47 protein-coding genes (1 of these 47 running past the window's edge) are annotated in these 57,671 nt (G+C 63.3%); 24 read left to right on the top strand and 23 right to left on the bottom strand.

Features of this window, described 5'->3' with window-relative positions:
- Positions 1-825, top strand: partial view of an SDR family oxidoreductase gene (locus KBI52_RS24990; RefSeq protein WP_210812119.1) — the 3' portion only. The gene continues 60 nt to the left of window position 1, outside the view; only the last 825 of its 885 coding nucleotides appear in the window; its start codon lies beyond the left edge, outside the window; the stop codon is at positions 823-825.
- Here KBI52_RS24990 and KBI52_RS24985 read toward each other — a convergent pair.
- The 10 genes from KBI52_RS24985 to KBI52_RS24940 form a co-directional block, all read right to left on the bottom strand.
- Entirely contained in the window at positions 809-1,636 is an 828-nt protein-coding gene (locus KBI52_RS24985) for a uroporphyrinogen-III synthase (RefSeq protein WP_210812092.1), read from the bottom strand. The two genes, KBI52_RS24990 and KBI52_RS24985, sit on opposite strands and share 17 nt — an antisense overlap.
- A gap of 21 nt (positions 1,637-1,657) precedes the next feature.
- A complete protein-coding gene (gene cysG / locus KBI52_RS24980; protein WP_210812091.1) occupies positions 1,658-3,133 on the bottom strand; it encodes a siroheme synthase CysG in 1,476 nt (491 codons plus the stop codon).
- Positions 3,105-5,765, bottom strand: a complete 2,661-nt coding sequence (locus tag KBI52_RS24975) for a nitrate reductase (RefSeq protein WP_210812090.1) — start codon at positions 5,763-5,765, stop codon at positions 3,105-3,107. The genes cysG and KBI52_RS24975 overlap by 29 nt, the downstream gene beginning before the upstream one ends.
- A 9-nt stretch (positions 5,766-5,774) precedes the next feature.
- Positions 5,775-6,107 carry a nitrite reductase small subunit NirD gene (gene nirD / locus KBI52_RS24970; protein WP_210812089.1) on the bottom strand — a complete coding sequence of 111 codons (333 nt, stop codon included), beginning with the start codon at positions 6,105-6,107 and terminating at the stop codon, positions 5,775-5,777.
- A complete protein-coding gene (nirB, locus tag KBI52_RS24965) occupies positions 6,104-8,554 on the bottom strand; it encodes a nitrite reductase large subunit NirB (RefSeq protein ID WP_210812088.1) in 2,451 nt (816 codons plus the stop codon). Before nirB ends, nirD begins: the two co-directional genes overlap by 4 nt.
- Before the next feature lie 12 nt (positions 8,555-8,566).
- The gene (locus KBI52_RS24960) at positions 8,567-9,361 is read right to left on the bottom strand and encodes an ABC transporter ATP-binding protein (RefSeq protein ID WP_173950315.1); all 795 of its coding nucleotides are present in this window, start codon (positions 9,359-9,361) and stop codon (positions 8,567-8,569) included.
- A 12-nt stretch (positions 9,362-9,373) separates the two neighbouring features.
- On the bottom strand, positions 9,374-10,276 hold the full coding sequence (ntrB, locus tag KBI52_RS24955) for a nitrate ABC transporter permease (protein ID WP_210812087.1): 903 nt from the start codon (positions 10,274-10,276) through the stop codon (positions 9,374-9,376).
- 18 nt (positions 10,277-10,294) lie between these two features.
- The gene (locus KBI52_RS24950) at positions 10,295-11,587 is read right to left on the bottom strand and encodes a CmpA/NrtA family ABC transporter substrate-binding protein (protein WP_210812086.1); all 1,293 of its coding nucleotides are present in this window, start codon (positions 11,585-11,587) and stop codon (positions 10,295-10,297) included.
- Between the two features lie 383 nt (positions 11,588-11,970).
- Positions 11,971-13,272: a CmpA/NrtA family ABC transporter substrate-binding protein gene (locus tag KBI52_RS24945; RefSeq protein ID WP_371823211.1), complete on the bottom strand. Its 1,302-nt coding sequence runs from the start codon at positions 13,270-13,272 to the stop codon at positions 11,971-11,973.
- Positions 13,269-13,901 (bottom strand): ANTAR domain-containing response regulator, encoded by a 633-nt coding sequence (locus KBI52_RS24940; RefSeq protein ID WP_173950311.1) that lies wholly within the window; start codon positions 13,899-13,901, stop codon positions 13,269-13,271. Before KBI52_RS24940 ends, KBI52_RS24945 begins: the two co-directional genes overlap by 4 nt.
- A 307-nt stretch (positions 13,902-14,208) precedes the next feature.
- Between KBI52_RS24940 and KBI52_RS24935 the strand changes: the two genes are divergently transcribed.
- The 10 genes from KBI52_RS24935 to KBI52_RS24890 all read left to right on the top strand — a co-directional run bounded on the left by KBI52_RS24935 (position 14,209) and on the right by KBI52_RS24890 (position 24,577).
- On the top strand, positions 14,209-14,985 hold the full coding sequence (locus KBI52_RS24935; protein WP_210812084.1) for a FadR/GntR family transcriptional regulator: 777 nt from the start codon (positions 14,209-14,211) through the stop codon (positions 14,983-14,985).
- Entirely contained in the window at positions 14,975-16,033 is a 1,059-nt protein-coding gene (locus KBI52_RS24930; protein WP_247654639.1) for an ABC transporter ATP-binding protein, read from the top strand. The genes KBI52_RS24935 and KBI52_RS24930 overlap by 11 nt, the downstream gene beginning before the upstream one ends.
- A gap of 8 nt (positions 16,034-16,041) precedes the next feature.
- Entirely contained in the window at positions 16,042-17,133 is a 1,092-nt protein-coding gene (locus KBI52_RS24925; RefSeq protein WP_371823210.1) for an ABC transporter ATP-binding protein, read from the top strand.
- A gap of 42 nt (positions 17,134-17,175) precedes the next feature.
- Complete coding sequence (locus KBI52_RS24920; RefSeq protein WP_210812083.1) at positions 17,176-18,675, top strand: ABC transporter substrate-binding protein; 1,500 nt, start codon at positions 17,176-17,178, stop codon at positions 18,673-18,675.
- Between the two features lie 77 nt (positions 18,676-18,752).
- Positions 18,753-19,700, top strand: coding sequence for an ABC transporter permease (locus KBI52_RS24915; protein ID WP_210812117.1), 948 nt, complete (start codon positions 18,753-18,755; stop codon positions 19,698-19,700).
- Positions 19,697-20,572: an ABC transporter permease gene (locus tag KBI52_RS24910; RefSeq protein WP_173950307.1), complete on the top strand. Its 876-nt coding sequence runs from the start codon at positions 19,697-19,699 to the stop codon at positions 20,570-20,572. Before KBI52_RS24915 ends, KBI52_RS24910 begins: the two co-directional genes overlap by 4 nt.
- A gap of 28 nt (positions 20,573-20,600) precedes the next feature.
- The gene (locus tag KBI52_RS24905; RefSeq protein ID WP_210812082.1) at positions 20,601-22,394 is read left to right on the top strand and encodes a gamma-glutamyltransferase family protein; all 1,794 of its coding nucleotides are present in this window, start codon (positions 20,601-20,603) and stop codon (positions 22,392-22,394) included.
- A gap of 12 nt (positions 22,395-22,406) precedes the next feature.
- Positions 22,407-23,132, top strand: a complete 726-nt coding sequence (locus KBI52_RS24900) for a DUF1028 domain-containing protein (protein WP_210812081.1) — start codon at positions 22,407-22,409, stop codon at positions 23,130-23,132.
- Between the two features lie 79 nt (positions 23,133-23,211).
- The gene (locus KBI52_RS24895) at positions 23,212-24,063 is read left to right on the top strand and encodes a sulfite exporter TauE/SafE family protein (RefSeq protein WP_173950304.1); all 852 of its coding nucleotides are present in this window, start codon (positions 23,212-23,214) and stop codon (positions 24,061-24,063) included.
- A 43-nt stretch (positions 24,064-24,106) separates the two neighbouring features.
- Entirely contained in the window at positions 24,107-24,577 is a 471-nt protein-coding gene (locus KBI52_RS24890; protein ID WP_210812080.1) for an opioid growth factor receptor-related protein, read from the top strand.
- Positions 24,578-24,597: 20 nt separating this feature from the next.
- Here KBI52_RS24890 and KBI52_RS24885 read toward each other — a convergent pair whose 3' ends face one another.
- From KBI52_RS24885 to KBI52_RS24875, 3 genes are read right to left on the bottom strand one after another with little or no spacing between them, the layout of a single operon-like run.
- Positions 24,598-26,319: an ABC transporter ATP-binding protein gene (locus KBI52_RS24885; RefSeq protein WP_210812079.1), complete on the bottom strand. Its 1,722-nt coding sequence runs from the start codon at positions 26,317-26,319 to the stop codon at positions 24,598-24,600.
- Between the two features lie 57 nt (positions 26,320-26,376).
- On the bottom strand, positions 26,377-27,237 hold the full coding sequence (locus KBI52_RS24880; protein ID WP_210812078.1) for an ATP-binding cassette domain-containing protein: 861 nt from the start codon (positions 27,235-27,237) through the stop codon (positions 26,377-26,379).
- Entirely contained in the window at positions 27,231-29,390 is a 2,160-nt protein-coding gene (locus KBI52_RS24875; protein ID WP_210812077.1) for a TonB-dependent siderophore receptor, read from the bottom strand. Before KBI52_RS24875 ends, KBI52_RS24880 begins: the two co-directional genes overlap by 7 nt.
- A 698-nt stretch (positions 29,391-30,088) precedes the next feature.
- Here KBI52_RS24875 and KBI52_RS24870 point away from each other — a divergent pair.
- From KBI52_RS24870 to KBI52_RS24860, 3 genes are read left to right on the top strand one after another with little or no spacing between them, the layout of a single operon-like run.
- Positions 30,089-30,862 carry an iron-siderophore ABC transporter substrate-binding protein gene (locus KBI52_RS24870; protein WP_247654638.1) on the top strand — a complete coding sequence of 258 codons (774 nt, stop codon included), beginning with the start codon at positions 30,089-30,091 and terminating at the stop codon, positions 30,860-30,862.
- Positions 30,863-30,866: 4 nt separating this feature from the next.
- The gene (fhuB, locus tag KBI52_RS24865; RefSeq protein ID WP_247654637.1) at positions 30,867-32,822 is read left to right on the top strand and encodes a Fe(3+)-hydroxamate ABC transporter permease FhuB; all 1,956 of its coding nucleotides are present in this window, start codon (positions 30,867-30,869) and stop codon (positions 32,820-32,822) included.
- A 26-nt stretch (positions 32,823-32,848) separates the two neighbouring features.
- Complete coding sequence (locus KBI52_RS24860; RefSeq protein ID WP_210812075.1) at positions 32,849-33,937, top strand: siderophore-interacting protein; 1,089 nt, start codon at positions 32,849-32,851, stop codon at positions 33,935-33,937.
- Between the two features lie 58 nt (positions 33,938-33,995).
- Here KBI52_RS24860 and KBI52_RS24855 read toward each other — a convergent pair whose 3' ends face one another.
- From KBI52_RS24855 to KBI52_RS24825, 7 genes are all read right to left on the bottom strand, one after another.
- Positions 33,996-35,675, bottom strand: a complete 1,680-nt coding sequence (locus tag KBI52_RS24855) for a methyl-accepting chemotaxis protein (RefSeq protein ID WP_210812074.1) — start codon at positions 35,673-35,675, stop codon at positions 33,996-33,998.
- 172 nt (positions 35,676-35,847) lie between these two features.
- Positions 35,848-37,371: a carboxypeptidase M32 gene (locus tag KBI52_RS24850; protein ID WP_173950297.1), complete on the bottom strand. Its 1,524-nt coding sequence runs from the start codon at positions 37,369-37,371 to the stop codon at positions 35,848-35,850.
- A gap of 18 nt (positions 37,372-37,389) precedes the next feature.
- The gene (locus tag KBI52_RS24845) at positions 37,390-38,394 is read right to left on the bottom strand and encodes an ABC transporter ATP-binding protein (RefSeq protein WP_210812073.1); all 1,005 of its coding nucleotides are present in this window, start codon (positions 38,392-38,394) and stop codon (positions 37,390-37,392) included.
- The gene (locus tag KBI52_RS24840) at positions 38,346-39,365 is read right to left on the bottom strand and encodes an ABC transporter ATP-binding protein (RefSeq protein WP_210812072.1); all 1,020 of its coding nucleotides are present in this window, start codon (positions 39,363-39,365) and stop codon (positions 38,346-38,348) included. The genes KBI52_RS24845 and KBI52_RS24840 overlap by 49 nt, the downstream gene beginning before the upstream one ends.
- The gene (locus tag KBI52_RS24835; RefSeq protein WP_173950294.1) at positions 39,362-40,273 is read right to left on the bottom strand and encodes an ABC transporter permease; all 912 of its coding nucleotides are present in this window, start codon (positions 40,271-40,273) and stop codon (positions 39,362-39,364) included. The genes KBI52_RS24840 and KBI52_RS24835 overlap by 4 nt, the downstream gene beginning before the upstream one ends.
- Entirely contained in the window at positions 40,270-41,244 is a 975-nt protein-coding gene (locus tag KBI52_RS24830; RefSeq protein WP_173950293.1) for an ABC transporter permease, read from the bottom strand. Before KBI52_RS24830 ends, KBI52_RS24835 begins: the two co-directional genes overlap by 4 nt.
- Positions 41,245-41,389: 145 nt before the next feature.
- Entirely contained in the window at positions 41,390-42,970 is a 1,581-nt protein-coding gene (locus KBI52_RS24825) for an ABC transporter substrate-binding protein (protein WP_173950292.1), read from the bottom strand.
- A gap of 216 nt (positions 42,971-43,186) precedes the next feature.
- Here KBI52_RS24825 and KBI52_RS24820 point away from each other — a divergent pair, with 216 nt between their 5' ends.
- The 10 genes from KBI52_RS24820 to KBI52_RS24775 all read left to right on the top strand — a co-directional run bounded on the left by KBI52_RS24820 (position 43,187) and on the right by KBI52_RS24775 (position 52,163).
- Positions 43,187-44,152, top strand: coding sequence for a GntR family transcriptional regulator (locus KBI52_RS24820; RefSeq protein WP_210812071.1), 966 nt, complete (start codon positions 43,187-43,189; stop codon positions 44,150-44,152).
- Positions 44,139-44,834: a creatininase family protein gene (locus KBI52_RS24815; protein ID WP_210812070.1), complete on the top strand. Its 696-nt coding sequence runs from the start codon at positions 44,139-44,141 to the stop codon at positions 44,832-44,834. Before KBI52_RS24820 ends, KBI52_RS24815 begins: the two co-directional genes overlap by 14 nt.
- On the top strand, positions 44,835-45,851 hold the full coding sequence (locus KBI52_RS24810) for a ketopantoate reductase family protein (RefSeq protein WP_210812069.1): 1,017 nt from the start codon (positions 44,835-44,837) through the stop codon (positions 45,849-45,851).
- Positions 45,848-46,603 (top strand): SDR family NAD(P)-dependent oxidoreductase, encoded by a 756-nt coding sequence (locus KBI52_RS24805; protein ID WP_210812068.1) that lies wholly within the window; start codon positions 45,848-45,850, stop codon positions 46,601-46,603. The genes KBI52_RS24810 and KBI52_RS24805 overlap by 4 nt, the downstream gene beginning before the upstream one ends.
- A 49-nt stretch (positions 46,604-46,652) precedes the next feature.
- Positions 46,653-47,549 carry a polysaccharide deacetylase gene (locus KBI52_RS24800; RefSeq protein ID WP_210812067.1) on the top strand — a complete coding sequence of 299 codons (897 nt, stop codon included), beginning with the start codon at positions 46,653-46,655 and terminating at the stop codon, positions 47,547-47,549.
- The gene (locus KBI52_RS24795) at positions 47,549-48,610 is read left to right on the top strand and encodes a P1 family peptidase (RefSeq protein WP_210812066.1); all 1,062 of its coding nucleotides are present in this window, start codon (positions 47,549-47,551) and stop codon (positions 48,608-48,610) included. Before KBI52_RS24800 ends, KBI52_RS24795 begins: the two co-directional genes overlap by 1 nt.
- The gene (locus KBI52_RS24790) at positions 48,607-49,596 is read left to right on the top strand and encodes an isoaspartyl peptidase/L-asparaginase family protein (protein ID WP_210812065.1); all 990 of its coding nucleotides are present in this window, start codon (positions 48,607-48,609) and stop codon (positions 49,594-49,596) included. Before KBI52_RS24795 ends, KBI52_RS24790 begins: the two co-directional genes overlap by 4 nt.
- 107 nt (positions 49,597-49,703) lie before the next feature.
- Complete coding sequence (locus KBI52_RS24785) at positions 49,704-50,612, top strand: cyclase family protein (protein WP_247654645.1); 909 nt, start codon at positions 49,704-49,706, stop codon at positions 50,610-50,612.
- A 119-nt stretch (positions 50,613-50,731) separates the two neighbouring features.
- The gene (locus tag KBI52_RS24780; RefSeq protein WP_210812064.1) at positions 50,732-51,586 is read left to right on the top strand and encodes an oxidoreductase; all 855 of its coding nucleotides are present in this window, start codon (positions 50,732-50,734) and stop codon (positions 51,584-51,586) included.
- Between the two features lie 109 nt (positions 51,587-51,695).
- Positions 51,696-52,163, top strand: a complete 468-nt coding sequence (locus tag KBI52_RS24775) for a YbaK/EbsC family protein (protein WP_173950282.1) — start codon at positions 51,696-51,698, stop codon at positions 52,161-52,163.
- Between the two features lie 53 nt (positions 52,164-52,216).
- Here the strand turns inward: KBI52_RS24775 and KBI52_RS24770 are convergent, their stop codons facing one another.
- The 3 genes from KBI52_RS24770 to KBI52_RS24760 form a co-directional block, all read right to left on the bottom strand.
- Positions 52,217-53,797, bottom strand: a complete 1,581-nt coding sequence (locus KBI52_RS24770; RefSeq protein WP_210812063.1) for a calcium-binding protein — start codon at positions 53,795-53,797, stop codon at positions 52,217-52,219.
- A gap of 188 nt (positions 53,798-53,985) precedes the next feature.
- Positions 53,986-55,350, bottom strand: a complete 1,365-nt coding sequence (locus tag KBI52_RS24765) for an MFS transporter (RefSeq protein ID WP_210812062.1) — start codon at positions 55,348-55,350, stop codon at positions 53,986-53,988.
- Between the two features lie 2 nt (positions 55,351-55,352).
- Positions 55,353-57,434 (bottom strand): TonB-dependent siderophore receptor, encoded by a 2,082-nt coding sequence (locus tag KBI52_RS24760; RefSeq protein WP_262265555.1) that lies wholly within the window; start codon positions 57,432-57,434, stop codon positions 55,353-55,355.
- Positions 57,435-57,671 lie beyond the last annotated feature (237 nt).

Genomic DNA, 57,671 nt, shown 5'->3' with positions numbered 1-57,671 from the left:
GACCGCTTCGCAGAAGTCGGTGGCACCGTCCGGTCGCCGGAGAAGGTTCGGGCCATGGCGGGGGACGGCTTCCAGGCTTACCGGTTCGACGGCGCCGACTTCGATCCCGGCATCCTGGATCGGATCGCCCGGGCCGATGCGCTTCTCGTCTCGATTCCGCCATCGGGCGAGACGGATCCAGTGCTGGAGCACTTTTCTCAGGCCATCGCGGCGGCGCCGAACCTGCGCTGGGTCGGCTACCTGTCCACCGTCGGCGTCTATGGCGATGCGGACGGCGCCTGGGTGGACGAGACGACGCCGCCCAATCCCGCCACGGTCCGCTCGCGCCACCGCATCGCGGCCGAGGGGCAATGGCTGGCTCTCGGCCAGAGCGCTCCGTTCGCCGTTCAGGTGTTTCGCCTCGCTGGCATCTATGGGCCGGGCCGCAACGCCCTGGTGAAGATCGCCGACGGCAGCGCCAAGCGGATCGTCAAGAAGGGTCAGGTCTTCAACCGCATCCACACGGCCGATATCGCCCAGGTGCTGATGGCCTCCATCGAGCGCCCGCACCGGAACGCGATCTACAATGTCGCGGACGACGAGCCGGGTCCTCCGCAGGACGTCATCGCCCATGCGGCGGAACTGCTCGGACGCGAGCCGCCCCCGGAGGTGCCGTTCGAAGACGCCGACCAGACCCCGATGGCGCGCTCCTTCTACTCGGACAACAAGCGCGTGAGGAACACGCGCATCAAGACAGAGCTCGGGGTGGTTCTACGTCATCCCACCTACCGGGAAGGTCTGAAGGCTCTGCTCCAGGCAGGCGACGGGATCACACAGGCGCGCTGACGCCGTCGGATTGCGACAATCTCCGGCCGAAGGCCATCACCAGCGGCTTGAGATGATAGCTGTCCTGCGGCATCGCCCCGACGGGCCAGCCCGCCGTCTCGACCGCTTCCGCCGTGACCGGCCCGACGGCGGCGATCAGGGTCCGATGCATGGCCGCATCGAGGTCCGCGTCCCTGCCGAACCGCCGCGCCACCTCCTTGAGCCGCCGCACCTGGGCCGAACTCGTGAAGGCGATCAGGTCGACGGTGCCCGAGGCGAGCTCCCCGATGAACGCCAGGACCCGTTCGTCCTCCTCGTCCGAGGCATAGCGATAGCTCAGGACCGGATCGACCGCCGCGCCGGCAGCTGCGAGGAAGGCCGGCAAGGCCTCCTCGCCGCCCGGGTAGAGCAGAACGCCGACGCGCTTGCCCGCGACGGGGAGGCCCGACAGGGTTGTCATCAGCCCGGCGGTCGTCGGCTCCTCGGCCATCACGTCGGGCGCGAGGCCGATGCCGCGCAGGACTTTCGCCGGCTTGGGCCCGCGGGCGACCTTACAGGCCCGGCCCAAAGCGGCGATCGCGTCCGCTTCGACGCCCAGGCGGCGCGCGAAGCCGAGAAGCCGAGACAAGCCCTCCCCGGTGTAGAGGACCACGAAATCATGCCGGCCCTGGACGAGCCGGTCGATCCAGGCATCGACGGGAGCCGGGTCCTCCACGTCGTGGATCGACACCAGCGGGCAACGGACCGCAACCGCGCCATGCCGTTCGAGCATCCGCGTGAACAGGTCCAGTTCCCGACTCTCGGGTACGGCGATGCGGCGTCCATCCAGCATGATCCTGCCTCTCTGGTCCGTTCAGGCGGTCGCGTCGAGCGCCGCCTGATGGCCGAGCCCCATCGTACCGGTTTTTGCCGCCCGCATGAACACGCGGCCGACCCCGATGATGACGGGCTTCGACGGATCGCGACGCTCGCTCGCCCGGCCGAGATCGGCAAGAGCCCCCGTCCAGCGTTCGTCGCCGCGGGACACGTCCGAGACCATCACGGCCGGCAGCCCCGGCGAGCAGCCCGCCGCGATCAGCCGGTCGGCGATGGCGCCCGCGGTGCCGCCGGCCATGTAGAAGATTGTCGTGGTGTTCGGATCCGCGAGGCCCTGCCAGTCGAGGCCGGCCGGCAGCGCTCCGGTCTTCGCGCATCCCGTCACGAAACGGACTGACTGCGCCATGTCGCGATGGGTGAGCGACACGCCGAGCGCGGACGCCAGGGCGATGCCGGCCGTGATCCCCGGCACCACGTCGACGGGAATGCCCGCCGTCTCGAGATGCTCGATCTCCTCGCCGGCGCGGCCGAAGATCATCGGGTCGCCGGATTTCAGCCGCACCACGTGCTTTCCCTGGCGGGCCAGGCGGGTCATGAGGTCGTTGATGTCACCCTGCGCGCAGGAGGCGCGTCCTCCCCGCTTGCCGACCATGAGGCGCTTCGCCTCGCGGCGGGCGAGCTCCAGCACGTCCTCGGACACGAGATCGTCGAAGAGGATGACGTCGGCCGATTGCAGCGCCCGCATGGCCTTGAGCGTCAGCAGCTCGGCGTCGCCGGGCCCTGCCCCCACGAGCGTCACGCGCCCCACTCTCGGCGCCGGCGCGGAGGCGATCTGCTCCAGCACCGCCTCCACGCTGGTTCCGAAGCTGTCCGGTGACCGGCCCCGGAAGGCGAGATCGGCGAAGCGCTCCCAGAAGGCACGCCGCGCCGCGCCGGGCGCGAGATGCTCCATCACGCGCTCGCGCAGGTGCTTGGCGAGGGCCGCCCAGGAGGCCACGGAGGGATGCAGCAGCGTCTCGATCTTGCGGCGGATCGCCTGGCCGAGGATCGGCGCGGCGCCGTCGGTCGAGATGCCGATCACCACGGGCGAGCGGTTGACGACCGATCCGAACTGGAAATCGCAGTGGCCGGGCTTGTCGACCACATTGACCGGTATGCCGGCCGCGCGTGCCGCGGCGGCGAACGTCTCCGCTTCGTCCTCGTCGTCGAGATCGGCCACCGCGAGCGCTGCATCCGCCAGGATGGCCGCAGACCAGGCGTAGCGATGAAGCACGAGCGTGCCGTCGGCCGCGCCGCGCGCGAGCAGGGCGTCCATCTCGGCTGAAAGGTCGAGGGCATAGATGTCCACGCGGGCGCCGGCAGCCGCGAGCAGCTCCGCCTTCCAGGCCGCGCCGGGCGTGCCGCCGACCAGCACCGCGCGCCGATCCTTCAGGTCGAAGAAGACCGGCAGCTTGGCCAGCCGGCCGAGCCGGCCCGGCTCCGCTTCAGACGGCTTTCTTAAGGGCTGCAGCATCGATCAACCTCCTGATTTCAACGCGGCAGGAGCCGCAATTCGTGCCCGCGCGGAGAGCCTCGCCAACCGCCTCGACGCTTGCGGCGCCGTTCTCGACGGCGGCCGCGATCTGGTTCGCGCCGACCGAGAAGCATGCGCAGACGATCGGGCCGGGATCCGACTGGTCGGTGCCGGGACGCCCGCTCAGCAGGCGAAGCCGATCGGCGCCCCGGATCTCCGCCGCCGCCAGATGCTCGACCAACCAAGTCCGCGACACGGCGACCGGCTGCGGGGCGATGAAGAGCGCGCCGAGCAAAATGTCACCCGAGAACGTCGCGAGCCGGAAGCTCGCCTGGTCCTGATCGCTGTAGGACAGCGTTTCAGGCTTCTCGCCGCAGCCGATCAGAGCGGCGGCATATTCGGCCCAATCCTGCGCCGGCGCGGTGCCGGCGAGCTCGATGCGCCAGCCGCCTTCGGCGCGGGCGATCGCCCAGTACTCCGCCGGGATCGTCTCCGGCCTGTTGCGCACCACCGCGAAGCCGTACCAGGCGGCCTCGTACGGCTCGATGCGCGCATGGGAGAACTTGAGACCGGGCTGACCGGAGACCGGGTCCGTCGCCGGCAGAACCGCCGCGCCGATGCGCCCCTGCGCGGCGTGCTGGTCGGTCCAGTGCATGGGGACGAAGACGCTGCCCTTCTGCTGACGCTCGGTCACGAGAGCGCGCACCACGGCCGCTCCCTGAGGGCTGACGATCCGCACCAGGGCGGCGGGACCGATGCCGGCATCCTCGGCATCGTCGGGATGGATCTCGCAGAAGCTCTCCGCATAATGGCTCATCAGGCGCGGCGTCTTCGCCGTGCGCGTCATCGTGTGCCACTGATCGCGGATGCGGCCCGTGTTGAGAGTCAGCGGAAAATCCCCCGACACCTCCGGCAGCACGATCTGCGTCGGCACGAAGCGCCCTCGCCGGTCGGGCGTGTAGAATCTTCCCTCGGCGAAGAAGCGCGTCGTGATTCCGTCGAGCGCCTCGCCTGCCCGGCGCGGCCACTGGAACGGCGCCAGCGCGTCATAGGCGCTCTCGCTCAGCTCGGCGCAGGCCGAGATGTCGAAATCGCGGGTTCCGTCGTTCGCGAGGCCGGACAGCGCCGCGTGTTCGCGGAAGATCTCCGCCGGGGACTGATAATCGAATGTCTCGGAAAAGCCCATGCGGGCGGCCACGTCACAGACGATGCGCCAATCAGGCCGCGCTTCGCCCGGCGACGCGAGAAACGAGCGCTGGCGCGAGATGCGGCGCTCGGAATTCGTCACCGTGCCGCTCTTCTCCGCCCAGGCGGCGGCCGGCAGAACGACATGGGCATGGCGCGTGGTGTCGGTCCGCACGACGTCGCTCACGACCACGAACGGACAGGCGCGCAGGGCCTCCTGGACGGCATCGGCATCGGGCATGGAATCGGCCGGATTGGTGCCCATGATCCAGAGTGCCTTGACGCGTCCCTCGCCGACGGCCCGGAAGAGATCTACGGCCTTCAGGCCGGGCCGGGTGGCGATCCTGGGGCTGCCCCAGAAGGACCGCACCAGCTCGCGATGGTCGGGGCGGTTGATGTCGAGATGCGCGGCCAGCATATTGGCGAGCCCTCCCACCTCGCGCCCGCCCATGGCGTTGGGCTGGCCGGTCAGCGAGAAAGGCCCCATGCCGGGCCGCCCGATGCGGCCGGTGAACAGGTGGCAGTTGATGATGGCGTTCACCTTGTCGGTGCCGACGACCGACTGGTTCACGCCTTGCGAATAGGCCGTGACGACCCGCTCCGAGCGACTCCAGAGCGTGTAGAACTCGCGGAGCTGCTCAGGCGGAAGGTGTGTGGCCTGAAGGGCGCCCGGAAAGCCGCAGTCCCGCGCGGCCGACAGGGCCGCGTCGAGACCCGAGGTGTGGCGCTCCACGTAATCGCCGTCACGCAGGCCGATCCGGTCGAGATGGTCGAGCAGACCCGCGAACAGCGCCCCATCGGAATTGGGCGCGATCGCCAGATGGAGATCGGCCGCCTCCGCGGTCACGGTGCGGCGCGGATCGATCACTACGATCGTCGTGCCACGCCGCTCGCGCGCCGCCAGAAGCCGCTGGAACAGGACGGGATGGCACCAGGTCATGTTCGAGCCGACGAGGACGACGAGATCGGCCTCCTCAAGATCCTCGTAGGTGCCGGGCACGGTGTCGGAGCCGAACGCGCGGACGTGACCGGCGACCGACGAGGCCATGCAGAGTCGGGAGTTGGTGTCGATATTGGCCGCGCCGATGAAGCCCTTCATCAGCTTGTTGGCGACATAATAATCCTCGGTGAGGAGCTGGCCGGAGCCGTAGAACGCGACCGATTCCGGGCCATGCGCGGCAATCGTCTCCGAGAACCGCCGTGCCACGAGTTCGAGCGCTTCATTCCAGTCGGCGCGCCGCCCGCCGATCTCAGGGTGAAGCAGCCGGTCGTCGAGGCCCAGCGTCTCGCCCAGCGCCGAACCCTTCGAGCACAGGCGGCCGAAATTGGCCGGGTGCTGCTCGTCGCCCCTGATCGCGACCGTGCCGTCCTCCTGCGGGGTCGCCACGACGCCGCAGCCGACGCCGCAATAGGGGCATGTAGTCCGGGTCGGGGATCCGGTCGCCATCCATCCTCCTCAGGCGGCACGCGCCATGAGCGCGGAAGCGGCAAGCAGGATGCGACCGCCCTCGATCCGCAGCGGGATCCTGTGCGCGCAGCCTTGGTCGGCTCCCTGCGCCTCGCCGCTCGCCAAGCTGATCACCCAATTGTGCAGGGGACAGGTCACGGAATGGCCGTGCACGATGCCCTGCGACAGCGGTCCACCCTTGTGGGGACAGCGGTCGCGCAGGGCGAAGAGCGCTCCGTCCGCCGCCTTGAAGACCGCGATGTCACCGGACGGCGCCTGCACGACGCGCGATCCGAGAAGGGGCACGTCGTCGACCGTGCCCACGTCGATCCATTCGCTCATTCCGCCGCCTCCGCCAGGGTGAAGTTCGCCATGGGCCTGAATTCGTGCGCATCCCGGCCGGCGACCCGCTCGGCCCATGGATCGATCTGCGCATTGCGCTGTGAGATCACGAAGCGCTCGTAGAGGTCACGGCGCTTGCCGAGGTCGTCCACCACCATGGCCCGGATCGACTCCACCCCGACCCGGTCGGCCCATTTGTACATGCGCTCGAGGTAATGCCCCTGCTCGCGATAGAGCTGTGTCAGGGCCGCGATCACCTCGATGCATTCGTCCTCCTCGGCCACCTTGCAGAGCACCTGCGTGCCCTTGATGTGAATGCCGGCGGCACCCGCGAAATGAATCTCGTAACCGGAATCGACGCAGATCACCCCAACGTCCTTGCAGGTCGCTTCGGAGCAGTTCCGCGGGCATCCGGAGACGCCCATCTTGACCTTCGCCGGGGTCCAGGAGCCCCACATGAACCTCTCGATTCTGACGCCGAGGCCGGTGGAATCCTGCGTGCCGAAGCGGCACCACTCCTTGCCGACACAGGTCTTCACGGTGCGCAGGCCCTTGGCATAGGCATGGCCCGAGACCATGCCGGCATCGTTGAGATCGGCCCAGACCGCCGGCAGGTCCTCCTTGCGCACGCCCAGCAGGTCGATGCGCTGCCCGCCCGTGACCTTCACGGTCGGAATGTTGTATTTCTCCGCCACGTCCGCGATGGCGCGCAGCTCGCGCGGGTTGGTCAATCCGCCCCACATGCGCGGCACGACCGAATAGGTGCCGTCCTTCTGGATGTTGGCGTGGACGCGCTCGTTGATGAAGCGCGAGCGGCCATCGTCCTCGTAATCCTCCGGCCAGTCGCACAGGAGATAGTAGTTCAGGGCAGGCCGGCACTTGGCGCAGCCGCAGGAGGTCTTCCACCCGAGCTCCTGCATCACGGCCGGGATCGATTTCAGCTCTGCGGCCCGGATGAGCCGGCGCACGTCGTCATGGCCGAGGTCGGTACAGGCGCACATGGGCTCGACGGTCGATTTCGCGAACTTGTCTCCCAAGGTGAGGGTCATCACCTGCTCGACGAGGCCCGTGCAGGTGCCGCAGGAGGCCGAGGCTTTCGTGTGCGCCCTCACCTCGGCCAGGGTACTCAGGCCTTTGTCGTTGATCGCCTGGACGATCTTGCCTTTGCAGACGCCGTTGCAGCCGCAGATCTCCGCATCATCCGGCAAGGCTGCAACGGCCGCCGTAGGGTCCAGGGGAGCGCCTCCGACGTAGGACTGGCCGAAAATCAGGGTGTCGCGCAGGTCGGAGACGTCCGTCTCCTTGCGCAGGAGGTCGAAGAACCAGGATCCATCCCCCGTCTCGCCATAGAGCACCGCCCCGACGATGCGGTTCTCCTTGAGCACGAGGCGCTTGTAGACCCCGCGCGCGGCATCGCGCAGGACGATGTCCTGGCGGTCCTTGGCCTCGCCGAAATCGCCGGCCGAGAACAGGTCGATGCCCGTGACCTTCAGCTTGGTGGCGGTCACGGAACCGGTATAGGCGGCCGTCGCGTCGCCCGCGAGCTGCGCGGCCACGACCTTGGCCATCTCGTAGAGCGGAGCCACAAGCCCGTAGCAGAGCCCCCGATGCTCGACGCATTCGCCGACCGAGAAGATGTCGGGATCGCTCGTGCGCATGTCGTCGCCCACGAGAACGCCCCGGTTGGTGTCGAGCCCGGCTGCCTTCGCGAGCGCCGCGTTCGGTCGGATGCCGACCGCCATGACCACGATATCGGCCGCGATTTCGGTGCCGTCGTCGAGCCTGACGCCGGTGACATGAGTCTCGCCCAGGATCGCATAGGTGTTGGCCTTGCACCTCACGGCGATGCCGCGATCCTCGAAGGCTTTCTGCAGCAGGTATCCGGCGGACGGATCGAGCTGGCGTTCCATCAGCGTGGGCATGAGGTGCAGAACCGTGACCTCCATGCCCTGCGCCTTCAGACCCGCCGCAGCCTCAAGCCCGAGGAGACCGCCGCCGATGACGATGGCCCGCCCGCCGCCTTGCGCTGTTACGAGCATCTTCTCCACGTCGTCGAGGTCGCGGTATGTGACCACGCCCGGCAGAGCCGCGCCGGGGATCGGCACCACGAAGGGCATCGACCCGGTCGCCACGATGAGCCGGTCATACGCGGCGCCGGTGCCATCCGCCGCGACGACGCGCTTGGCGGCGCGGTCGATCTCGACCACGGTCCTGCCGCGATGGAGCGTGATGCCATGCGTTTCGTACCAGGCATCGTCGTGGATCAGGATGTCCTCGTAGGTCTTCTCGCCGGATAGGACGGGCGAGAGCATGATCCGGTTGTAGTTCACCCGCGGCTCGGCGCCGAAGATCGTGACCTCGTAGGCTCCAGGCGCGCGCTCGAAGAGTTCTTCCAGGACGCGGCCGGCGGCCATTCCGTTGCCGATGACGACCAGCTTCTTGGGCATCGTCGCTCTCCTTCAAGCTGCGAGGGTCGGAGCCCGGTGGCGCGCATAGAGGAACTCCAGCACGGCCGCACGGGCGTCGTTGTAGGTGGGGTTGCCGACGAGTTCGAGGCGTCGGCGGGGACGTTCCAGATCGACTCTCAGGTCCTCGCCGATCGTGGCGGCCGGCCCGTTCGTCATCATGACGATCCGGTCGGACAGCAATACGGCCTCGTCCACGTCGTGGGTGATCATGATGATCGTGTTGCCGAGCCGGCCGTGGATCTCCATGACCTGATCCTGAAGGTGCGCGCGGGTCAGGGCGTCGAGGGCGCCGAACGGCTCGTCGAGCAGCAGAATCTTCGGCTCCATGGCGAGTGCCCGGGCGATGCCGACTCGTTGCTTCATGCCGCCGGAGATCTCATGCGGCCGCTTGTTCTCCGCATGGGCCATGTGGACCAGTTCGAGGTTGTGGCGCGTCCAGTCGCGGCGCTCCGCCTTCGACTTCTTGCCCCGAAAGACCTTGTTGACCGCAAGCTCCACGTTCTCGCGCACGGTCAGCCACGGCAGCAGCGAGTGGTTCTGGAACACCACGGCCCGGTCCGGTCCCGGGCCGCTCACGGCCCTGCCCTCCAGGAGCACGCCGCCCTGGCTGGGCTCGAGGAGGCCGGCCACGATGTTGAGCACCGTCGACTTGCCGCAGCCGGAATGCCCGATGATCGAGACGTACTCGCCCTTGTCGATGGAGAGGTTCACGTCCCGCAGCACCTCGGTGCTCGCGCCGGCGCGCTGGAACGCGATGCCGACATGATCGATCTTGAGATAGGCCATGGTGCCGCCTCCTTACTGCGCAGCGGTGCCGCGGGTGAGCAGGTGGCCGATGGCCGCGATGGAACGGTCGAGCAGGAAGCCGACCACGCCCACATAGACCAGGGCCACGATGATGTCCGAGATGAGGGAGGAGTTCCAAGCATCCCAGATGAAAAACCCGATGCCGACGCCGCCGATCAGCATCTCGGCCGCCACGATGGCGAGCCACGACAAACCGATGCCGATGCGAAGGCCGGTGAACATGTGCGGCACGGTGGCCGGCACCATGATGCGGGTGAAGAACTCGATCGGCGACAGGCGCAGGACCTTCGCGACGTTGCGATAATCCTGCGGGATGTTGCGGATGCCGACCGATGTGTTGATCAGGATCGGCCACACGCTGGTGATGAAGATCACGAAGATGGCGGAAGGCTGCCCGTCGCGGAAGGCCGCCAGGGACAGCGGCAGCCAGGCCAGTGGCGGGATGGTGCGCAGCACCTGGAACACCGGATCGAGGCCGCGCATGGCGAGCGTCGACTGGCCAAGCAGGACGCCAACACCGATGCCGACAATTGCAGCAAGGATATAGCCGTAGCCGACGCGGACCAGGGACGCGCTCACGTGCCAGAACAGGCCCTGGTCGATGCCGTTGCCGACCTTGAACGGATTGACGATGATCTCCCAGCTGTCGTCGATCACCTTGAGCGGGCTCGGCAGCGCCGAGGTGGGACTCGACGCCAGGATCTGCCACAGGACGAGCAGGAACGCGATGGTCAGAACAGGCGGTGCCAATTGCGTGACGAGGCCTGTCCCGATGCGCGCGCCACGAGAGAGTACGTCGACCGGCTTCGGCGCCAGCGGATACAGAGCCGCCTGCGGGATGGGCGGACCCGCCTTTGGGTTCGGGAGAGCGACGACGCGGGCGGAATGGACCATGAGCCTGTTCTCCGGGGTTTACGCGATGCGCTTGATGGGAAGGCTGGCGAGATAGGCCTGCGGGTTCTCCGGGTCGAAGACCTTGCCGTCGAAGAAGGTCTCCTTGCCGCGGCTGTCGCTCGCCGGAAGATCGCCCGCGGCGACACCGAGCGTCATCGCGGCTTCGCGCCAGAGGTCGGCGCGGTTGACCTTGTCGACCAGCGCCTTGGCGTCGGTGTTCGTCTCGAACTTGCCCCAGCGCATGTTCTCGGCGATGAACCAGAGGTCGTGCGACTTGAACGGGAAGGAGGCGTGATCGCGCCAGAACTTCATGATCCCGGGCGAATCCTTCACCACCTTGCCGTCGATGCCGTAATCGTACTCGCCCTTCTGGCGCGGCAGGATGTCGGCGACGGGAACGTTGAACCAGGCGCGGGTGCCGACGATCCGGCACATCTCCTCCCGGTTCTCGATCTTGTCGCACCAGGCCTGTGCTTCCATGACCGCCATGAGCAGTGCCTTCGCGGCGCGGGGATGCTTGTCGACCCACGCGGCCCGCAGACCGAGCGCCTTTTCCGGATGCCTGTTCCAGAGCTCATAGGTGTTGGCCGCCGTGTATCCGAGCTTCTGGTTGATGAGCTGCGCGTTCCAGGGCTCGCCGACGCAGAAGGCGTCCATGGTGCCGACCTTCATGTTGGCGACCATCTGGGGCGGCGGCACCACGATGGTGGACACGTCCTTGTCGGGGTCGATGCCGCCGGCCGCGAGCCAGTAGCGGATCCACAGGTCGTGCGTTCCACCCGGGAACGTCATGGCCACCTTCGGATCGCCGCCGGCCGCGCGCTTCTTCGCGAAGGACTCCTTCAGGGGCGATGAATCGAGACCGAGCTTCAGCCCGTTGTATTCGGCAGCGACCGAGATAGCCTGCGCGTCGAGATTCAACCGCGCCAGGATGTACATCGGAGTCGGCACGCCGCCCTGCGTGACCTTTCCGGTCGAGATCAGGTACGGCATCGGGGTCAGGATGTGCGCGCCGTCGATGCCGTTGGCCTCCGAACCCAGCACGAGGTTGTCGCGCGTCGCGCCCCAGGAGGCCTGCTTCAGCACCTCCGCGTCAGGCAGTCCGTGCTTGGCGAAGAAACCCTTTTCCTTGGCGATGATCAGGGCGGCCGCATCGGTGAGCGCGATGTAGCCGAGCTTCACCGTCTTCGTCTCCGGCTCGGCGCTCTGGGCGAACGCGCCGCCCGGCAAGGCGGCCTTCGCGGCAGCGAGCGTCAGGGCCGCGCCGGCTCCGCGGAGCGCGTCTCGGCGGGTGATCTTCGGTGTCTGCATCGTGCTTCCCCTGTTCCTGTCGCCAGCTGCCGCGGACGGGACCGATTGAAACGTCGTCGTGGCCGATCCGCCGGAAGCCGCGAGGCTCGATCGGACGCAGATCGCCTGTTGCCCGGTCGTGCAGACCCGGCTGAAACGCAAAAAACGCCGCGAGATGAACTGAAGGCCGCACAGGCGCGGGCACAGCTGATCCGGCGACGTCGTTGTCGGGAAACGCCTTCGAGAGGCATCAACGGCCCGTCATCGTTGACCGGCCTCATCGTCGAGAGGGGTCCGAACCTCGTTGTCCCGCCCGTCTCTCACTTAGAAAAGGTACAGACTGCCCAACTTGTGCTCAAGGTCATAATTTGTGCACTGCGCCTTTGTTGTGTGCGGTGCAATGCTCAATCGGCGAACCCGGAGCCGAGGTCTTTGCGAATGTCGAAGCCCGCCACATAAGCCGGGATGTCATCGGGTGAGAACCGGCGTCCGTCGATGAAGGACTCCGTCTCCACGCCTTCGATCCTGCTGTCGCCGGCGGGAACGGAAGCGCTCGTATGCCCGAGGATCTGCCGGTACATCTCTGGACGATAGGCGGCGCGGACCCGGGCGAGACCAAGCTCGCCGTAAACGACTTGACCCCAGCGGACCATCTGGCTGTAGATCCACAGGGCCTGGCTGAGCCACGGGAAATTCGCGCTCCGGTCATGGAACGTCATGTAGTTCTCAACCTGCCGCGTTCTGCCATTGGGGTCGACCGTGAGTCGCCCGGAGAGAAGCCGCCGGATCATCTCTGACGGAACCCCGACATGGGCAGGGTGGGCCATCATATCGGCCAAGTCGCCGTGGTTCTGCCTGTCGTCGCACCATCGGGCCGCGGCATCGAGGGCCACCACGAGACGCGACAGGGTCTCCGGGTTCTCCTCCGCCCATTCCGGACTGACGCCCAGGACCTTCTCGGGAGCGGAGGGCCAGATATCCGCCTTGGTCGCCACCATGCGACCGACGCCCTTCTCCACGGCGATCATGTTCCAGGGAGCATTGACGCAGAATCCGTCGATGGCGCGCGCCGTCATGGCATCGACCGTGAGCGGAGGCGGCACGACCGTCATGGTCACGTCGGCGTCCGGATTGATCCCCGCGGCCGCGAGCCAGAAGCGGAACTCGTAATTGTGGGACGAGAAGGGATAGGTCATGGCGAAGACGAGAGGTTTCCGGCCGGACACCCGTCTCCGCTCGACGACCTTCTTCAGGGCCAGGCCGTTGGTGAGCGCGTCCTCCGAACCGTCGAGCCCGGCGGCCGCCTGCATCTCGCGATAGAGATCGACCGAGAGCGTGATCGCGTTGCCGCCCCGCCCCAGCGCGAAGGGCGTGAAGCAGGGATAGGGGTTGGATCCGAGATGGAGCTGGGACGCGATGGGCATCGGGCTCAGCATGTGCGCCACGTCGAACTGGCGAAACGCCAGGCGATCCCGGATGTTGGACCAGGACACGTCCTTGACCAGTTGCAGGCGAAGGCCCTCGCGGCGGGCAAAACCCTGCTCGGCGGCGGCGACCAGGATCGCCATATCGACCAGGGGAATGAACCCGACCCGGACTAGCCGCTCCGGGACCGGGCGCCCCTTCGTGCCCGAGGGAGCCTCGTTCACCGATCCGGCCTGACGCACGGGGCCGCTCCCCGCCTGTTCCACATTCAACACGCTTATTTCTCCAGAAGGGAGGCCGCCGTCACGACGCTCTGGGCGATATCGACGAGCTTCCGCTTCTCGTTCATGGCAGTCTGGCGAAGGAGGCCATAAGCCTCCTGCTCCGAGAGCTGCCTGGTTCTCATGAGAATGCCCTTGGCCCGCTCGATCACCTTGCGGGATGCCAGTTCGCTGCGCGCCTCGAGCAGCTCGCGCTGCAGGCGGTCGAAGGCGTTGAAGCGGCTCACCGCCATGTCGACGATCGGCTTCACCCGCTCCTTGCGCAGACCGTCGACCACATAGGCCGACACGCCCGCCTCGACGGCTGCCTGGATCATGGATCCGTCGGAGCGGTCTACGAACATGGCGACCGGACGCGACACGAGCTTCGACACCTGAAACATCTGCTCCAGGACGTCACGGCTGGGATTCTCGATCCCGATGATGATCACGTCGGGATCGACCGTGCTCAGGCGCCGGAGCATGTTGGTCATCGTGTCGATGACCTCGACGTCCAGTATCCCGGCCTCGCGCAATCCATCGAGCAGGATGGCGGCCCTGATGCTGTTTTCCTCGATGATCGCAACGCGAAGCGGCCGCTGACCGGTATGTGTATCTCTGGTCAAGTCCTGGAAGCTCTCGCTGCGCATGCCCATTCAGCGAAGGAAGAAGCAAGTTTCAGGCCAACGCGCTCTCCCTGGAGCGTCGCGCCTGAACCGGCCCATACCCTGCGCAAACTTTGAGCACCTCAAGGCCACGCTCACCACAAAGCGAAGGCTCACGGGCCGGTCCGCTGATCAACCAAGCATCGTTATTTGACTAAGGAACCATCACCGAACCAGTTGCAAATTGGTTCAGGCTTGGGATAGCCTTGTTTCGTTGAAGCCCGGTCGTACGTAACATCGGATCGCGATTCCAGGGCCGGCAGCAAGATTGGTTCGTACGGACTGGATTTCGATGACCAACGCCGACTCATTGCTGGACAGCTCGAACTTCGCCCTGGGAAGGTTGCGGGCTCTCCTGGACGACAGCTCACTCGACGGCGACCGGCGTCTTCCGTCCGAGCGGCTTCTCGCTGCACAGATCGGGATCGGCCGTCGGGCTCTGAGGCGGGCTCTCGAGGTCCTTGAGGCCGAGGGACGGATCTGGCGTCACCAGGGCAAAGGAACGTTCCTGGGTCCGCGCCCGGCCCATACGCCGACCAATCTCGAGGAACTGGCCAAGCGCACCCACCCGCTCGAGGTGATGGATGTGCGCCTGGAAATCGAGCCGGCTCTTGCCAGGCTTGCGGCCATGCGGGCCACGAACGGGGATATCGAACGCCTTCTCCGGCTGGCCGACAAGGCGGCCTTGAGCTCGGACGCCGACGGGCGCGAGCTTTGGGACAGTGCCCTGCATCGCACCATAGCGGAGGCCGCTGGCAACTCTCTTCTTCTCGCGATTTTCGACATGGTCGACCGCATCCGGCAGGATACGACCTGGCAGATCCTGCGAGAGCGCGCGCGATCGAGCGAGCGCCAGAAGATCTATGTCGAACAGCACCGCCGCGTGATCGCCGCCATCTCCCAGCGCGAGGCCCATGCAGCCGAGCATGCGATGCGCGAGCACCTCGAACTGGTGCGGGACGGCCTCCTCAAGGTCATGACCGCCCCTCTGCCCGATCGGATCGACGGACACATTCAGAATTTTCCCGACCCGGCCAAGAACAAGGACAAGATTCGCCATGGGACATGAAGCGGCCCGACACTCGACCGCCCAGGTTCACGCTCCGACCAATGCTGCCTTTGCGGCCGAGCAGCCGCTGCTCGCGGTTCAGGGCCTCTCGGTGCGCTTCGACGGGGCACCCAAGGGAGTAAACGTGGTCGACGACGTCTCCTTCTCCGTCCGCAAAGGCAAGACGCTCTGCATCGTCGGGGAATCCGGCTGCGGCAAGAGCGTGACGTCGCTGGCCCTGATGGGCCTTTTGCCGACGCCGCCGGCCCGGATCGTCGCCGGGACGGCCCGGTTCGACGGACGGGACCTTCTGACTCTCTCGGAGCGCGAGCGCGCGGATCTGCGCGGCGACCGGATGGCCATGATCTTCCAGGAGCCGATGACCTCGCTCAACCCGGCCTTCACCATCGGCGACCAGATCGCGGAGGGCATCGTCCGGCACCGCAAGGTCTCCAAGGCCGAGGCCATGGAGCGGGCGCTCGACATGCTGAAGAAGGTGCGCATCCCGGCTCCTGAAAAGCGACTGCGCGCCTATCCCCACGAGATGTCGGGCGGCATGCGCCAGCGCGTCATGATCGCCATGGCGCTGGCCAATGATCCGCAACTCCTCATCGCGGATGAGCCCACGACCGCCCTCGACGTGACGATCCAGGCCCAGATCCTCACCCTGATCCGCCGCCTCCAGGAGGAGACCGGCACGGCGATGATCCTCATCACCCACGATCTCGGCGTCGTGGCCGAGGTCGCCGACGAGGTCGCGGTGATGTATGCGGGACGGGTGGTCGAGAGCGGGCCGGTGAATGCGATCTTCGAGGATCCCCAGCATCCCTACACCATCGGCCTCATGGGGTCGGTCCCCTCGCTCGGCCGTCGCCAGGGACGCCTCGCCACGATCCGCGGCACGGTGCCGCCGGCGGAGCTGATGCCCAAGGGCTGCCGCTTCACGCCACGCTGCCCGTTCTCGGACAGCCATTGCGCCAACGATCCTCCGCCACTGGCCGAGATCAAGCCCGGCCACCAGGCGCGGTGCTGGTACGCCCCTCTCGAACTTCACCGTGGAGCCGCATGATGAGCGTGATGCCCTCAGACGACATCATCCTCGAAGGCATCGGCCTCAAGAAGCACTTCGGTGGCGGCGGTCTCCTGTCGTCGCCCACGGTCGTGCGCGCCGTCGACGGCGTCTCGATGGGCATCAGGAGGGGCGAGACCTTCGCCGTGGTGGGGGAATCCGGCTGCGGCAAGTCCACTCTGGGACGCCTGCTGCTGCGCCTGATCGAGGCCACGGAAGGCGACGTCCGCTATGAGGGCCGCTCGATCGTCAAGCTGGACAAGGGCGAACTGCGCAGGCTCCGGCGCGAGTTGCAGATCATCTTCCAGGATCCTTACGCGTCCCTCAATCCGCGCATGAACGTGGGCGACATCATCGCCGAGCCCATCTGGCTGCACGATCTCGCCAAGGGTCGCGAGAAGCGGGAGCGCGTTGCGGACCTCATGCGAACGGTCGGCCTGCTGCCGACCCACGCGGATCGCTATCCGCACGAATTCTCCGGCGGCCAGCGCCAGCGCATCGGCATCGCCCGGGCGCTTGCCGGCGACCCCAAGCTGATCATCGGCGACGAGCCGGTTTCTGCGCTGGACGTGTCGATCCAGGCGCAAATCATCAATCTGCTGGAGGATCTGAAGGACCGCTTCGGCCTCACCCTCGTCATCGTGGCGCATGACCTTGCCGTCATCCGCCACATGAGCGACCGGGTTGCGGTGATGTATCTCGGCGAGATCGTGGAGCTGTCGGACACGGATTCTCTCTTCGACAATCCGCTTCATCCCTATACGCAGGCACTGCTTGCAGCGATCCCGATTCCGAGCCCGACGAACCGCCAGCCGAAGGTGCTGCTGCAGGGGGATGTTCCGAGTCCCGCCGCGCCGCCGTCGGGCTGCCGCTTTCACACCCGCTGCCCCCATGCCCGTGCCGTCTGCAAGGAGCAGCACCCTGCTCTCGAAACGGCGACGGACGGGCGGCAGGTGGCGTGCCATTTCTGGCGCGAGATCCAGGGAGCCGGCGCCGGCTCCATCGCCGCACCGCCGCCGAGCCCGGCGCTTGCTAGGCGTCTTGCGCTCTACCGAACTTGGCGCGAACGGCAGGATAAGCCCGTCGCGACGAGCGCCTGAACCCAGAGGACGACTCCCAGAGGATAATCGGAGGACAACCGAATGAAGAAGAGACTGCTCCTTGCCGTAGCCGCCGGGCTCCTGATGAGCACCGCGGCATCCGCCCAGACCCTGCGCATCGGCCTGAACGAGGATCCCGATGTGCTGGATCCGCACCGTGCCCGCACCTTCGTCGGACGCATCGTGTTCACGTCGCTGTGCAACAAGCTCGTCGACATCACGCCCGACCTGAAATTCACGCCCGAGCTCGCCACCGAATGGAGTTGGAGCGACGACGGAAAGTCGCTCACCTTCAAGCTGCGCCCCGGTGTCAAGTTCCACGACGGCGAGCCCCTCAATGCGGCGGCCGTGAAGGCCAATATTGACCGCGCTCGCACCCTGCCGGATTCGCTCCGCAAGAGCGAGCTGACATCGGTCGACAATGTCGAGGCCGTGGACGACCTGACCGTGAAGGTCAATCTCTCGCGCGCCGATGCGACCCTGCTGTCGCAGCTCTCCGACCGTGCCGGCATGATCATGTCGCCGAAGGCGCTTTCCTCCGCGGATTTCGGCCAGAAGCCCGTCTGCTCGGGTCCCTACAAGTTCGTCGAGCGCGTGCAGAACGACCGCATCGTGCTGGAAAAGTTCGCTGATTACTGGGACGCCAAGAACTACGCCTTCCAGCGCGTCATCTTCCAGCCGATTCCGGACACGACCGTTCGTCTCGCGAATCTGCGCTCCGGCAACCTCGACCTGATCGAGCGCCTGGCGCCGAGCGACGTTCCGGCCGTGAAGGGCGACTCGAGCCTCGTCTTCGCGCCGGTCTCCGGCATCGGCTACCAGGGTCTGACGATCAACACCAACAACGGCGAGCGCTCCAAGACGCCGCTCGGCCAGGACAAGCGCGTCCGTCAGGCTCTCGAGCTCTCCATCGACCGCAACGTCATCAACGAGGTCGTCGGGGCTGGAATCTACCCGCCTGCGGGGCAGCCCTTCCCGGAGGCCAGCCCGTACAACAATCCGAAGTTCAAGGCGAATGAGCGCGACGTCGCCAAGGCCAAGCAGCTCCTGAAGGAGGCCGGCGTCGACCGGGTGAAGCTCGAGCTGACCTTTGGCACCGGGACGACGGCTCAGCAGATCGCCGAGATCATCCAGGCGATGGCGGCAGAGTCGGGCTTCGATATCTCGCTGCGCCCGACCGAGTTCGCCGCCATGCAGAAGGAGGCCCAGGCGGGCAACTTCGACGTGAACGTGATCGGCTGGTCCGGCCGCGTCGATCCGGACGGCAACATCCATCCCTTCGTCACTTGCAAGGGCGCCCTCAACGATGGCCGCTACTGCAACGAGCAGGTCGACAAGCTCCTGAACGACGCCCGCATCACCAACGACGAGGCCAAGCGCAAGCAGCTCTACGACTCTGCGCAGGAGATCCTGAAGCAGGATCTGCCGATCATCTACACCTACTACCAGCCCTGGCCCTTCGTTCACACGAAGAAGGTCCAGAACTTCAAACCCTATCCGGATGGCATGATCCGCCTGAAGGGTGTGAAGTTCGCCTCCTGAGGCCAGCCGAAAACAGCGTGCCCGGCTCAGCCGCCGGGCACGCCCCTGCCCTTCCTCGACATGGGTTCCACGAGCTGATGCTGCGCTACATCGGACGACGAATACTGATTGCCATCCCGACACTGATCATCGTGTCGCTACTGGTGTTTGCTCTGCAGAAGCTCCTGCCCGGCGACCCGGTGCTCACCATGGCGGGCGAAGAGCGCGATCCGCAGGTGCTCGCCTATCTGCGCGAAAAGTACCGCCTCGACGATCCGATCCCCGTCCAGTATTTCGCCTGGATCGGTTCGGCACTCACGGGCAATCTCGGGATTTCCCTGCGCACCGACATTCCGGTGCTCGACCTGATCATGAGCAAGCTCCCGGTAACGATCGAACTCGCCATCATGGCGATGATCGTAGCCCTGGCCATCGGCATTCCCGCAGGGATCATCTCGGCCGTGAAAAAGGGAACGACGGTCGACTACACGGCCAACGTCATTGCTCTGTCCGGCCTATCGATCCCCAACTTCTGGCTCGGCATCATGCTCATCATGCTGATCTCCGTCCGCTGGAAGCTCCTGCCCGCCTCCGGCTACGTGCCACCGACCGAGGACCTGTGGCTCAACATCAAGACCATGCTCATGCCGGCCTTCGTGCTCGGTACGGGTCTGGCCGCGAGCCTGATGCGCCATACCCGCAGCGCCATGCTCGGCGTGATGCGCTCGGACTACATCCGCACGGCCCGCGCCAAGGGCCTTCTGTCGCGGAAGGTCATCCTGAAGCACGCCCTGCGCAACGCACTCGTTCCCATCGTGACGCTGTCTACGCTCCTCTTCGGCGAGCTGCTCGCGGGCGCCGTGCTCACGGAGCAGATCTTCACCATTCCGGGCTTCGGCAAGCTCATCGTCGATGCGGTGTTCAACCGCGACTATGCCGTGGTGCAGGGCGTCGTGCTCTGCACGGCCGTGGGCTTCATCTTCATGAACCTGCTCGCCGATGTGCTCTACGTTCTCGTCAATCCCCGCCTGAGGCACGCCGCATGACCGCCACAGCCGCAATCGCCGACGACGTCGCGCTGCCGAAGAAGCGCAGCCGCGTCCTCGCCAAGTTCCTGAAGAACAAGAGCGCAGTGCTCGGCGGCCTCATCGTCCTGTTCTTCGTCCTCGTCGCCCTGATCGGCCCTTACTTCGCGCCCTACGACCCGATCAAGCCTAGCTTCACCAGCATCCGCAAAGCGCCCTCAGCCCTGTTCTGGTTCGGGACCGACGAGCTCGGGCGCGACCTTCTCTCCCGCATGCTGTGGGGCGCCCGGGCATCCATCATGGCCGGCGTGGTCTCCGTCACCATCGCGATCGTGCTCGGAGTGCCGTTCGGCCTCGTCGCCGGCTATTTCGGCGGCTGGATCGACGCGGCGATCTCCCGCGCCACGGACGCCATGCTGGCGATCCCCTTCCTGATCTTCGCCATCGCTCTCGCAGCCTTCCTCGGGCCGAGCCTCACCAATGCGATGATCGCCATCGGCTTGTCGGCCATGCCGATCTTCATCCGCCTCACCCGCGGGCAGGTGCTGACCGTAAAGGCGGAGGATTACGTGGAAGGGGCGCGGGCCATCGGTCTGCCCGATTTCTGGATCATGGCGCGATACATCCTGCCGAACGTGCTGCCCCCGATCCTGGTTCAGGGGACGCTCACCATCGCGACTGCGATCATCGCGGAGGCGAGCCTTTCGTTCCTCGGCCTCGGTCAGCAGCCTCCCAATCCCTCCTGGGGTTCCATGCTCAATACCGCCAAGAACTTCATGGATCAGGCTCCCTGGATGTCGATCTTCCCGGGCTCGGCGATCTTCCTGATCGTGCTCGGCTTCAACCTTCTCGGCGACGGCCTGCGCGACGCGCTCGATCCCCGCGAACAATAACAATCTTCGCCAACTTCGGATAAGACATATGTTTACGACACGCCCAGAGATCCTCGGCACCTTCGGCATCGTCACGTCGACACACTGGCTCGCTTCCGCTGCGGGCATGTCGATGCTCGAGAAAGGCGGCAATGCCTTCGATGCCTGCGTCGCCTCAGCCTTCGTCCTGCAGGTCGTCGAACCCCATCTCGTGGGACCGTCCGGCGAAGTGCCGGCGGTGTTCTATTCCGCAAAGACCAAGAAGGTCGAGGTGCTCTGCGGCCAGGGCACGGCTCCGAAGGGCGCCACCATCGCTCATTACAAGAACGAGGGCCTCAAGCTCATCCCCGGCAACGGTCTGCTCGCCACGGTGGTGCCCGGCGCCTTCGATGCCTGGATGCTGCTGCTGCGCGACCACGGCATCTTGTCGCTGCGGGATGTGCTGGAGCCTGCCATCTACTATGCCGAGCAGGGACATCCCCTGCTGCCGCGCGTATCGGACACCATCAAGGGTCTGAAGGAGTTCTTCGAGACCGAATGGCCGACCTCCGCGGCCGTGTTCCTGCCCGGCGGCGAGGTGCCGAAACCCCGCCAGCTCTTCCGGAATCCGCAGCTCGCCGATACGTGGAAGCGCATCATCCGTGAGGGCGAAGCCCGCGGCAGCGACCGCGAGGCGCAGATCGAGGCGGCGCGCAACGCCTTCTACAAGGGCTTCGTGGCCGAGGCCATCGACGCGTTCGTCCGCAAGACGGAGGCCATGGACCAGAGCGGCTCGCGCCATCGCGGCGTCCTCACCGCCGACGACATGGCCCAGTGGCAGGCATCCTACGATGCGCCGCAAACCTACGAGTACCACAACTACCGCGTGAACAAGATCCGGCCCTGGGGACAGGGACCCGTGTTCCTGCAGACGCTCGCGCTTCTGAAGGGCTTCGACCTCGCCGCCATGGGGCCGACCAGCGCCGAGTTCATTCACACGGTCGTCGAGTCCATGAAGCTCGCCTTCGCCGACCGTGAGGCCTATTACGGCGACCCCGACTTCGTCGACGTGCCGATCGAGACCCTTTTGTCGGATGCCTACAACGACGAAAGACGCAAGCTCATCACTGACAAGGCCTCCCGAGAACTGCGGCCCGGCCGCGTCGAAGGCTACGAGTCCCAGGTGGAGCGTACCCTCAAGGCGCTGCGCGAGCTTTCGACGACCGACAGGAAGGTGTCGGGGGGCGAGCCAACGCTCCAGTCAATGCGTTCGGCCCGCAAGGGCGACACGGTGCATATCGACGTGGTTGACCGCTTCGGCAACATGATTGCCGCGATGCCCTCGGGCGGCTGGCTGCAATCCTCGCCGGTCGTTCCGGAACTGGGCTTCATGCTCAATTCCCGCGCCCAGATGTTCTGGCTCGAGGAGGGCCTCCCGGCAAGCCTCGCCCCGGGCAAGCGCCCGCGGACCACGCTCACCCCGACCCTCGCGGAAAAGGACGGCGAGCCCTACATGGTCTTCGGATCTCCCGGCGGCGACCAGCAGGAGCAGTGGCAGCTCCTCCTCTTCCTGAGGCATGCGCACCACGGCCTGAACCTGCAGGAGGCGATCGACCAGCCGATGTCTCACACGGCGCACTTCCCTTCCTCGTTCTATCCGCGCGAGCAGAAGCCCGGTCACCTCATGGCCGAGGAGACCTACGGCGCGGCCGTGCTCGACGATCTTCGCGCCCGTGGACACGAGGTCGAGGTGGCGCCGGCCTGGACGGTCGGACGCCTCGTGGCCGCCAGCCGCGACAAGGATGGCCTGCTTCACGGTGCCGCGACGCCGCGTCTCATGCAGGCCTATGCGGTCGGCCGCTGAGGAGAAAACGCCATGACATGGTCGATCATCGCCAAGGATCCTGAAACCGGCGCCTTCGGCGTCGCGGTGACCACGAAGTTCTTCGCCGTGGGGGCGCTCTGCCCCCATGGTGCGGCCCGCATCGGTGCTCTCGCCACGCAGGCGCTGGTCAATCCGCTTTACGGCACGGACGGCATCAAGCTTCTGGCCGAAGGTCGAAGCGCCGAGGAGATCGTCGCCGTTCTCACGGCTCAGGATCCCGGCCGCGGCTCGCGCCAGCTCCACGTCATCGATCGCGACGGGCGCTCAGCTGCCCATACGGGCCAGGACTGCATCGACTGGTGCGGTCACCTCACGGATGACGGCGTCTCCGTGGCGGGCAACATGCTGGCCGGGCCGGCCGTCATCGAGGCGACCCTAGAGACCTACAGGAAGCGCATGGATCTGCCTTTCGCCGACCGTCTCATGACTTCTCTCGACGCGGGTCAGGCCCAGGGCGGCGACAAGCGCGGCAAGCAATCCGCCGCCATCAGCATCTGGCGCGACGAGCCCTACCCCGTGCTCGATCTGCGCGTGGACGATCATCCGGAACCCCTGGACGAACTGCGCCGCCTCTACCGGGTCGCCCATGAACGTTTCCTCGCCTTCATGGACGCCATGGCGACCCGCAGCAACCCCGGTGGCATCACGGACCGATCCTGGATCGACGAGAGGGCGCGCGAGTACCAGGAACGGATCGCGGCAAGCACCTCTTCCTAGGGCAGGCCTGTATCTGCCTCCTTGCCCGAAGGTCGAAAAGACCCTACGGCGATTTCACTCCCTTGCGATGGACTCCTCGATGTTTGGCATTCCCCTGTTCGATCTCGCGTGGCTTGTGGTGGCGCTCCTGGCCGCGGGCGCTATCACGGGCCTGCTGGCCGGCGTGTTCGGCGTCGGCGGCGGCGCGGTCGCGGTGCCAATTCTCTACGAGCTCTTTCGCATCTTGGAGGTGCCCGAGGAGGTGCGCATGCCGCTGTGCGTCGGCACCTCGCTCGCGATCATCATCCCGACATCGATCCGTTCCTTCAATGCCCACAAGGCCAAGGGTGCCGTCGACATGTCGATCCTGCGGGTCTGGGCCGTGCCCGTCGTGCTCGGTGTTATCGTCGGCAGTATCGTTGCCCGCTTCGCCCCGGCGGACCTGTTCAAGACCGTGTTCGTGGTGGTGGCCGGAATCTCGGCCATTCGCCTTCTCTTCGGCAAGGATACCTGGCGCTTCGGTCTCGATATGCCGGCCAAGCCGATCATGGTGATCTACGGTTGGATCATCGGCGTTCTGTCAGCCCTGATGGGAATCGGCGGCGGCCAGCTCTCCAATCTTTTCATGACCTTCTACAACCGCCCGATCCACCAGGCGGTCGCGACCTCCTCCGGTCTCGGCATCCTGATCTCGATACCCGGCGCCATCGGGTACATCTATGCCGGCTGGCCGCACATGGCCGATTACCCGAACGTGATCGCCTTCCAGCCGCCGCTGGCTTTGGGCTATGTCTCGCTTCTGGGCTTGGTGCTCTTCATCCCCACCAGCACGTGGATGGCGCCCATCGGGGCGCGCTTGGCACACCGGCTGTCCAAGCGCCGCCTCGAGGTGGCATTCGGGGTCTTCCTGCTCCTGGTCTGCGCACGTTTCGCCGCCAGCCTCGTCGCTTGAGCCAACGAATGCCGGCACTCCACCCTCAAACGGGAGGCAGGGGATGAACAGTTCAACGGCAGCACCTCTCCATGCCTTCCTGGCGGGGACCGGACGCGACGACCGGGGACGCCTCGCGGCCGAGGTGCTCGATTTTTCCGACGAGCGATTGGAGCAGGTGCACGACTACATCCAGTGGCTGTTTCCCCTTCCCACCCGCAGCGGCGCCCAACCGGGAGCCCCGGTCCTCACGCAGGCCGAGATCGCTGCGATCAGGGCCGACGGGCACGCGCAGGATACTCTGAAACGGGCAAGCGAGCGGATGCTCAGTTTCTATCGGGGTACCCGCTGGTGGCTGGCCATGTTCGATCACAATCATCTGCGCATCACCCGGATCATCCATAGCCTGAGACTGCTCGTCGGCCCGGGCGAAGCGCAGAAATTTCACAGTGCAATTCTTGAAATCAACGCTGCGGCAGGATCACCGGTCAACACCCGGAGCCTCGCCTACTGGTCCGAAGCAGCTGGTTCCTGAGCCGATCAGATCGATTTGCCTCAGGCGAACTGCGCGGCGCTCAGCCGCCTGTATATTCCATCCCGCGACAGGAGTTCGTTGTGGTTGCCCTGCTCCACGATAATCCCATGATCGATCACCGCAATGCGGTCGGCGTTCACGATTGTCGCGAGACGGTGGGCGATGACGAGGGTGGTGCGCCCCTTCGACAGCTCGCCGAGCGCCTGTTGGATCGCCCGCTCGGTCTGCGTGTCAAGGGCAGATGTGGCTTCGTCCAGGATCAGGATCGGCGGGTTTTTCAGGAAGATCCGCGCGATGGCGAGGCGCTGTTTCTGGCCTCCGGACAGCTTCACTCCACGCTCCCCGATGATCGTGTCGAGGCCGTTCGGCAATGAGGCGATCACCTCGTCGAGCCGGGCCCTACGAGCGGCCTCCAGAATCTCGGCCTCGGTCGCTTCGAGCCGGCCATAGGCAATGTTCTCGCGGATGGTGCCGGCGAACAGGAAAACGTCCTGCTGCACAATGCCGATCTGGCCGCGCAGCGAGCGCAGCGTCATATTGCGGATGTCGATCCCATCGATCGTGATCTCGCCCTCGGCGATCTGATAGAACCGGGGCAGCAGCGAACAGATGGTCGTCTTGCCTGCTCCCGACGGACCAACGAACGCAATGGTCTCGCCGGCGCGGATGCAAAGATCGAGACCGTTGAGGATGCTGCGATCCGAGGCATAGCCGAATCGGACATTCTTGTACCGGATGTCGCCCCTGAGTTTGCCGACATCCCTCACGCCGGGTCGGTCCGCGATGTCCGGACGCGTATCGAGAAAGGTAATGTAGCGTTTGAAGCCGGCGATCCCCTTCGGATAGGTCTCGATGACCGAGTTGATTTTCTCGATTGGACGGAAAAAGACACCCACGAGAAGCAGGTAACCGACGAAGCCGCCAGCACTCAGTTCGCCCCGAAGCACCAGATAGCTGCCGGCCACCATGACGACCATCTGAATCAGGCGCATGCTCAGGTAGCTGAGCGAGGTCGAGGCCGCCATGATGCGGTAGGCCTCCAGTTTCGTCTTGCGATAGCCCTGGTTGTCGACGGCGAACAGCTGCCGTTCGTGGTCCTCGTTGGCGAAGGCCTGAACCACGCGGATTCCTCCGACATTCTCCTCGATGCGCGCGTTGAAATCACCGACGCGGCTGTAGAGGGCCTGCCAGTTCCGGGTCATGCGGCCGCCATAGCGGGTCGTGAGCCAGGCGGTGAGCGGGACGACGAGCGCCGTGATGAGGGCGAGCTTCACATTGACCGTGAACATCAGGATGAACGCACCCACCAGCGTCATCACGGCGATGAAAAGGTCCTCGGGCCCGTGATGGGCCACCTCGCCGATCTCCTCCAGATCCTTGGTCAGACGAGCCACGAGATGCCCGGTCTTCTGGTTGTCGAAGAAGCCGAACGATAGTTTCTGGAGATGATCGAAGGCTTTGCGCCGCATCTCGGTTTCGATGTTGATGCCGAGCATGTGGCCCCAATAGGTCACGGTCGCCATCAAACCGGCATTGAGGACGTAGACTGCGAGCAGCAGCGCCGAGGCGAGCGCGATCAGCCCCCATTGGCCGGTCGGCAGCAGGGTATCAATGAACAGCTTGACGGCAATCGGAAAGCCAAGCTCGAGCAGCCCCGAAGCCACAGCGCAGGAGAAATCCAGCACGAACAGGCGGCGATGAGGTCGGTAATAGGCAAAAAAGCGGTTGAGCAGCGGTCGCATGGCAGGATTAGCTACCGCCGCCAGCCGGAGAGAGCAAGCGTCGGCTTTGAGACGGCATCAACGGACGAAGCTCACCGGTTGGCCCGTGACAGGATGAGGGATGACCTCCATGGCGACACCGTAGATCGCCTGCAACTGCCGGGGCGTCATGATCTCGCCGGGCGTGCCGCGGGCAATCAGCCGCCCAGCCCGAAGAGCCAGGATCTCGTCGCAGAAGCGAGCCGCCATATTGACGTCGTGGAGGACAACAACCACGCCGAGACCACGCTCGCGTGAGAGGCGCTGGACGAGTGCGAGCACCTCGACCTGGTGGGCCACATCGAGGGCTGAGATCGGTTCGTCGAGTAGCAGGAACCGGGCGTCCTGCGCCACCAGCATGGCCAGCCAGACCCGTTGTCGCTCGCCTCCGGAGAGGGTGTCGACAAGCCGGTCCGCAAGGGTCTCCACATCGGTGAGCGCCATGGCCTCTCTCGCCTTCCGGTGGTCTGTCGCTCCGAAACGGCCGAGAGGGCCATGCCACGGATAGCGGCCCAACGCGACGAGCTCCTTGACGAGCATGCCGGAGGCCGGCGGCGTCTGCTGGGGCAGATAGGCAACCTGCCTCGCGAAGGGCCGCTCGCCCCACTGGCTCAGGTGTCTCCCTTCGAACGTGATCGAGCCGCCGGAGGCCGATTGCTGGCGAGCCAGCAGCTTGATCAGTGTCGATTTGCCCGAACCGTTGTGGCCGATCAGTCCGATAACGCGCCGACCGGACAGCGTCAGCGAGAGGGAATGCAGCAAGGTGCGTCCTGGAATAGCATAGCTCACGTCCGCCAGTTCGAATGAAGGAACCGCGGCATCCGATCCTTGCCCCGATCCCTTCCTCGGCTCCGGCGTACCTGTGCGGGCGCCCTGCCGCGGCACCCCCTCGATCACCATTTGTAGCTCGCCTTGAGAGTTGCGACGCGCCCGGCACCGTAGTTGCAGGTGTACTGCGTGTCGCATGACGATACATATTCGTTGTCGAACAGATTGTTGACGTTGAGCGCGACCGTAAAGTTATCGCGGGTATAGCGGATGCCGGCATCGAACACCGTCGCGGCTGGCACTTTCAGGGTATTCTCGTTGTCGGCATACGAGAAGCCGACATAGCGAACGCCTGCACCAAAGCCGAGCCCTTTGAATGAGCCGTCCTGGACCGTGTAATCCAGCCAGCCGGATGCAAGAATTTCCGGGACGACGTTGGGGCGGTTCCCGATCAACAGCGGGTTCGTGTCCTCGGTGATTTCGATGTTGTATGCCGTGAATGCCGCGATCGCCTTCAAGCCGGCCGTGATGTTGGCTTGCGCTTCGAGCTCGAAGCCGCGGGATCGGACCTCGCCCAGTTGGACTTCGAAGAAAGAATGCTCCGGGTCGGTCGTGTTGACGTTCTGACGCGTGAGATCGAACAGGGATGCGGTGATCAGGGCATCGGCAAACGTCGGCTTGTACTTTAGGCCGACTTCAACCTGCTGCCCGGTCTCCGGCGCGAACGACTGGCCGAAGAAGTCGGAGCCTATGACCGGATTGAAGGTGCGCGACACCGCGACATAGGGTGTCATTCCGTTCGTGAACTCGTAACCGAGTCCCAGGCGTCCGCTGAATTCGCCGGCCTCGTCGCTGAAATTGGCCGCTCCGACCTTGTCGGTGCTCTTCGTCGAGACGTGATCGTAACGTCCGTTCAGCGTCGCGATCCAGTCGCCGTAGCGGATCTGATCCTGTGCGTAGAACCCGACCTGGTTCATGGTCAGGTCCTGGTCGAGATAGGGAACCGTCGGGCCCTGGGGCACCCCATAGATCGGGTTGACCGGGCTGATCGGCGTGCCGCCCCCGGAGGCCTGGATCTGATCGATGTTGTAGTACTTGTAATCGAGACCGAGGAGCAGCGTGTGATTGAGCGCCCCGGTGCCGAACTTTGCCTCCGCTTGATTGTCGAGGGACAGCGTGTTCACCACCGTGTGGTGATTGAAACCGACGCGGAAGAGCAGGAAATCCGGACCGAGCGGCGCTCCTCCAAGATAACCGAAAGGATAAGGTCCCCGCTCCTTCGAATCCGTGTGCGCATAGCGGAAATTCTGCCGCAGCGTCCAGACGTCGTTGACCGCGTGCTCGAATTCATAGCCGATCATCGCCTGTTCGCGGCGATAGAGATCGATTTCAGGCTCGCTGTAGTAGAACCGGCGTGAGATGCGCCCGAAGGGTGCGGGCACAACGGTGCCTACATAGGGGAGGAACCCGCCCGTGTGCATCAGATCCATATGCTGGTAGGACGCCAGCACGGTGAGCTCGGTGCTGGCATCGGGACGGAATGTGAGCGCCGGCGCGATAACTCCCCGGAAATCGTCGGCCTTGTCGGTTTCCCAGTCACCGCCGGACATCTTGCCCGTCAGGCGATACGACCATATCTTGTCTTTGTCGAGCGCCCCGCCGAAATCGAAGGCCGCGTAGCCATTACCCCAAGAGTTTACGCCCGTTTCGACGTAGCGAAGCGGTTCCGTCGTCGGACGCTTGCTGATGAGATTGACGATGCCACCAATCGAGGACCCGCCGTAGAGAGCAGCGGACGGCCCCTTGAGCACCTCGATTCTTTCGAGGACGAACGGATCGATATAGAACCCGCCGAAGCCATATTGATAAAGCGGCAGATTGTTCAGAAAGACGCCGGTCTGGCCCGCATCGAAGCCACGGATGAAGAACCAGTCGGTATCCGAATCCACACCATAAGGCTGCGCGAACACACCGGCGGTGTACCGAAGAGCTTCGTCGACTTTCTGCACCTGTCGGTCTTCGAGTTCTTCGCGCCCGATGACGGACACCGATTGCGGAATTTCCTCGATCGGCGTGTCGATCTTGGAGCCCGTCGTCGTGCGGTTGGGAACATAGCCGTTCACAGGCCCGGTGGCGCTTCCGCCCTGCCCTTCGACGGTCACGGTCTCAAGGGTGATTTCCCCGGACGCGGATTGGGTCTGGGCCTCGGACGGCTCGGTCGACGCCACCATCATGGCGAGCGAGGCCAAGCTCACCCCCATACTCAATACACAACGACGCTTCATGGATGTCCCCAGGGGTTTCGATCGCACGGAGCCCTCCCGGGTCTCACATGCAGGCGCAATCAAGGAATTGCCGGTCCAGTCGCCTGACTATGAGTTCCACTTAGCTGTGGCAAGAATTATGTTTTACAACTACTCTAAACGACAATTTAGAATTATTATAATTCAGATGTATACTCATTTAGAATGCTCTAAACTGGCAATTATTCTACGTTGACGTCGGCGCAATCCGACGTTGTCGTCGACCGTTGAGCCGTCTGACGGAGCCATGCAGCACCGTCCGGACGAGGAAAGCAGAGGCACCTTCGTCTGAACGGCCAATCTTGAACCATTCTAAGCTCATAAAGATGCTACGCTTTTTGGAACAAAAATGTTGACGTGAGCGCAGCCGCGGTTCATGACCACCGTCGGTGTCTGAACGAGGTCGGATCTTGGCTGGCGGCTGACCGGGTCGATCCGGCGTCAAGTCACCAAGCCATGCGGGTCATAGCATCAAAGTATTGATAAAAAATTTGAAGTATATTTTCTACTCCGCCCAAGCTTTGAGAGCTCAGGTACGTCGCATGTCGATGCAGCCCACCTCATGTCACGCTGCATTCCCGGCGAGCCGACGCCACTTTCTGACAGCCGCGATCGGTTCGTTCGTCGCCGGCAGGGTCAGGGCGCAGTCGCACCAGCGCATCGCCGTTTTGGACTGGGCCATGTTCGAGACCCTGCTCGCCCTGGACGTCACGCCCGTTGCCGCAACCGAACTCGTCCAGTTTCGGAAAATCGCCGTCGAGCCGAATGTGCCGTCTCAGGTTGCCGATCTGGGCCTGCGGGGCTCACCGAATTTCGAGATGCTGCGCCTGTCCAATCCAGATCTGATCGTCAGTTCGCATTGGTTCTCCTGGATCCAGGATCGCCTCCAACAGATTGCTCCCGTGGCATCCTACACGGTTTACGAACCCGGCCGCCCTCCCTACGCTCCAGCCGAGAAGATCACGATGACGCTCGGCGAAACGCTTGGCCGGACTGCGCAGGCGCGGTCCTATATCGATGCAGCGTCCCTCGAGATCGCACAGGCCAGCCGCCGCCTTGCCGAGAGAACGACACGGCCCGTTTTTCTCATCAACCTTGGCGATGCCCGGCACTTCAGGGCTTTCGGCTATGACAGCATGTTCGGCGACGTTCTCCAGCGCCTTGGGTTGACGAACGCCTGGGCGAAGCGCACCAGCTATGCTGCGGCGGCACCAGTTCCCCTCGAGGCTCTCGCCGATGTGCCCGAGGCCTCGATCGTCATCATCTCTCCAGTCCCTCCGGATGCACACAGCACCCTGCGCGACAGTCCGCTGTGGAAGGCACTCCCGGCGGTCCGTGAAGGGCGCGTCGTGGTGCTCCCATCCGTCAATCCGTTCGGCGCACTTCCGGCGGCGCGCCGTTTCGCACGCCTGCTGACCGGCGCGCTCGCCGGCGCGGGAGGCGGCCTTGATTGAAAGCATGGCACATAGGCCGTTCACGTTGATGTGGTTCGTGGTGTTTGCCGCCGCCGTGGGTTTATCCGGCTATCAAATCCTGTGCCTTTTCCCGCTGGCGAGCGGACAGAGTTTCGATCTCAATAGCATCCTCCTGTTCAACAGCGTGCTTCCGCGTGCCGTTGTGGCGTTGTTGTCGGGCGCCGCGCTCGGGCTTTCCGGCGCCCTCTTGCAGCGGACCCTGCGCAATCCGATCGCCGATCCGTCGACGCTCGGCATTTCAGCAGGCGCGCAACTTGCCATGACGGCGGCCACCCTATTCGCGCCTGCGCTCATGGATACGTCACGTGAGACAGTTGCCCTTGTCGGTGGGCTGACCGTCACGATCATGCTCATGGCTCTGAGCTGGCGGCGCGGGCTTGAGCCGATCACCATCGTTCTTGCCGGAATGGTCGTGTCTCTCGTCGCGATGGCACTGAGTGCGACGCTGATCCTCGCCAATGGCGAATACATGATGTCGCTCCTGATCTGGGGCAGCGGCTCCCTGACTCAGCAAGGCTGGGGCCCGGTTCAGGCACTTGCCCTCACGCTGCTGGTCACCTTCGCGGCTTGTTTTCTCCTGATCCGGCCGCTGGAGCTTCTCGGTCTCGCCGATGAGAGCGCGCGCAGCCTCGGGGTCAATCTTCTGGCCTTACGCCTCGCGACCCTCGCTCTCGCCGTATGGCTCGCGACCACCGTCACGGCTGAGGTCGGCGTGATCGGATTCGTCGGGCTCGCGGCTCCGACGCTGGCTCGGCTGGGCGGTGCCCGCACGCAGCGCGACATTCTCTTGGCCGCGCCGCTCATCGGAGCCGCCGTCCTGTGGCTCACGGACGGTCTCGTTCAATTTACGGCCCATGGATCAGCCGAGATGATACCGACCGGAGTTGCCACGGCTCTCCTCGGAGGACCGCTTCTCCTGTATCTGCTGCCAAGGCTCAACCTGCCCCGCCATGCATTGGTTTCCGGACAGCCCGCGCCCTCACGGCGCATCATGTATCCCACCCCTATGCTAGCGGCGCTCTCGTTCCTTGTCATCGCGATGATCACCTTGGCACTCCTCGTCGGGCGTGGCCCCGACGGCTGGAACCTTGCGACGGGCCGGCTTCTCAGCGACCTTCTTCCGTTTCGCGCACCACGCATCGTCGCGGCAGCGGCTGCCGGGGGCATGCTGGCGGCCGCCGGGATGATCCTGCAGCGCATGACCGACAACCCTCTCGCGAGTCCGGAAGTCCTCGGTGTGAGTGCGGGCGCCGGCATTGGACTCGCAGCGGTTCTCTTCACGGTATCGAACGCGACTACGGGCATCCGCCTCGCTGGAGGGGCCGTGGGCGTCGTTGTCGTATTGGGCGCACTCCTCGCAGTCGCCAGTCGGCAGGACCGAAATCCAGAACGGCTCCTGCTTGGAGGCCTCGCCGTCGGAGCGCTGTGCAACGCCCTTGTCAACGCAGCAATGATCACGGGGGATGTGCGCGCCTTTCAACTCCTCGCCTGGCTCAGCGGCGCGACGAACCATATCACTTGGGCAGAGGCATCGATCACCGTCGCGGTGGCGGCGCTCCTGCTCGGGCTCCTGCCTCTGATCTTCCGCTGGCTTGAAATCATGCCTCTTGGCCCCGATCAAGCGCGGGCGATAGGATTGCCGCTTCGCACCAGCCGGATGGCGCTCACCGTCGTCGCCGCTGGCTTGACGGCAGCCGCCTCGCTTGTCGTCGGCCCGCTGAGCTTCGTCGGTCTTGTCGCACCCCATATGGCGCGGCTGGTCGGGTTCGGCCGTGCGCACCACCAGGTTCTGGCTGCGGTCCTGATCGGCACGGGATTGATGGCCGGAGCCGATTGGCTGTCCAGGATCGCGTCCTTTCCCTACCAGGTCCCTTTGGGTCTCTTCGCTTCACTCATCGGGGGACCGTACCTGGTCTGGCTCCTGCACCGGAACAGATAGACGGAGCACATATGTCCATGGAACAAATGACGACATCAACCACTCTTCGCGCCAAGGCCTCGGTCACGCTCGCACGCCCCGATCAGATGATGGACAAGCTCTGCGAGCATTTCGTCGAACATGGACGGGTCGACCGGTCCGCACACTCCGCCAGGGTGGAATTCGAATACGGCACTGCGTTAGTGGAAGCGCGTGACGACGCTCTCTACCTCCTTGCGGAAGGGCCTGATGCAACGGGTCTCGCATATGTCAAATGGAGCCTGGCGGAGCACATCATCGGCTTCGTCGAGGGGGAGAGCCCCCGCATCGCCTGGGAAGGAGATGGTCAGGCCGGAACGCCGCTCCCGTATTTTCGTGAGATGCACGTCGTCAACGCGACCAATGTCACCCCGCGCATGCGCCGGGTGCGTCTCAAGGGGCGCGATCTCGCACGTTTTGCAACGGGCGGCATGCATGTTCGGCTGCTTTTTCCTCCGAGCTCCGGACGTGCTCCCTCATGGCCCGTGATGGGCGAGGATGGGCGGCCCGTCTGGCCGCGCGGCGAGGATCGGCCGGTGATGCGGATCTATACGATCCGCGAGATTGATGTGGAGCGAAACGAGATTGAGATCGACTTCGTCCTGCACGAAGGAGACAACACGCCCGGCTCTACCTGGGCTTTACAGGCTCGTCCCGGCGATACAATCGGAATCATGGGTCCAGGTGGCGGCGAACTGCCCCCGGCCGACTGGTACCTTTTCGCGGGAGATGAGACGGCCCTCCCGGCCATCAGCCGCATCTTGGCGGAACTGCCCTCCGAATGCAGAGCGACCGTGCTTCTCGAAGTGGAGGATGCCAGCGAGGAGCAGCCTCTCTGCTCCAGGGCCGCACTGGACATTCGCTGGATGCACCGGAACGGAGCTCCCGCGGGAACGACGTCCCTCATCGAGGATGCCGTACGCGCGATCGAAGTGCCTTCGGACGAGCGCCGCCGCTTCATCTGGGCCGGCTGCGAGCAGAAGAGCTGCCGATGTCTCAAGAGGCTCCTGCGTCAGGAATGGAAGATCCCGACCACTGAGCACCAAGTCGTTGCCTATTGGCGCGCTGGACATTCGGCCGATCAGGTTGAGCATTGACGGAGAGCCGCAACAGATCTTTCTGCTGCGGCTCACTTTGAGGCGAGTGCCAGGGAACTTATGCGGCTTTGACGCCGGACAAGAAGTGATCGACCTCCTGTCCGAGGCTGGCGGAATGCCGCGCCAGTTCCTGGGCAGCCGCGAGAACCTGGGTTGCTGCTGCTCCCGTGTCTCCAGCAGCCTGGCGAACCTCTCCGATGCTGCCCGTGACGACCTCGGTGCCGCGGGCCGCCTCGTGGACATTGCGCGAGATCTCAGCCGTGGCGGCCCCCTGCTCCTCCATGGCGGCCGCGATCGCCACCGAGATCTGGGACATCTCGCCGATCGTGCCTGCGATCGCCTGGATGGCCTGCACGGCCTCGGCGGTGACCTGCTGAACGCTGGCAATCTGGCCCGAGATCTCCTCGGTGGCCCGCGACGTCTGGTTGGCGAGCTCCTTCACCTCGCTCGCCACCACGGCGAAGCCCTTGCCGGCCTCGCCCGCGCGCGCCGCCTCGATGGTCGCGTTCAAGGCCAGCAGATTGGTCTGAGACGCAATGCTGTTGATGAGTTGCACGACGTGACCGATTTTGTCGGCAGAACCCGCGAGCATCTGCACGATTCCGTTGGTACGCTGCGCATCCGTCACGGCTCGTTCCGCAATGCTCGACGACTGAGCGACCTGTGCGGAGATCTCGCGGATCGAGATCGACAACTCCTCCGTTGCGGCTGCGACTGTCTGCACGTTGGCGGAGGTTTGCTGCGAGGCCGACGCGACACCGACGGACTGGTGCGTGGCCTTGTCGGCAACCGCCGTCATGGACTGGGCGGTCGTTTCCAGGTCGGATGCGGACACGGACAGGCGACGGGTCAGGGACGAGACCTTCTCCTCGAAGTGCTGCGTGAGTTTGTCCAGCATCTGAGCGCGACGCGTCCTTGCCTCCTGCTCGAGGGCCGCCGCTTCAGCTGCCTGCCGCTGTGCGATCAAGGCGCTCCTGAAGACCTGCAGGGACTTGGCCACCGCACCGATCTCGTCGCCGCGATCCTGATAGCCGATGGTGCTTTCGAGATCCCCTTCTGCCAACATCTCGACGCGGAGGGTTATCGCCTTCAGTGGCCGGAAAAGGCGCGTGGCGATCAGCAGAGCGCCGATGCACGCGAGGATAGCAATCGCACCGGCTGCAATCGTCAGCATCGACATTGTTGATGAATAGGCGTCATGGAGATCGGCAACCGGCACGCCGACATAGAGAATGCCATTGACCTTGCCGGTCTTGTCGAAGGTCGGCTGATACGCGGTGTAGAACTGAGTGCCGAAGAGCACGGTCGGGCCGTAATAGGGATCTCCACGGCGGACATGAGCCTGGGCCGGACTGTCGGGAGCCAGGGCCGTTCCGACCGCCCGTTCGCCGTTTTCCTTCTTCACGGTTGTCACGCGGCGGATGAACGCATCCTGGGTTGCGTCGAAGGTGAAGATCGTGGCGTTCCCGCCGACATAAGACACGGAATCGTCGACGACCGCGAAATCTCTGAATTCGGTCAGCGGGGGGCTCACGATGCGAGCGACCCGTCCTTGCTCGGTCTTGACCTCGGCACCGGACACCCGAGCAGCATAAACCAGAGAAAGGCTGCGCAGATATTGTTCGGCCTTCTGCTGCTGCTGCACTTCCAGATCGGCCCAGACCTGTCGGGAGGCCGCAAACCACATGGTTCCGGCCGTCGCGAAAATGATCACGGCGACGAGTGCCATGATCTTCATGGATAACGTAACACTTTTCAGCACTGAGGAGCCCCACTTTATTGTGATTTGCTCCGCGATACATCAGGGCTGGTTAATGCTGACCTACTTTAGTATGAGTATATTTACCTGTTTCTCAGAATGTCGGCGAATTCGCACCATGTTGCTATGAGTGGGCTTTGTAGCGCATCGCTCATGCAGCGTATTTGCTGCGCAGATAGTGAAGGTAAGGGCCTGGATCGAGCGGGCGACCCGTTTCACGCTCCAGCAGTTCGTCACGCGTAAAGCGGCGACCGTGCTGCCAGATCCGGGTGCGCAGTTCGTCTGCCAGGATCCCATAATGTCCGGCCGTGATCGCATCACCGAGAGACGGATTACGACCACACAGGGTGTCCATCACCTGAGCGCCCATAACATTTCCGATGGTATAGGTCGGGAACGAGCCGATATAGCCGGTGGACCAATGCACATCCTGCAGGACGCCGCGGGCATCGTCCGGTACCACAAGGTCGAGATCACGCCTGATCGCCGCGTTCCAGGCTTCTGGTAGATAGTCGACCGCAAGCGAGCCGTCCATGAGCGCGCATTCGATATCCGCGCGCAGCATGATGTGGAAATCATAAGTCAGTTCATCGGCCTCGACCCGAATGAAACCGGGCTCGACGCGCGTGACGGCGCGATAGAACTCGTCTGCGCTGACATCGCCAAGCTGATCCGGAAAATGCTTCCGCAGATCCGAGAAGTGCCTCTGCCAGAACGTCTGGCTTCGAACGATGTGGTTCTCCCAAAGGCGCGACTGGGATTCATGGGCTCCAAAGCTCGTTCCTCCGACTGCGTAGAGACCAACGAGGTCAGTCGCCAGTGTCGTCCGGGTATGAGCCGCATCGACCCCCTGCTCGTAGAGACCGTGTCCGGTCTCGTGAGCGGTGCCGAAAATGGAGGCTGGCAGGTAGTTGCGGTTGTAGCGGGTCGTGATCCGCACGTCGTTGCGGGTGAACGACACTTCGAACGGATGGACGGTGGTGTCCAGACGCCCGCGCCGGAAGTCATAGCCAAGCCTCTCCGCGAGGCTCAGGCCAAAGGCTCTCTGCCCTTCCTCCGGAAAATCGCGGAACAGGAAGTCAGAGCGGGGTTGAGGACGAGCCCTTGCGGCATCCAGGATGGGCTGAAGCCCGGCCCGCAATGTCGTGAACAGCTCTTTCAGGCTCGCTGCGGTCTCGCCAGGCTCGTAGATAGACACCATGGCGTCATAGGGGTGCTCATTCCAGCCGATGCAATCGGCATAGGCCCGGGATAGCGCAATGGTCCTGGCAAGATAGGGCGAGAAAACAGCGAAGTCGCTCTTCGATCGGGCGTCGATCCAGGCCGCCTGCGCGACTGTGCGAAGAGCCGCCCGCTCCTGGATCAGAGAGACCGGAACACGCTTATGGTGCTCCACCGCCTGACGGGTCTGCTGCACCATGCGTCGTTCGGCAGCGTCCTGCCCGAAGCCTTCCGTCGCCCGCTCGGCCTCCTCTAAGGCTTTCTCTGTTTCGGGCGCAAGGAGCAGATCGCGAGCAAGCCGGGTCAGCGTCGCGATCTGGAGGCCTCGGGTTTCCGCTCCATCTGTGGGCATCATCGTGCGGGAATCCCACGTGAGCACCGATACCGCATTGAGCACATCGTTAACGGCGGCAACGCGTTCCTGGAGCGCTGCGAGAGAAGCTTGCTGGGTCATGTCTGTCGAACTTCTCGATTATTCCGTGCCGCCGGTGTTGAGATGACAGGCGGAGAACCGGCCAGGAGCGATCGCGGCCAGCGCGGGCGCCTCGCGCTTGCACCGGGGCCCCGCAAGGGGGCACCGCGGATGGAAATGGCATCCGCCCGGTGGGTGAAGCGGGGATGGAATTTCGCCGGCGATCGGGCGAAAATCCTTCCGACCCACGCCGATGCGGGGCACGCTCTCGAAGAGTGCGCGCGTATAGGGATGGTTCGGGCTGGCATAGAGTTCGGCAGTCGGCGCCAGCTCGACGATGCGGCCGAGATACATGATCGCGACCCGGTCCGAGACATGACGCACGACGCCGAGATCGTGGCTGATGAAGATTCCCGTCAGATCCAAATCTCGACGCAGGTCCATGAACAGATTGAGCACCTGCGCCTGGATGGAAACGTCGAGGGACGCCACGGGCTCGTCAAGCACCAGAAGGTCGGGCTTCATGGCAAGCGCACGGGCGATGGCAATGCGCTGGCGCTGACCACCGGAGAACTGATGCGGGAACCGCCTGCTGTAACCGGGATCGAGTCCAACGCGCCCGAGCAGATCCGCCACGTAGTCATCCGCCTCGCGGGACTTCACGATGCCGTGCGCCACCGGGCCTTCTGCCACCGTATCGCCGATCCGGATACGCGGATTGAGGCTCGCGAAGGGATCCTGGTGGATCATCTGGACACGCGTCGTCAGCTTCTGCGTGCGCCGTCCCTGCGCCTTCGCGACAGGCGTCCTATCGAACAGGATCTTGCCGTCGCTCGGCGTGTAGATCCCGGCGATCATCCGACCAAGCGTGGATTTCCCGCAGCCGGACTCCCCGACGAGGCCCACGACCTCGCCCTTGGCAACCGTGAGACTGACATCGGTCACCGCGCGCACGGTCTCGGCTTTCGGCCCGGCACCGAGAAGTCCGGCGATGCGCTCCCCGAGATTCGGATGCTTTACGAAGCGCTTCGATACGTGTGCGACGTCAAGGAGTGCGGCTGGCATGAAATGGGCTCGATCGGGTAATGACAGAGGGCGGTACGTCCGTCCTCGAAGGTCTGAACAGGCGGTGTCGTCGTGCAGGCGGGTCCCGCCTTGGCGCACCGAGGCGCAAAGGCGCAACCGGGTGGCAGGTTAGCCAGCGAGGGCGTCGATCCGGGAACCTGAGGAAGCTTGGTTCCAGGCTCATGCTCCGCGGGCACGGACGCCAGAAGACCGGCCGTATAGGGATGGCGCGGCGACGCGATTACCTCGGCGGCCGGCCCGCTTTCCACCACCTTCCCGGCATACATGACACAGATGTCGTCCGCGAGGCTCGACACCACTGCGAGGTCATGGGTGACCCAGACGAAAGCCGTTCCGGTCTGGTCGGCGAGGCGTCGCACTTCCGCCAGGATTTGACCTTGGATGGAGACGTCGAGCGCTGTCGTCGGCTCGTCCGCAATGATGACCGCGGGGCTATGCAGGAGCGCGATGGCGATGGCCACCCGTTGACGCATGCCGCCGGAGAGCTGGTGCGGATAGGAGTCGAGACGCTCCTCGGGGCTCGGAATGCCCACTTTGGCGAGGGCGTCGCGTGCTCTCGCGCGTGCCGCCTTGCGTGAGACCCTGTCGTGAGCCCTCACTGCCGCGATCATCTGCGTTCCGATCTTGAGGACCGGATTGAGCGTCATCATCGGGTCCTGGAAGACCATGGCGATCTGGGCGCCGCGAACTTGACGCATGGCCTCGCCTCTCAGGCGCGTGAGGTCCTTTCCGTTCAGGAGAACCTCGCCGCCCGCGATCCTGCCGGGCGGCTCGACCAGGCCGAGAATGGAGTAGCCCGTGACGCTTTTGCCCGATCCCGACTCGCCGACAAGCCCAAGAATGCGGCCACGCCCGACTTCGAAGCTGACGCCGTCGACGGCCTTCAGCACCCCAGCACGGGTCTGGAACTGGGTCTGAAGGTCTTTGACACGAAGAACCGCGTCGCTCATCGGCTGCGCCTCGGATTCAGAACGTTGCGGACCTGATCGCCCACCAGATTGATCGCCACGACGGTCAGCATGAGGGCAATTCCCGGATAAATCGAGATCCAGTAGCGCCCCGACAGCAGGAACTGGAATCCGTTGGAGATCAGCGAGCCCAACGACGGCTGCGTGATGGGAAGCCCGAGTCCCAGGAAGGACAGCGTCGCTTCAAGGGCGATGGAGTTCGCCACCTGGACGGTTGCGACTACGATTAGAGGTGGCAAGGCATTGGGCAGGAGGTGGCGGAAAAGGACGTGGCGGGCTGGCAGCGGGGTCGAGAGCGCTGCCTCGATGTAGTCCTTGCGCCTCTCCGCGCTGGCCGCACCGTGAGTCGTGCGGGCGAAATAGGCATACTGCGCGGCGACCAGTGCAGCGACGAGCTGCATCAGCCCCTGCCCTAACATTGCCACGAGAACCAGTGCAAGCAGGATCGCCGGCAGCGAGAGCTGAAGGTCGATAACGCGCATGATGAGCGCCTCGATGCGGCCGCCGTAATAGGCTGCAATGAGACCGACCGTCGTGCCGAGAACGAGCGCCAACGTACCGGCCATGACACCGACGATCAAACTCGTGCGCAGCCCGTACAGGATCGCAGAAAAGATGTCGCGGCCCGCGGCATCCGTGCCAAGCCAGTGGACATAACCGCCGGACCCGACTTCCCCGGGCTCGAGACGAGCATCGAAGAGATCGAGGGCCTCCTGGTTGTAGGGATCCTGCGGCGTCACGAACGGCGCAAGAACAGCCATGAGAACCACGACGACGACCACGATCAAGGCCGCGACAGCGACCGGGCTTTGCCGGAAATCCGACCAGAAGTTGGAGATCCGGCTCCAGCCGGTCTCGGCGGGTAACGGGAGAGCGGAAGAACTGCTCATGACGCCGCCTTTACACGAATGCGCGGGTCTAGCTGGCCATAGACTAGATCGACGACGAGATTGATCATCACGAAGAGGAACACGACGAGAATGAGGTATGCAACCATGACAGGACGGTCGAGCACGGTGATCGAATCGATGATCAGTTTGCCCATGCCAGGCCAGTTGAAAACCGTTTCCGTCACCACCGCGAAGGCAAGTGTGGAGCCAAGCTCCAGACCGAAGACGGTCACAATGGGGATCGAGATGTTCTTGAGCACGTGAAGGCCGACGACCTTGCTCTCGGACAATCCCTGGGCCCGGGCGAAGCGCACGTAGTCGGAGCTCATCACTTCGGCCGTGCCTGCCCGTGTCAGTCGGATCAGGAGACCCAGCTTGAACAGCGCCAGATTGAAGGCTGGCAGGATGATGTAACTCCAACCTTCCAAAGAGGTGATCGACAGGTTCATGCCGAGCACGTGGGTGGTCGGGCCGCGCCCGCCCGACGGAAACCAACCGAGTTCGACCGCAAAGGCCATGATCAGCAGAAGCCCGACCCAGAAGCTCGGAACGCTAAAACCGAGGACCGAGAATGCCATGATCGCCTTGGCGGAGAGCGACTCCGGCTTGTAGCCTGCCCATAAGCCCAGCGGAATGCCGAGACAGGTGGCGATCAGCATCGCGGTCAGCGCAAGCTCCAGCGTCGCCGGAAATCGCGACCATATCAGGTTCAGAACGGGCAGCCGGTAGATGAACGATTCCCCCAGATCCCCATGCAACATGTTGCTCATGAAGACGAAGTATTGCTCGTACAGGGGCAGATCGAGGCCGTAGCGCTGGATCAGGGCCTCACGCAACGCCTGGTCGGATGCAGGATCGATCATGACGTCGATCGGGTTGCCGATGGCATAGACGCCCAGGAACACGATGATCGACATGGCGATCACGACCATGAGCGCCTGAAGGACCCGCTGAATAAGAAAACCAATCATGCTGTCTCGTGCATGGTGCCAGGATGTTGTGAAGTCAGGGACGAGGTGCTCAATGCTCCGGGGTGAGCATCAATCTAAAATCCAAGGAGGTTAGAGTTACCTCGGGAGAAGGCGGCCGGCTGATGCCGACCGCCTGTGGATGCGATCAGCTCTTCGGCTTGATCTCATAGGCCAGGGTCTCCTGGTCGACGCGCGGAGGAATGGCGAGCATGCCCTTCTTGGCGGCCCAGACAGTCTGGATCTGAACTGTCGGGATCAACGCGCGATCGTTCATGGAAACTTCCGTCACCTTCTCGAAAAGTGCGCGGCGCTTCGGATCATCCATGGTGCGCGCGCCCTCCTCCAGCAGCTTGTCAACCTCCGGATTGGAGTAACCCTGCTTGTTGAACGCGCCGAGGCCGAGTTGGGGATCCGCCGTATGAACGAGCGATCCATACGTATAGCTCGCCTCGCCGGTCAGCGTGCCCCAGCCACTCATCCATAGCGAGAATTCGCCCTTTTGTTGCGCCGGGAAGAACACGGTTCCATTGAGCGCATTGGCATTCACCTTCAGGCCGGCGCGGGCCCACATCTGCGAGAGCGCCTCGCACACCGCGCCGTCGCCCGGGAGACGATTGTTGGTGCAGTGGAAATCGATCTCGAAGCCTTTCGGATAGCCGGCATCGGCAAGAAGCTGCTTGGCCTTTGCCAGATCGTAAGGACGCTCCGGCAGATTCTTGTTGCCGCCGAAGAAGCTGGCGGGCATCAACTGGTTGGCCGGGCGCCCCAGGCCTTCCAGCACGACGCGAACCAAAGTCTTGCGGTCGATTGCAAGGTCCATGGCCTCACGCACCTTGGGATCGCGCAACGGGTTTGCATCGATCTCCTTACCGTCGACCTTCACCTTCCTCGGCAGCGTCTCTTTCACATTCGGCGTGAGATTCAGGAAATAGACTGAATCGGCCACGAACGTATCGACGGACTTGTCCTTTTGCATCGCAGCATAATCGGTGGCCGGCACGTAGTTCACTAAGTCGACCTGACCCGACTTCAGGGCAGCCATGCGGGCAGGATCGCTTGGGATTTCCTTGCGAACAACCTTCTGCCAGGGCTGCTTCTCGCCCCAGTAGCCGTCGAAGCGCTCCAGGACGAGATCGCCCTTCGGCTCCCATGAGACGAACTTGTAGGGACCTGTCCCGATGGCGGCCTTGCCCGAATTGAACTGCTCGTTGCGAGCCTCCATCCCGACATTCTTCGATACCACGAAGAGGCGTATGAAATCGTTCGGCAGGGTCGGCGCCGGAGCTTTGGTCTTCACGTGCAAGGTATACTTGTCGGCGACTTTCGCCTCCGCAACCTGCTTCGTGTAGATCGTCATGCTCATGGGGCCGGTGACGACCGGAATGCGATCAATTGAGAACTTCACGTCCTCAGCGGTTAGCTCCGATCCATCATGGAATTTCACGCCTTCGCGGATCTTGAACTCCCAGGTCGTGTCGTCAATCGGCTTCCACGACGTCGCCAGACCGGGTTTCAGACCCAAGTTCTCGTCCGACATGACGAGCGTATCGAAGATGTGGCGCAGCGCTTCTGCCTGACTGCCGAGAGTCGACCAATGCGGGTCGATCGAATCCGGCCCAGCCCGCAGGCCCATGGTCAGCGTTTGAGCGGAAACCGAGCCGCAAAGAACGGTCCCGAGGACGAGAGCGGCAACGAGCGATCCACCAAGCTTGAAGTTTTGTTTCACTTCACTTCCCCTCTTGCTAAGACCCTGGCTTTTCGTCCAAGGTGTTCTTATCGATTAGAACGGTAGGTCACTCAGTTAAGAAAAGTCAACAGCGCCTTGCCCAAACCTCAATCAACATCTGACGCTTGTGAGGGCATCCGTTATAGCGACACGGAACGGACACCTGATGAGCGGATCCTTGCCGACCTCGCGGGAGCCCTCGACCGTACCCTGCCCGTGCCGCTCGGCATTCAGCTGCGTGGGCTGATTGAGTTCGGCATTGCTCTCGGCGAACTTCCTACGGGACAGCGATTGCCTTCGGTCCGGGAGTTGGCGGAGCGGGCCGGGATCGCACATATGACCGTGGCGACGGTTTACCGCGAGCTACGCGAGGCGGGGCTCATCGAGGCGAAGCCTGGGGCAGGTACCTATGTAGGCGACGGACACAATAGCGACGGCCTCCGGTCGAGTGCAGTCCGGACGATTCAGCGCCGGATCGAGGGCCTCTTCCACGAGGCGGAGCAACTCGGTCTGGCTCCCTCCGTCGTTTCGTCGCTAGTCAACGCCCGCGCCGCGCGAGGTCCAACGCCTTCCAGGGCGTTGCGCCTCGTCATGGTGGGCAACTTCGTCGAGACGACACAGCAATACGCCAACTGCATCCAGGACTATCTTGGTCCAGGCGATACGATCGCGGTGACGACGGTCGATGCACTGCACACGGGTGAGTCCTTCCCCTCTCCCTGCGATATTTGCGTGACGCTCGCCCATCGGCGCGGCGAGGTCGAGCATCTCGTTCCGACAGGCGTTCCAGTTGTCGGCTTGAGCTTTATCCCGGCCGAAGAGACGCGCGCACAGCTGGCCATGATCGACCCTATGGCGCGCGTCGGTATCGTGTCGATCTTCCCTGAGTTCACTGCGCTGATGAAACCGGGCGTCCTGCGCTTCGCGCCTCACGTTTCCGATGTGGATGTGCGTCTGATCACGGCACCCGATCTGGAAACGTTCCTGTCTCAGGTCGATGTGGCGATCTATGCCAGCGGGGCGGAAGTGGCCGTCAGGCAAGTGTTGCCGCCGGATCGTCGGGCCATGGAGTTCCGCTACGTGCCGGACCCCCACGCCATCCGTGCGACCCTGCTTCCCGCAATCGAGCGGTTGCGCTCGTCGATCGTTTCGCAAGAGGAAACCTTTCATGAAAATCAGTGAGATGAACTGGCTTCAGGTCGAAGAATACCTGAAGACGGATGATCGCGCGGTCGTTCCCCTCGGCTGCACGGAGCAGCATGCCTATCTGAGCCTGTCCGTCGACAGCATTCTGGCGGAGCGCGTGGCTCTGGAAGCCGCGGAACCGACAGGTGTTCCGGTGTTCCCCGTCCAGGCCTATGGTATCACGCCATACTTCATGGCCTATCCTGGGACCGTTTCACTGAGGGCAGAAACCTATCTTCGCATTATCACCGACATCCTCGATTCGCTGAAGCGCACGGGCTTCCGGCGCATTCTCTTCGTCAATGGTCATGGCGGGAACGCGCCTGGCCAAACGGCTGCCATCGAATGGATGGGCGAGAACCGGGAGTGTCGGGTGAAGTTCCACAACTGGTGGAATGCACCCCGCACGTTCGAGAAAGTGAAGCAGATCGATCCGATAGCTTCCCATGCCTCCTGGATGGAGAACTTCCCCTGGACACGTCTGGACGGTGTCGAGCAGCCGGCGCATCAAAAGCCGATGGTCGATCTTGAGCGGATGCGGACGTTCGGTCCGCAAGGAGTCCGCGAGATCCTGCAGGACGGAAACTTCGGCGGTTACTTCCAGCGATCGGACGACGACATGAACGCCATCTGGGCTGTGGCGATCAAGGAAACCCGCGCACTTATCGAGACTTGGTAGATGAACCGGAACACCATTCTTATCTGGGGCGCCGGCGCCATTGGCGGTACGCTCGGGGCATACCTCTCCCGCGCTGGCGAGGACGTGCTGCTCGTGGATATCGTCGAGCCGCATGTGGAGGCCATGAACACGGACGGACTACTCATCGAGGGCCCCGTCGAAACGTTTCGACAATCGGTCAAAGCCGCAAGGCCCAGCGACGTCGAAGGTCAGTTCAGCCGCATCATCCTGGCAGTCAAGGCTCATCATACACGCGATGCCGTCCGCTCGCTGAAGCCCTATCTTGCGGAGAGCGGCACCGTTCTCTCTGCGCAGAACGGATTGAACGAAATCATCATCGCCGAGGAGATCGGCGCCGAACGGACCATCGGCTGCTTCGTCAATTTCGGCGCGGACTGGCTGGAGCCGGGACGTATTCTTTTCGGCAACCGGGCGGCGGTTGCGGTCGGCGGTCTCGACGGCCAGACCAGCGACGCCGTGCGCGAATACCATCGTCTGCTGTCGATCTTCGAGCCGAAGGCTGTCCTGACCGATAACATCTGGGGCTATCTGTGGGGCAAGCTGGGCTACGGCTCCCTGCTCTTTGCGACGGCCCTGACCAACGCCTCGATGTCGGAGAACCTTGCCTCCGAGCGGCACTTTCCGGTCTACCGTCGGCTTGGCCAGGAGGTCATGGCGGTCGCGAACGCACGGGGCGTGAAGCCTTTGGGCTTCAACGGGTTCAACCCGGACGCCTTCATGCCGGGAGCCGGCGAGGATGCTGCTCGTCGCTCCGTCGCCGACATGGCGGAGTTCAACCGGCATACGGCCAAGACGCATTCCGGTATCTGGCGCGATCTCGCCGTGCGCAAGCGCAAGACCGAAGTTGACGCCCAGATCGCGATCATTGCGACCCTCGGCCACGAAGCCGGGATCGCGACTCCTGCCATCGGCAGGCTCGTCGACCTGATCCATGACATCGAGGACGGGCGGCGAGAACAATCCTGGTCCACTCTCGACGAGATGCTGACGCTATGAAACTGGATTTCACCAACCGTCGGGTCGCTGTGACCGGGGCGGCGCAGGGCATCGGCCGGAGCATTGTGCGATGCCTTGCATCGGAAGGCGCCCGTGTTTGGGCTCTCGACTTGGACGAGGCCGGATTGCGCATTGCTTCAGAAGCGGGCGCCGTGGCGACGCGCGTCCTCGACTTGGCCGATCGTGCCGCCGTCGGCCGTGTGTTCGAAGACATGGCGGAGAGCCTGGGGAATATCGACATTCTGATCAATTGCGCGGGCGGGGTCCGCGGCCAGGTGGCGAAATCGATCGACGAGGTGAGCGAGCACGAGTGGCTTGTGCTCTTCGAGGCCAATGTGCATGGCGCGTTCTGGTGCTCGCAGGCCGTCGCTCCCCACATGAAGCGCCAGAAGTTCGGCCGCATCGTCAATATCTCGTCCGGAGCGGGCCTGCGCCCGAGCCTGACCGGGATTCAGGCCTACACGGCGTCGAAACATGCTCTAGTGGGTTTGACGAAGCAACTCAGCTTCGAACTTGGTCCCCATGGAATTACCGTCAACAGTGTCGCTCCGGGCTTCGTGCTGTCCAATCCGGCGACCCAGCGCCAATGGGAGAGCTATGGCTCTGAGGGCCAGTCTCGGTTGGTGGAGAGCATTCACACGCGCCGGCTTGGTCACCCTCAGGATATCGCCAATGCCGTCATGTTCCTGGCATCCGATGCTGCATCCTGGATATCCGGCCAGATCATCTCGGCGGACGGTGGGCGCTCCTGAGACCCGGGCGGAATAACCAGGTTTCAAATAACGAAATCGAGGAAGAATCATGGATGATATCGGCGGCCAACCCTGGGCTTGGGACGAGCAGACCTGGCGGAGTAAGGTCGAGCACGTGCGCGCTGGACGGCCCATGAAACCGGCGAAATGGAAGAATGGAGCCCGCTGCGCTGTCGCCCTGTCTTTCGATTCCGATCACGAAACGAACGAGTTGCGGGACGGAGGCAGATCCGTGGGCCGCATGTCGCAGGGGCAGTACGGCAATCGCCAGGGTGTTCCGCGAATTCTCAGCGCGCTTGCCCGGTTCGACGCCAAGGCGACGTTCTTCGTCCCGGCCGTGGCCGCCCTTCTCTACGAGGATGAGCAACGGCGGGTCGTCGCAGAAGGTCATGAAATCGGCATTCATGGCTGGATCCACGAATTGAACAGCCAACTGCCCTATGAGATCGAACGTGATCTCATGTTCCGGTCGGCCGAGACCCTGGAGCGGATTACCGGAGTCCGACCTGTAGGCTTACGCACACCCTCCTGGGATTTCAGCCCAAGCACCCTGCAAATCGAACGGGAGCTCGGTCTTCTCTACGACTCGTCCTTGATGGCCGACGACGACCCTTATGAGTTGCTGGAAAACAGCGAGCCTACGGGCATCGTGGAGCTTCCCGTCGAGTGGATCCGCGACGATGCGGTATATTTCAACATGCATCGCTTCAACGGCCTGCGCCCGCATACCCCGCCGACGGCTGTCTACGACATCTTCTTCCGCGAGTTCGACCGGGCCTATGAAGAGGGCGGCCTCTTCCTTCTAACCATGCATCCGCACGTGACCGGATACCGTTCGCGCATCTGGATCCTTGAGAAGCTCCTGGAGGAAATCACCCAGCGGTCCGATGTGTGGATTGCCACTCATGCGGAGATTGCCGCCTTTGTTAAAGCGGAATGCCCCTGATGGATCGCGCCCGTCGCGCCCGGGATGCTGGTCTCGCCTGTGGCAGCCTGCAACCAGGCAGGTTCAACAGCATCACCGATATCCCGGGTGTCAGGGTCGGCCATCGCACCCTCAATGGTGGCGACATCCGAACCGGCGTGACGGCCATCATCCCGCATGGCGGCAACCTCTATCGCGAGAAGCCAGTCGCTGCCGTGCATGTCCTGAACGGCTTCGGCAAGAGCGCAGGTCTGATGCAGATCGAGGAGCTGGGTACCCTTGAAACACCTATTCTCCTCACGAACACCCTTTCGGTCGGGACCTGCTGCACGGCGCTTGTGCGCCACGCGATCTCAAGCAATCCGGATATCGGCAGAGAGACATCAACGGTCAACCCGGTCGTACTCGAGTGCAACGACGGCTATCTGAACGATATCCAGGCTCTCGTCGTTGCAGAGGACGATGCGCGAGCCGCTCTGGACATCGCTTCATCGGACGTCGCGGTCGGATCGGTCGGCGCCGGCTGCGGGATGAGCACATTCGGGTTCAAAGGCGGTATTGGCACAGCCTCCCGCCGTCTCGAGATCGACGGACAGAGCTTTCATCTTGGTGTTCTCGTTCTGTCAAACTTCGGTCGGTCAGGTGACCTGCGCCTGCCCGATGGCAGGATCATCTCGCCTGTCACACCCAGTTCTGAACCCGATCGTACCGAGAAAGGCTCGATCATCATCGTGGCAGCTACCGACATCCCGCTCAGCGATCGACAGCTCAGGCGCGTCCTGCGGCGCTCGGGGGTAGGGTTGGCCCGGCTCGGCTCGTTCTGGGGCCATGGCAGCGGCGACATCGCAATCGGCTTCACCACAGGCAATATTCTGGCTCACGACGGGAATGCGGATCTTGTCGAGGTTCGGATTCTGAGCGAGCAGCGCATCGACCTTCTCTTCCAAGCCGTGGCGGACTCCACGCAGGAGGCCGTCCTTGATGCGCTGGTCGCCGCAAACTCCATGACGGGCCGCACGGGCCATCACCGTCCGAGCCTGCTCGACACTCTCGCAACACTCTCTGGGGACGTGAGCCAATGACAAGCAATCCGACCACGCAGAACGACTTTTCCCTGGCAGTTCATGGAGGTGCAGGCACCATTTTGCGCAGCAGGATGACGCCTGAACGCGAGGCCGCTTATCACGCAGGCCTGCGCCGGGCGTTGAATGCCGGCCGCGTTGTGCTGGCCGATGGCGGCAGTGCGCTTGATGCAGTCTCGGCTTCGGTCATGGCGCTCGAGGATGAGCCTCTCTTCAATGCTGGGCGCGGCGCGGTTTATACCTCGGCCGGCAAACAGGAGATGGACGCTGCCGTCATGGATGGACGTGACCGCTCCGCAGGAGCCGTGGCAGGTATCTGCGGGCCGCGCAATCCGGTCCTCGCCGCACGCGCCGTCATGGAGCATTCCGGCCATGTCATTCTCATCGGCGAAAGCGCCCTGGAATTCTGTCGGAGGCAGGGCCTTCCGTTCGAGGATCCGCCCTACTTCTACACTGAGCAACGTTGGAACGCCCTGCAGGAAACTCTGGCGATGCGCAAGAGCGGAGCCGACGACCAAGACGAGTCGCGCAAGCATGGGACGGTTGGCGCAGTCGCCCGCGACCGCAATGGAAATCTTGCCGCGGCGACATCCACCGGCGGCATGACGGCGAAGTCACCCGGACGTGTCGGCGACAGTCCCGTCATTGGAGCCGGAACATGGGCCGACAACGAAACCTGCGCCATCTCGGCCACCGGCCATGGAGAGATCTTCATCCGCTATGCGGCGGCTCACGAGATTGCCTCCCGGATGCGCTATGCGGCTCAGTCTCTCGAAGAGGCTTCGCGGGCTGTCGTAATCGACACGCTGGCACCGGCTAGCGGATCTGGTGGCATCATCGCCGTCGATCATGCTGGCAATCTGTCCCTACCCTTCAACTGCTCGGGAATGTATCGCGGCATCGTCAGGAGCGACGGCAAGCTTCTTACAGCGATCTATGACGAGCCGCTCGTTGAGTTCTCTGATCCGAATGACCAGCGGAACTGAGGCATTGAATTCGGACGCTCGTGGATGAATGATGGCGAGGCATAGCCAAGGGAGAGTCTGACGTGATCTCGCACTACGCATCGGCCGCCGTCTTCGTCACAAGCACGCTGATCTCATCCATCGCCTTCGCGCAGCAGACCACCGGGCAGACAGGGCTCTGGCCGGTCTACGAACAAAGTATCAAGAGCGCCAAGCACATCGATCTCACTCATGCTTTCGCGCCATCCCAGCCCGTCTGGCCGGGATTCGGCCATGCAGAATTCAAGGCGACAACGGCGGGCGCCGACATCCCGAACTATGTTCAGAAGGGCGAGGAATACACCTACGCCAAGCACGGATTCGTCGCCACCAGCTACATGCTCACGACAGATCAGTACGGAACACAGCTCGACCCGCCGGCTCACTGGGATGAGTACGGCGCAACGATCAGCGACCTGCCGCCGACTTATGCGCTCCGCCCGCTGGTGGTGATTCCGATCCACGAAAAGGTAGCCGCCGACCCCGGGTATCACTTGAGTGTGGAGGACATTCGCAGTTGGGAGAGCCGGAACGGCCGCATCCCCGAAGGTGCCGTCGTCATGGTCCGGTCCGATTGGTACAAGGGCTGGAGCGACCCTGTCCGCTTCGCGAGCAAGCCCCATCCAGGTGTCAGCCTCGACGCTCTCAAGTTTCTGCACCTGGAGCGCAAGATCCTGTTTCATGGACACGAGCCTCTCGACACGGATACGACACCGACGTTGGAGGGCGAGTCCTGGCTTCTGCACAACCATTTCACACAGGCGGAAGGGGTCGCCAACCTGGACAAGGTTCCCGAGACGGGAGCGCTGATCTCGATCGGCTTCGCCAAGCCTCTTGGCGGCACGGGCGGTTATGCCCGCTACGTGGCTATCGCTCCAGCCGACTGGTCCTACGGGGTGACAGTGGCGGATGCACCCGGGGCTCCATTGCCGAAGCAGGCGGCACCTCTGCGTCGCGATGAGAGAGGTGTGATGCGCCCACAGGCAGGAGGCAAGTGAGGTCCATCGGTAGGAATGACCCGGCTGCCCCATGACGGCCCATTGCGTCCTGCCTATTCTCCATCCTGTGAGGGCGCCTATATTCCACCCATTCGATCCGATCCCCGAAGGAATGATCCATGCCACTCAACGAGAACCCTGTTTGGTTCATCACCGGCTGCTCCACCGGGTTCGGGCGGGAACTCGCCCAATTGGTGCTGAAGCGGGGCTGGCGTGCCGTGGTGACCGCGCGGGACATCGCGCGTGTCGAGGACCTGACCCGCGGTTATGAAGCCAAGGCTCTCGCCGTATCGCTTGACGTCACCAGGGATGATGACATTGCGGCCGCCGTGAGCGAGGCTGAGGCTCGGTTCGGTTCGATTGACGTGCTCGTGAACAACGCCGGCTATGGGTATCAGGCCTCTATCGAAGAAGGCAATGATGAGGAAATCCGTGCCCAGTTCGAGACCAATGTCTTCGGCCTCGCGGCGATGACCCGTGCCGTGCTGCCCGGCATGCGCGCCCGCCGCCACGGGCACATCGTCAACATCTCGTCCCAGGCCGGATTCATCGGCTATCCCGGCTCCGGCTATTACGCTGCGACAAAGCATGCGGTGGAAGGCCTTTCGGACGCCCTTTCCAAGGAGGTCGCTCCGCTCGGGATCAGAGTGACCTGCGTCGAGCCCGGGCCCTTTCGTACCGATTGGGCGGGGCGTTCCCTGCAGCAGCGGCGTCCGGCCATCGAGGATTACCGGGATACCGTTGGGGCCCGCCTGGAAACGACGGCAAATTATAGCGGAAAGCAGCCGGGTGATCCCGTTCGAGCGGCGGAGGCGATCATCAAGGCTGTCGAAGCGAGCAATCCGCCCAAGCACCTGGTGTTAGGTGCGATTGCACTCGATAGCATTCGGGAGAAGCTGAAGGAAACGCTTGCGGAGGTCGAGGCTTGGTCGGAGACAAGCCGTTCAGCCGACTACCCGGATGGAAACCAGTAGAGAGATCGTTACGCGTTGGGTCGAGCGTCCATTGCTCTGGCATTACCTGGCCGATCTCTCATTGTGGCATGCTCGACCCCTCACCTTCCTTCAACGGAGTACCCTGTCCATGAGCCTCGAGTCCGTTCGCGCCTTTCTGGCTCATCACGCACCGGACCTCCGAATCATCGAAATGCAGACCAGCACCGCCACCGTGGCTCAGGCGGCTGAAGCGCACGGTGTCCGACCTGAGAGAATTGCCAAGACCCTGTCCCTGAGAGTGGGAGAGAGAAGTTTCCTGGTGGTCACGAGCGGCACGGCTCGATTGGATAACCGCAAGGTCAAGGCGACTTTTGGCGGCAAGGCGTCGATGCTGGACTCCGAACAGGTTCAGGCTCTCACGGGTCACCCGGTTGGCGGAGTCTGCCCTTTCGGGTTGGCAACACCGCTGCCGGTGTATTGCGACATTTCCTTGAAGACATTCGAAGAAGTGGTTCCGGCAGCCGGCTCAATCCATACCGCCGTACGTATCAATCCGCTGAGAATGGCTGAGCTTGTCGGCGCAGATTGGGTGGATGTCTGCCAAGCCAGCGAATGACGAATTGGTTCGTCTGATAACACCACGAGCGGCCCCTCGATTCGGAGCCTTGACTAGATAATGAAGAAATCCTTCTCCGTGATGGCAAGACCAGGTTTCAGCTTGAAGAAAAGGACAGGCTTGTACTTGGATCCCGCTCCGTCCGCATCATAGGACAGGTAGCCGTTTTTCCTGTTATAGACCAAGTAATCATTTGCGTCCTGCGACTTGCCCCCGATTATCAGGTAGTCCGAGTGTAGTTTCCCTGTCTTGCGCAATTTTTTGAAGACGCCGTTCTCCAGGCGAATCGTATCGTCCTTCACGTTGAAGTCCGTGATCGTATCAAAGTTGGCCCTGGCATTCAGCGCGTTCCTGAATACGAAGGTATCTCGGCCCCAACCGCCGGCGAGCGTGTCATTGCCGAAGCCGCCATCGAGAGAATCATTGCCGGTGTCACCGTAAAGCCGATCAAACCCTTCTCCACCCTGCAGTGTATCGGCGTGCACTCCTCCGTAGAGCGTATCGTCCCCGCTCTGCCCGATGAGCCAATTGCTCTCCGTGCCACCATAGAGACGGTCATGACCCGCACCGCCGTCGATAGTGTCTTTGCCCATATCACCGTAGAGCACGTCGGTTCCGTCCTCACCTGAAAGCAGGTCGTTGCCGATGCCACCGTAGAGAAAGTCCTGCCCTGTGCCTCCATCGAGGATGTCGTCGCCACCATCGCCATAAAGCCGATCGTCGCCATCGAGGCCTCGGATGATGTTGGCGCCGATATTGCCGAAGATCTCATTCGAATGTTCATTGCCGACAAGATCGACCGGAGAAAAACCGCCAGCCGCTTTCAGCACTTCAACATTGTCACTCAGCGTGAACGAGACTTGCGTGATGATCGTGTCGTATCCCTGTCCGGTCTCTTCACGGACCACGTCCCAGAGACTATCGACGATATACAGATCGTTTCCATTCTGCCCGATCAAGACGTCGGCGCCGCCTTTGCCGTCGATTTCATCGTCACCGGGAGTGCCGACGATCAGGTTCGCGAAGTCGTTGCCGATGAGAGAGAGGGAATTCACCCCTTCGGCCGCCCACAGCTCCTCGATCTCTGCATCCGCGGCCATGGCGAAACTGACGGTGGTCGACACGATGTCGTGGCCGCCTGCGGGAGCCTCGAGAATGCGATCGTCTCGGCTGTCGACGAAGTAGGTGTCATTGCCGGATCCCCCGTTCAGCGTATCTGCGCCCGGGCCGCCATACAGCCGATCATCGCCGCCCGATCCTTCAAGATAGTCGGCGTTTGATGAACCGTTGAGCTGGTCGGCCCCTGTCATGATTGCATCGACACTGGCAGAGCTTTGCTCCTGAAAGCTGGAAAGCCCGCGATATGCGAACAGAGGCGATCCGCCCCATTCTCCATAGGTCAGATAGGGGACGCCATTCAGCTTGAACTCGATATAGGCTATCTGCCCCCACGCGTCTGACACGACGGGTCCTCCATAGAGAACGTCAATCATCATATGATCCACGTTCACCTGGAAGCGCGCGGTCTCCCATCCTGGCGCTGTTGCTATGCTGATTTCGCTGGTAATCGGCGTAAAAAAATCCTTCAACCGAAGTCCTGGACGCGTAGAGTTGTGAAACGTGACGACCGCCATTGTCCGTTACCAGGAGGCTTTCAGGTTGGAGAGCAGGACGACGCAGCCTGTAGCCGACTCTGTCTATTCAGGGAGCGAACGTCTTCCCTGGGGATGATCGCTCATCACCGAAGCAGCAATTCGGGTCAACGGCGTCCACATATTTAGTCCTAGTATCTCACAATCGCAATCCATGCCCCAGGTCACTTTCACGAGGCATAGGTGTCCCCGCGTCCGCGAAGTATGGTCGCACCGCTCCCGGCATCATGCTTCCGGATTGCGTTGTGCTCGCCATCAGGATCGCTGCGGGAGCGGCGGCCGGGCTGGTGACGGGTTGCCTCTCCTTGCGATCTCCTGGGTCTTGAGCTTAGGAGATTCACGAGCGGCGTCGCAAGCATCACGAGGAACGCAGACAGCCCGAAACAGGCGCCATAACCGTAATGTTGCGCGATCCAGCCTGCTCCAATGCCACCGATCATGCTGACGAGCGCATCCATGCATTGCAGCAGCGTAAAGTCGATCCCTGCCTGACGGGGATCTGAGAGCGTCATGAACTGTGCGTAAAGCGCCACAAAGCCCAGCGCCATGACAGCGGACGAACTTGCGAGCGCGAGGCAGAGCAGAAGAAAATGCGAGCCGCCCCCTGTCGATGCGACTGTGGCAAGACCAGAGAGGGTGATGGCTTGGAGGACGAGTGCAATGATCATGACGGGCCGCGAGCCCCAGAGTCGGACCAAGCCGCCGCCCAGCACCGCACAACCAAACCCGATGATCATTCCCCCGGCTCCATTGACGATCCCGAGGGCGTCCAGACCGAGGCCGGAATCGATCAGGAATGGTCCAAGCATCGCCAAGCCCCACTTTTGTGAGACAGCATAAAGGGCGGCGAGCCCTAGACCTTTGCGCATCCCGGCGCGGTTGAGTGCATCGCGGAGAGATGGGCGATGGGATCTCACATCGTCTCGAATGGCTGCAGGCGACAGGATGAAGGGTAGACCGAGCAGCACGAGAAGCGCCGCCATGACGATCATGGCCAAGGGCCAATCGAACCGCGCCACAAGGACAAGGAAAAGACCCGAACCAACCGCGGAGCCGAGATAGGCACCCCCCACCTGAGCGGCGTTGCCCCAGCCATGATATTGCGTGGAAAGGCTTTCCACAGCATGACCGTCGCATGCGATGTCCACCGTCGAGGCGGCAAAGGCAATGACCACGAACAAGGTCATCAAAGGCAACAAGCTGCTCGGGCCGACGAGTGCCGCTAGGAGGAAACAAGTTCCGGAGACCATCCCTCCGATCAGAACGATCGATCGCGATCGGCTGGGCCCTGTGGGCGGCAGACGATACCGCTCGACCGCTGAAGCCCAGAGGAACTTCAGCACCCATGGAAGAACCGCGAGATAGGTCAGCCCAATCTGATCGAGAGGCAGCCCGCGGTCACGAAGCACGCTCGGAAGAGCACTGAAGGTCACGCCTCCGATGATGCTCTGTCCGACATAGAGCCCTCCGACCGCAAGGACGACGGCAAGCGGGGAGCCGAAGCCCCGGGTGGGAGGCACGCCTGTCGCAGCCATCGTCACCACCGGTAGCGCAGGCTAGCGATCACTTTGCGGCCCTCATCCCAGTAACAGTAATTGGATGTACAGACCTGACCGTCCTCATCAAGTAGATTCGTCGCATTCACTTGGAAGCGCAGGCCCTTGAGGCTCGGGTCGAGATTTTCCAGATCGTAACGGATCGCGGCGTCGAGATAGGCGCGAGGCGGATTCTCGATGATGGGGCGGTTGAGGTTGTCTCCGGCACTTGAGCCGACATAGCGAACCCCACCGGCAATGCCGAGGCCCCTCGCCGACCCGCCCTGGACCGTATAGTCGAGCCATAGCGCGGCCGTGTGATAGGGAACGCTCGTCAGCCGATTGCCTACGGTTTCGGGGGTTAGCTTCTCAATGCGAGCATCGATGTACGAGTAGGATGCCTGGACATTCAACCCATCTGTGAGAGAAGCGACGCCCTCGAGTTCAAAGCCCTGGGAACGCAAGTCGAGTTGAACCTGCTGGTTGGTGGCGTCGATGACCTGATACACTACGGCATTCTCCTGCCGGATATCAAACACGGCCGCCCGAAGCGATGCATTGATCCCCGGCAGGTCGTACTTCACGCCAAGCTCGATCTGTTCTCCCGTCGTCGGTTCCGCAACCGTGCCGCCGAGGACCGTACCCGGATTGGGCGTGAACGATGTTCCCCAACTCACATAGGGGGCGAGACCGAAATCGGTCACATAGCCCAGGGCGGCGCGCCCCGTGAACTTGCTATCGTCCTGGTCGAATTGGAGTCCTGCGGTGTCGAATTCACTCGACAGCCAATCATGACGTCCGCCGAGAGTCAGCCGCCAGTTTCGCCATTTGAGTTGATCCTGGATGTATATCCCCGTGAGTGTCTGCGTTTGCTCCTCGCGATAATTGAGCAAAGGATCTGCCCCAACGGGGACGACACCGAACCCCTGCTTCGAGACATAGCTCAGACGGCTGACGTCCAAGCCCGACAAGACCGTGTGATCGACAGCGCCAGCTTTCAGGCGGGTCTCGAGGTGCGTGTCGGACACGATGCCCCAGTTGTTCTCTCGCGTGAGACCTGAGCCACCGAAGTAATATTCCTGGTTGGTGCCGAGCGCGGAGAACCGGGTGCGCTGACGCAGGGTGAACATATCATTGATGCGGTGCTCGAACTCGTAGCCGATCCGGCCCTGTTGCTGCCGAAAGTCGTTGTAACGCCTGTCACCAGCAAATGTGCGGGTCGCACCGATCGAAAGACTGGTGGGATTTCCGGCAGCGTCGGTCGCATAGTCGTTGAGATAGGCCGCCGTGCCACCCGTCGTCGAATCCATGAATTCGCCAAGGACGGTCAACGTCGTGGCATCGTTTGGCCTCCATGTGACGGCCGGTGCGATGAAGATCCGGTCGTCTTTGACGGCGTCGATCTCGGTTCCGGCCTCCCGCAGGAGGCCAGTCAGTCGATAAAAGACCGTATTATCGGCACTGATGGGACCCGAGAGATCGAAGTTGCCCTGCAAGCGTCCATAAGAGCCGGTTTGGATTTCGATCTCGCGAAATGGAAAAAACGTGGGACGCTTCGAAATGAGATCAACAATCCCCCCGGTGCTGCTTGCGCCATAGATCGAAGCTGCTGGCCCCCTCAGGATCGTTATTCCCTCTAGTCCGTAGGGCTCGAGGCGAAACAAGCCATTTGGACTGTTCACCTGACGCAGACCATCGCGGAAAACACCCGTATAGGTGACATCGATGCCGCGGATGGAAAACGCATCGTAGCGGGGATCGAAGCCATAGCCTCCGGTCCTGACGCCGGGCGTGTAGGATACTGCATCGAGCAAAGTCTGAGGTTTACGGTCCTCGAGCTGCTCATGCGTAACCGTCGATATCGACTGCGGTGTTTCGAGGATCAGCGTGTCCGTCTTTGTGGCGCTGCGGGTCGATGTAGCGACATAGCCGTTCGCGGTGAGGTCCCCTTCCTGCCCGCTTCTGCTCCCTTCGACCGTGACTTCCTCGAGCTGAACGGCACGTTCCTCTAGCGGTTGGGCGAAGACATCACTTGAAGTCAGCATAAGGGCCGAGGACGCCAGCAAGGCAAGGGAGAACTTCACGGCAGAAACTTTCAAAGCATGAGAATAGTTTTCGCCTAGCAGAGCTCTCCCGAACGAGTCAAATACTTTAGTTTTTAATTATTTCAATGCGAATGACCACTCAATTGAATAATTCTAAACTTAATAATACATGTTGGCGGACGATACACAGGCTTGCGCACAACGGCTTGCGGACTAGGGCGTGTCATCGCTTGATCCAATCGAGTGTAGCGGCAAGGCAGAGAATGCCCATGAACG

Source organism: Microvirga sp. HBU67558, assembly GCF_018069605.1.
Classification (GTDB): domain Bacteria; phylum Pseudomonadota; class Alphaproteobacteria; order Rhizobiales; family Beijerinckiaceae; genus Microvirga; species Microvirga terrae.
The sequence above is the reverse complement of the archived record's forward strand: the minus strand, read 5'-3'. Positions and strand labels throughout refer to the sequence as shown.

Bases quoted from the DNA above. Each gene is read 5' to 3' on its own strand.
- KBI52_RS24985 (WP_210812092.1), bottom strand. From the start codon at position 1,636: ATGCTGGATGGACGCCGCATCGCCGTACCCGAGAGTCGGGAACTGGAC.
- cysG (WP_210812091.1), bottom strand. From the start codon at position 3,133: ATGCTGCAGCCCTTAAGAAAGCCGTCTGAAGCGGAGCCGGGCCGGCTC.
- KBI52_RS24975 (WP_210812090.1), bottom strand. From the start codon at position 5,765: ATGGCGACCGGATCCCCGACCCGGACTACATGCCCCTATTGCGGCGTC.
- nirD (WP_210812089.1), bottom strand. From the start codon at position 6,107: ATGAGCGAATGGATCGACGTGGGCACGGTCGACGACGTGCCCCTTCTC.
- nirB (WP_210812088.1), bottom strand. From the start codon at position 8,554: ATGCCCAAGAAGCTGGTCGTCATCGGCAACGGAATGGCCGCCGGCCGC.
- KBI52_RS24960 (WP_173950315.1), bottom strand. From the start codon at position 9,361: ATGGCCTATCTCAAGATCGATCATGTCGGCATCGCGTTCCAGCGCGCC.
- ntrB (WP_210812087.1), bottom strand. From the start codon at position 10,276: ATGGTCCATTCCGCCCGCGTCGTCGCTCTCCCGAACCCAAAGGCGGGT.
- KBI52_RS24950 (WP_210812086.1), bottom strand. From the start codon at position 11,587: ATGCAGACACCGAAGATCACCCGCCGAGACGCGCTCCGCGGAGCCGGC.
- KBI52_RS24940 (WP_173950311.1), bottom strand. From the start codon at position 13,901: ATGCGCAGCGAGAGCTTCCAGGACTTGACCAGAGATACACATACCGGT.
- KBI52_RS24935 (WP_210812084.1), top strand. From the start codon at position 14,209: ATGACCAACGCCGACTCATTGCTGGACAGCTCGAACTTCGCCCTGGGA.
- KBI52_RS24930 (WP_247654639.1), top strand. From the start codon at position 14,975: ATGGGACATGAAGCGGCCCGACACTCGACCGCCCAGGTTCACGCTCCG.
- KBI52_RS24925 (WP_371823210.1), top strand. From the start codon at position 16,042: ATGCCCTCAGACGACATCATCCTCGAAGGCATCGGCCTCAAGAAGCAC.
- KBI52_RS24920 (WP_210812083.1), top strand. From the start codon at position 17,176: ATGAAGAAGAGACTGCTCCTTGCCGTAGCCGCCGGGCTCCTGATGAGC.
- KBI52_RS24915 (WP_210812117.1), top strand. From the start codon at position 18,753: ATGCTGCGCTACATCGGACGACGAATACTGATTGCCATCCCGACACTG.
- KBI52_RS24910 (WP_173950307.1), top strand. From the start codon at position 19,697: ATGACCGCCACAGCCGCAATCGCCGACGACGTCGCGCTGCCGAAGAAG.
- KBI52_RS24905 (WP_210812082.1), top strand. From the start codon at position 20,601: ATGTTTACGACACGCCCAGAGATCCTCGGCACCTTCGGCATCGTCACG.
- KBI52_RS24900 (WP_210812081.1), top strand. From the start codon at position 22,407: ATGACATGGTCGATCATCGCCAAGGATCCTGAAACCGGCGCCTTCGGC.
- KBI52_RS24895 (WP_173950304.1), top strand. From the start codon at position 23,212: ATGTTTGGCATTCCCCTGTTCGATCTCGCGTGGCTTGTGGTGGCGCTC.
- KBI52_RS24890 (WP_210812080.1), top strand. From the start codon at position 24,107: ATGAACAGTTCAACGGCAGCACCTCTCCATGCCTTCCTGGCGGGGACC.
- KBI52_RS24885 (WP_210812079.1), bottom strand. From the start codon at position 26,319: ATGCGACCGCTGCTCAACCGCTTTTTTGCCTATTACCGACCTCATCGC.
- KBI52_RS24880 (WP_210812078.1), bottom strand. From the start codon at position 27,237: ATGGTGATCGAGGGGGTGCCGCGGCAGGGCGCCCGCACAGGTACGCCG.
- KBI52_RS24875 (WP_210812077.1), bottom strand. From the start codon at position 29,390: ATGAAGCGTCGTTGTGTATTGAGTATGGGGGTGAGCTTGGCCTCGCTC.
- KBI52_RS24870 (WP_247654638.1), top strand. From the start codon at position 30,089: ATGTTCGAGACCCTGCTCGCCCTGGACGTCACGCCCGTTGCCGCAACC.
- fhuB (WP_247654637.1), top strand. From the start codon at position 30,867: ATGGCACATAGGCCGTTCACGTTGATGTGGTTCGTGGTGTTTGCCGCC.
- KBI52_RS24860 (WP_210812075.1), top strand. From the start codon at position 32,849: ATGACGACATCAACCACTCTTCGCGCCAAGGCCTCGGTCACGCTCGCA.
- KBI52_RS24855 (WP_210812074.1), bottom strand. From the start codon at position 35,675: ATGAAGATCATGGCACTCGTCGCCGTGATCATTTTCGCGACGGCCGGA.
- KBI52_RS24850 (WP_173950297.1), bottom strand. From the start codon at position 37,371: ATGACCCAGCAAGCTTCTCTCGCAGCGCTCCAGGAACGCGTTGCCGCC.
- KBI52_RS24845 (WP_210812073.1), bottom strand. From the start codon at position 38,394: ATGCCAGCCGCACTCCTTGACGTCGCACACGTATCGAAGCGCTTCGTA.
- KBI52_RS24840 (WP_210812072.1), bottom strand. From the start codon at position 39,365: ATGAGCGACGCGGTTCTTCGTGTCAAAGACCTTCAGACCCAGTTCCAG.
- KBI52_RS24835 (WP_173950294.1), bottom strand. From the start codon at position 40,273: ATGAGCAGTTCTTCCGCTCTCCCGTTACCCGCCGAGACCGGCTGGAGC.
- KBI52_RS24830 (WP_173950293.1), bottom strand. From the start codon at position 41,244: ATGATTGGTTTTCTTATTCAGCGGGTCCTTCAGGCGCTCATGGTCGTG.
- KBI52_RS24815 (WP_210812070.1), top strand. From the start codon at position 44,139: ATGAAAATCAGTGAGATGAACTGGCTTCAGGTCGAAGAATACCTGAAG.
- KBI52_RS24810 (WP_210812069.1), top strand. From the start codon at position 44,835: ATGAACCGGAACACCATTCTTATCTGGGGCGCCGGCGCCATTGGCGGT.
- KBI52_RS24805 (WP_210812068.1), top strand. From the start codon at position 45,848: ATGAAACTGGATTTCACCAACCGTCGGGTCGCTGTGACCGGGGCGGCG.
- KBI52_RS24800 (WP_210812067.1), top strand. From the start codon at position 46,653: ATGGATGATATCGGCGGCCAACCCTGGGCTTGGGACGAGCAGACCTGG.
- KBI52_RS24795 (WP_210812066.1), top strand. From the start codon at position 47,549: ATGGATCGCGCCCGTCGCGCCCGGGATGCTGGTCTCGCCTGTGGCAGC.
- KBI52_RS24790 (WP_210812065.1), top strand. From the start codon at position 48,607: ATGACAAGCAATCCGACCACGCAGAACGACTTTTCCCTGGCAGTTCAT.
- KBI52_RS24780 (WP_210812064.1), top strand. From the start codon at position 50,732: ATGCCACTCAACGAGAACCCTGTTTGGTTCATCACCGGCTGCTCCACC.
- KBI52_RS24775 (WP_173950282.1), top strand. From the start codon at position 51,696: ATGAGCCTCGAGTCCGTTCGCGCCTTTCTGGCTCATCACGCACCGGAC.
- KBI52_RS24770 (WP_210812063.1), bottom strand. From the start codon at position 53,797: ATGGCGGTCGTCACGTTTCACAACTCTACGCGTCCAGGACTTCGGTTG.
- KBI52_RS24765 (WP_210812062.1), bottom strand. From the start codon at position 55,350: ATGGCTGCGACAGGCGTGCCTCCCACCCGGGGCTTCGGCTCCCCGCTT.